A 56,771-nucleotide genomic window follows, 5' to 3' on the forward strand; every position below is an offset into this window, starting at 1 on the left:
AGTAAAAACCGAGTAAAGCTTTCGCGTCCTGCTTACGCCCTTACCTACATCCATGTAGGCAACAAAGAGGAAATTGCCCTTAGGCAGAACCCTTTGGGCAGCGCTTGTTTGGCATTTATACGTCGTTATCGCCTATTTATGGGGAACAACCACACTACATAGCCTCTGCCTTGCCTAAATACCAAACAGGCTGCTGCAAATTCAACCTCGAAAGGTCAACAGCCCCTAAGTAAATGAAATAGCCAGCACGTGGCGTTAATATAAAGGCGTCGCTAAATTTAGCGACGCTTTTTGTTTTACATAAATTTACGATATTTCAATAATAAAGCACATACAACGTTGTTACTTTGTCATTTTTTTTGCCATTATAGGCCGAGTTTTAAAAACGAAGGAACATTGCGGTGTATTTAAGCTACTTTGGCTTGAGCGAAAAGCCATTTTCGATCTCGCCCAACCCCCATTATCTATTTTTAAGCGAACGCCATAAAGAGGCACTTGCCCACTTAACCTATGGTCTAGGCGAAGATGGCGGGTTTGTTTTGCTCACCGGCGAAGTGGGAACAGGCAAAACCACCATTACCCGCAGTATGCTAGAGCAACTACCAGAGAATACCCAAGTTGCGATGATCCACAATCCGGCGTTGTCGGAGCTTGAGCTTTTGGCCAGTATTTGCGATGAGCTAAACATTACTTACGATGTTCAAAATGCCACCCTTAAAAGTTTAACCGACATTATTAAGCAGCACCTAGAGGCTAATAATAAAGCGGGCGGGCATACAATTTTAATTATTGATGAAGCGCAGCTTCTTGCTCCCGATGTACTTGAGCAGTTACGACTGCTAACTAACATAGAAACTGATCATAAAAAGCTGTTACAAATTGTTTTAGTGGGGCAACCAGAGCTTCAGGCATTATTAAAACGCACAGAGCTTAGGCAATTAGCACAGCGAATTACAGCACGGTATCATTTATTGCCGCTCACCCAAGGGCAAACGGTTGCCTATATAAAGCACCGTTTACATATTGCGGGGTGTGATAAAGGCGTGTTCTCGCTCGATGCTATGCAAGCTGTGCATCAGTTAACTGGCGGCATTCCACGTTTAATGAATTTAGTGTGTGAGCGGGCGTTAGTTGGGGCTTTTTCTAAGCAGCAGCTTATTGTTGATAGTGATATTGTTAAACAATCAGCGCAAGAATCACTGCCTATGGACTTTGTGGCTACGCAGAGTAATGAACTTAAATCCACAGGCCATGTTTATTATTACTTAGCATTTGCTGCTTTATTTGCAGTGGGTGTTGGTATGTCGTTTATTATATAGTTAGGTAATTTATGTCTTATTTATTAGATGCATTAAAGCAATCTCAACAAGCAGATATGAGCGCCGAGCAATATGATTTGCAGGCAGCGCAGTTAAAACAGCAACAAGCACTCACGCGTTATAAAAAGATGGTGTGGCTACTTGGCGGCGCAATTGCAGCATTTATTGCTATAGCGGGTGGATTTACGGCGGGTAAGTGGTTTCAAACCAGTGCACTACTAAAAGCAAGCCAGCCGGTTGATTTTGTTAGTACTGATAGTAAAAAACAAAAACAAGCAGTAACAGATGAGCCAATTACAGCGCAAAATGAAACCGCACAGCCTGTAAAGTCACCTTCTACAGAGGCTGAAAAAAATAGCAATAAAGCCACTATAGAAGGGCAGTGGGTGTATGTGCAAACACCAACAGGTGTACAAAAAATGTTGCTTACCCCACAAGGGCAGTATATCCCTATTAATGATAACCCGACAAAGCAACAAGCTTACAATGTGCAAACCCCTATAAATGCTAATGGCTATGCGTTTAATCAGCCGACTTATAATGCACAGTTACCTAACACGCAAAACTATAATCCACTTGCTTATAATGCACCCGGCCAAAACACACAATTTATGCAGCCGCAAGCACAAAATACCAGCTCAGCAGGTTTAGATATGAGCAAGTACAAAGTGCTCGGAAAACCATTGAATGGTGAAAATACCCCAAGTACGCAAGTGCCGCAAAGTAGTCCGGAGCTTGATGCTGTACCGAGCAAATTAAAAGACGCTTTTGCACAAGCAATCAAAGACTCGCAGCAGGAGCAGGACTACGAAGTAACGCAGGCTTCACGCAGCTCCTCGCGAGTAGAACCTATTGAGCTATTACCCGATGGTTTGCAAGCTATGTTGCCGAGCATTAAATATCAAGCACACATATATTCTTCACGTGCGGATAAGCGTTGGATAAAGCTTAACGGCCGTGAGTTACACGAAGGCGATAATATAGGTGCGCTAAAAGTGCGCGAAATTACCCCAGAGCAAAGCGTACTAGACTTTGATGGCTATGAATTTAGCTTAAAAGCTCTGCAAGACTGGCCACAGTAATATTGAACTATTAAAAAGCCGCCGTAACGCGGTTTTTTTAAGGTAAAATCGAATTTTTATAAAAGCGTTCTAAATCAATATTATAATCAGCTGGTTTAACTGTCGATTCGAGTACGTCAGCTGTTTTTTTATTGGCTAAGTCAATATCTTGTACTTCGGTATAGCGGCTATGCTTTGCGCTATAGAATGTTTTTACCACCGGTTTTAAAGGAGTCGTTGGGTTGCTTTCGGTTACTAGGCCTACTTTTTGGCTTGAAAGCTTAACTAAGGTACCTACCGGGTGAATGCCAATACATTGAATAAATTTAGTGAGTAGTTCACCATCAAAGCTATCGGGGCAGCCATCTTTTAAAATTTTAAACGCTTTAATAGGCTCCATGCCTGCTTTATAGACACGTTCTGCTGTCAGTGCATCATATACATCTACAATAGATGCCATGCGTACGTATTGGCTTATCTCATCGCCTTTTTTGGCAAACGGGTAGCCTTTTCCATCTAAACGCTCATGATGTAGGCTGGCAATATCTATAGCAATACCTGTTAATCCTGCTTCTTCCAAAATTTGTTTTGAATGCAAAGCATGGTTTTGCATAATTTTAAATTCGTCATCACTTAAGCGGCCCGGTTTATTGAGCACTTCGTCAGGGGTTTTAATTTTTCCTATGTCATGTAACAAAGCACCTGTAGTAAGCTCTGCAATAATATCGCGCTCTATGCCTAAGTGCTTTGCAAAAATACCCATCAATATAGATACATTAATAGAATGCTCAAGTAAGTATGCATCTTTTTGGCGCATTTGTGTTAAGCAGGCTAGGGCATCTTGGTTTCTAAAAATTGAATCCATAAAACCACTGGCAAGTTCCTTAAAAGGCGCTATGTCTATATCTCTGCCCGCTTTTATATCGCCAAAGGCCTTTTGTTGAAGTGTTTTAGCTTCGTCGTAGAGCTTTTTAGCTTTGCCCATTTCTTGTTCGCTACTATGAACTTTAAGCCAAGGGTCGCGTTTTTTAATATCAGCCTTAGGCGTTGGCGCTGGGGCTTGGGTGTCGGGCTCGGATGACGTTAATGTTTTATCTGGATCTATCTCTATTTCTAAAATGCCCGCTTTTTTGAGCTTATCAATACCCGCCTGAGTTTTAACCCAGCCTTGGTTTTTAATTTTAATGCGCCCAGTTTGCTTTGTAACACTTTGTACAAACATGCCAGGCTGTAATTGCGAAATAGAGATAACGTTCAATTTTCTTACTTCTATAAGGGTTCTTTGTTTAAATTAGCATCATTATACGTTGCAACGTAAAAAAAAAGGCACTTTTAAGTGCCTTTTTTTTCATTTTTAGTTAATTAGTATTAGATGGTTATTCGTCATCTTCTACTAGGGTCATCAGTGAGGTATTACCGCCAGAGGCAGTGGTATCAATACTGATCGTTTTTTCGGTAATTAAGCGTTTAATTAACGTATCGTAATACTCTGAAGTAATTACTGGCAAAATAGCGCCTTTACGCTGTGCAAGTTGTTGGCTGAAGTAACCTAAACGAGACGAACGTGCTGCAACCACCGCACCCGCTAAGTGAGGGTGAGCCAAAATAGCTTGAAGCTGGTTAGGTTTTGCAACCTGGAACACGCCCTCTGCAACGCCTGTGGCAATAAACTTGTCTTTAAAAGCTACCGCCTCATCATAAAACAGCTCTGATGCTACCGTAATTACTGTATTACCAGCAGCTAGTGCTGTAATAATTGACAGCGCCCAGAAGTTAAATGACGTGCTTTTATCTGCATAACATACTACACAACCACGTGCTTCAAGGTGCAAGGTGTTTGATTCACCTGTAGGCCCAGGCAAAGTAGTAAACTTACGCATGTGTTTTTCGAGGCGGTTTAATTGTGCACGCGCTTCTGAAAGCGTTAATGCCAAATCGTCCGCTAGGTCATCAATAATTTCGACCGTTGCTACTTTAGCAAGCAGCTGACGAACAGCCGATACACGGTCATTTAGCGGTGTTGCACGCCAAATTTTCTCATCGCGCATTGAGTTAGCCATTAGCTTTTTAACTTGTTCATTTGCACCGCTGTAATGGTGTAAATCAAGCTCATCTGGCGTTAGGTTAGTCATTTGCACGTTATCAGGCGATGCTTTTTCTTTTACTAAACGCTGCAGGTAGTTAGGTCCACCGGCTTTAGGGCCGGTACCTGATAAACCACGGCCACCAAATGGTTGCACACCTACAATAGCACCAATCATATTACGGTTTACGTATACGTTACCCGCACGCGACATTTTAGCTAGGTACTCACAACGCTCTTCTATACGAGAGTGAACACCCATTGTTAGGCCGTAACCTGTGTTATTTATTTGGTCAATTACGTTGTCAATATCATTCGCTTTAAAGCGAATAATGTGTACACATGGACCAAATACTTCACGCTTAAGTACTGATAAATCTTCTATTTCGTACAAACGAGGCGCAAAAAAGTAGGCTCCGTTTTGCGTGTTGTCAGGTATCTTACACTCGTAATGAAGTGTTGCATTACCTTTTAAGTATTCAACATGCTCATTTAGCGTTTTAAGGGCTTTTTCATCAATTACCGGGCCTACATCGGTAGAAAGCATTGATGGGTCCCCAACATGCAGCTCTGCCAGCGCACCTTTAAGCATTTCAATAATGCCATCAGCAACATCTTCTTGTATAAATAATACACGCAGTGCTGAACAGCGTTGACCAGCACTTTGGAAACCTGAGCTTATTACATCATCCACAACTTGCTCTGGCAGCGCTGTTGAATCAACAATCATACAGTTTTGGCCGCCGGTTTCTGCTATTAACGGTACTTGAATATCGTTACGCGCAGCGAGAGTTTGTGAAATAAGTGTGCCGGTTTCTGTAGAACCAGTAAACATAACAGCTTGTATACGCTCATCAGGTACAATTGTTTTACCCACTTCAGAACCGCGGGCGATTACTGGCTGCACTACATGCTCTGGTAAGCCAACCGAAAGCATTAATTCAATAGCACGAAGTGCAATTAAGCTTGTTTGCTCTGCAGGTTTTGCAATAACTGTATTACCCGTAACGATTGCTGCAGCTACTTGGCCTAAGAAAATAGCAAGCGGGAAGTTCCATGGGCTAATACATAAAATGACACCGCGGGCTTCAAAACGTTCATCGCTAGCTAGTTCTTCTGCGCGGGCAGCGTAGTAGCGACAAAAATCAACAGCTTCACGTACCTCATCGATACCATCTTGTGCAATTTTACCGGCTTCTTTAATACATATAGCCACAAGCTCATCGTGGTGGCGCTCTAAAATATCTGCTACACGACGTAGTAAATTAGCACGCTCTTTTACAGATGTTTGCGACCATGACTCAAATGCCGCTTCAGCATTGGCTAAAATATCTTTCATCTCATCGCTAGATTGCAGTTTAACGTGGCCGATGATTTCGTTATGATTTGCTGGGTTTGTAACCGCTAATGCGCCTTCAGGTACTTGGCCTTTATCAATTAAATGCTCGTTAAACCAGCTTTCAAGGTTCTCTTTGAATGGCGTAATCACATTAATATCGGTTAAGTCCATGCCTTTAGAGTTAGCACGTTCATCGCCGTATAAGTCGATTGGCATTTTAATTTGCGTATTGTACTTATTACGTAAACCTTGCAGTGTTTCTACTGGATCAGGTAATAGCGACTCAACTGGTTTAGTGGTATCTACAATGGCGTTTACAAACGATGAGTTAGCGCCATTTTCAAGTAAACGACGAACTAGGTAGGCAAGCAGGTCTTCGTGCTGGCCTACTGGAGCATACACACGACATTGAATTTTTTCCTCATTTACGATTTGGTCAAATAAAGATTCGCCCATACCGTGTAAACGTTGGAATTCAAAACCGGTGTTATCGCCTTTAGCAACTTCTAAAATAGTGGCTGCAGTGTAAGCGTTGTGCGTTGCAAATTGTGGGTAGAGCACATCACGCGCTTCGAGCATTCTAATCGCACAGGCTTTGTAAGATACATCGGTCGTTGCTTTACGTGTAAATACAGGGTAGTGCTCTAAACCATCTTGCTGAGTGGTTTTGATTTCGGTATCCCAGTAGGCACCTTTAACTAGGCGCACCATCATTTTACGGCCTACGCGAGTAGCAAGCTCAGTTACCCATTCAATAACAAAAATAGCGCGCTTTTGATACGCTTGTACGGCCAAGCCAAAACCTTGCCAGTTACCTAGATCTTCATCGCTAAATACCGCTTCAATAACATCTAACGAAATATCTAAGCGGTCAGCTTCTTCGGCATCAACCGTAAAGCCAATATCGTATTGTTTAGCTGCAAGCGCCAGCTCTTTAAGTTTAGGCACAATTTCGGCCATCACGCGCTCTTTATGCGTGAACTCATAACGTGGATGAATAGCAGAAAGTTTAACGGAAATACCTGGGCTTTTAACTGGGCCACGGCCATTTGCTGCTTTACCAATGGCATGGATTGCGTTCATGTAGCTGTCGAAGTAACGCTTGGCATCTTTCATTGTGCGCGCGCCTTCGCCTAGCATGTCATATGAGTAAACGTAGCCTTTTTGCTCTTTTTCGGCAGCGCGTTCAATGGCCTCATCAATGGTGCGACCCATAACGAACTGCTTACCCATAATTTTCATGGCAAAGTTTACAGATTTGCGAATAACAGGCTCGCCTAAACGACCTATGGTCTTTTTAAGCATGCCAAATTGCTGTTCTTTGGTTTTATCTGTGTAGTTAACCATTTTACCGGTTACTAATAACCCCCATGAAGAAGCATTAACGAATAAAGAATCGCTGCTTCCTAAATGAGAACTCCAATCACCTTTAGCAAGCTTGTCACGAATTAACGTATCTTGCGTGGCTTTGTCTGGTACGCGAAGTAGGGCTTCGGCCAAACACATTAACACTACACCTTCCTCACTAGAGAGTGAGAATTCATTTAAAAGTGCGTCTACACCGCTTTGACCGTCTTGGTCTTTTCGAATGTTTAAAACAATCTGGCGAGCTCTTTCCCACGCACGGCTACGTGCTTTAACACCTACTTCTGCAAGTGGTAAAATATGATCAATAACGGCATTTTCGTCAATGCGGTAAAAATCACGAATTTTCTGTCTTGTAGGACAGGTTGTTGTCAAATCGCCATTGAATAACATAAGCAACCCTCAGGAATGTTAATATGTAAACAGTAGAACAAAATTATGCGCTTGTGCCGCTAGGCTAAAGCAAACTTGCTACTAATAAATTACCAGTGATGTAATGCGTGCATTCTAATTAAATTTCAGCAGAATATGCTGGTTAAATTTCGCGATTTACGATAATTTACAGGGCATATTTTCAACTTATCCGTATAAAATTCTGTATGACAAGTCCAAATAGATTACGCCTGCTTGATCGTATCGATTTAGCAATATTAGACGTTCTTCAAAAGAACGGCAGAATTTCTAATGTTAACCTAGCAAAACAGGTTAATTTAAGTCCTAGTCCATGCCTTGACCGTGTTAAGCGGTTAGAGCAAGAAGGCTATATAGAAGGGTATTTTGCAAAGCTTAGCGAACAAAAGCTGAACCAGAGCTTAGTGGCGCATGTGCAAGTATCGCTGGTGGCATCTAACACGGCTGTATTTAAAGTGTTTAAAGAGCACATACTTAAAATTGAGCAAGTTGTTGAATGCGATATGGTAGCGGGCGGGTACGATTACCTGCTAAAAATTAGGGTCTCAGATATGGATGAGTACCGACAAGTGCTAGGAGATTTGGTCGACATTCCGGGGGTAGGGACTCACCATACTTATATGGTCATAGAAAAAATCAAGCAAGACCCTGGTTTACGTTTGGATATTTAAAATCCATATGCTTATTGCAATAGCTTACACACACATTAAAAAAGCACCTAAGGGTGCTTTTTTTAGTAGTTAGCTCAACAAAATAAGCTAATAAAAGTGTAGGTTAATTATGCCCACCCTTCGTAGCGCTTACGGCGTGAAAGTACAACGGTAAGAATAATACCTAAAAATAAACCTATAAAGGCAATAGCGCCGCCATAAGTTAATAGCTGACGTTTTTCTTTTGCTGTGGCTGCTTGTTTTTGCGCACGTTCTTGCTCAAGCGTTGTTTGCAGCTCAGTAATTTGTTGGTTAAGTAGTTTGTTTTGATTGGTTAAGCTTTGATTGTGCTTTTGTAACTGCGGGAGCTCAACTTGTGCTTGGCGCAATTTATTTTGAACACTGCTCATTTCACTACTGAGCGTTTGATACTGCTGGTGAAGACCCGGAGTTTGCGATATAAATTTAGATTCAACCCAACCTTCACGGTCTTTATCGTCTTTGATTTTTATAAAGCCGTTTTCTTCTTTTGATAGCACGGATAATTTAGTGCCCGCATCTACAGAGCCAAGTAAGCGGTAGTTTTTACCTGCACCAGAGCGCATAAAGGTATATAGATTGTCGATTATATAAGCTGTGTTTGCATCTGATGAGTTGGCTGTTTGAGCTTCTTGAGCTTGGCTTATAAACGAGGTGGCTGTTAAAAGTAGCCCTAGTAAACAGTGTTTTAGCATTTATCTACCTTGTTAGTCTATCCGTGTCCGTTGTGGTTGTGAGTAATATTTTCACATAAGTAGTGAGATAGTATGGATTAAACGCGTTAATAGCAAGGTTGATATTGTAACCCGATAATGGCATAGCTCAGTCAAAAAGGTTAAAAAATTTGCAAAATGAGGTGGCTTTGTTTATTTTGAGCACTTATTTATTTTAAAGGTAATCCTCAACCCTAATGGATACTGAGATAGAACTGAAGTTTTTGGTATCAGATGCCGTTGTTCCACTGATCCCCTCGCTAATCACACAATTTGCTAAAACGGTTATTAATAAACCTTCACGTAGTCTGCAAAATGCCTATTACGATACTCCAAGTAGAGAGCTAAGAGCCCTGGATATCGGTTTTAGAACGCGCTGTGCCGACGGTAAATGCGAACAAACCATTAAACTTGCTGGCGAAGTTGTGGGCGGACTTCACCAACGCCCTGAATATAACTTGCCGATTGAATCGAGTCGCCCTGATTTATTAGCCTTTAATAATGCTATTTGGCCTCATGGTATGCAAGTTAATGCTATTAGCGATAATTTATATCCTATTTTTAGTACTAACTTTATTCGTCGTACCTGGTTAATAGAAACCCCCAACGGTGCAAAAATCGAAGTCGTGCTCGATAAGGGGGAAATAGCTGCATCGGGTAAGGTTGATATTATTAGCGAGCTAGAAATAGAGCTTGTTGAGGGTAACAGAGACGAGCTATTTGCTTTGGCAGATAAACTTGTTAGCCAGAACTGTATTCGTTTAGGGCTTTATTCAAAAGCAGCTAGAGGCTATCGTTTAGCCGATGAAACACCGCTGAAGCCGAGTAAGTCGATAGGGTTTGTAAAATTAAAAAAACAAGCAACGCAAGAGCAAGCGCTGATTGAAGCCATGAACTTTGGTATTCGCTTTGTGCAAAAGCATGAGCAGTGTTACTTTGACAAGCCTAGTTTAAAAACCCTCAAACGCGTGACTGACGGCATTAGCTTAATTAGGCACAATTTTTGGTTGTTCGACGATATTGTAAGTAAAGAGAGCACTGAACAGTTAAGAACAGAGCTCAAGTGGTTGTTAAGTGAATTAGCCTGGGTTGAAAATGCTATTCAGTTAAAAACGTATACATCTAAGCGCCACGCATTTTATAAAAAGATAAATGCAGCGCCAGCATTAGCGCAAGTTATTAACGATTTAAAAGAGCTTCAACCGAGTATTGATGATATTAATGCTTTGTTTCAAAGTGCGCGTTATAACCGGTTACTGCTGTTGCTTACTACTTGGTTAGTAGACAAGCAATGGCGTAAATTTTGGGGCCAAACCGAGCTTAAAGCAGCAGAGCTGCCAGTGGCTAAAATTGCTAAACGCTTATTCAATAAAGATTGGCAAAATTTAGATAAATTACTCCCTAAAGAGCAAACGCTTACCGTAAAAGACTATTTAAGTTTACGCCCGCAATTAGAAAACAGCTTATTAAGCGGTAATTGCTTAGGCGCATTGTTTGACAAAGAAGCGCGTTTAGAATTTAGGCTACCGTGGTTAGATATTTCTCATGGTATGTATGAGCTCAGCACGCTGGAATATTTAAAACAGCTTTGCGGTGGGCAAGAAGATGAGCAATTGGCTAAAATTCAACAGTGGCTAGATCAGAAGTCGGATTACTTAGTCAGTGCTATGGAGCAAAGCCGTTTAGCGTCTTTTGATATAGAGCCGTATTGGCAATAATACCTTGTAGCAGGTGTTGCAGCATTAACACCTGCGTTAACCTTTTTTGTTACTTTTTTAAACTCCCTTAATTAAATAACCTCCTAATTTCTACGTAATAAAAAATGGTGTGTTAGGCACTCGTTAACTATGCTTAAAGTCATAAACCTACAACGGTAAGACTAATATGAAGTGTAGTGTTGTTTTGCTTTTTTTATTCAATAGTATTGGGGTCTATGCTCAAACCTTCACTTTTGGTGTAGTTCCGCAATATGAGCCTCAAAAATTGACTGCAATATGGCAGCCTTTTCTTAATAAAGTAACCGAAAAAACGGGCGTGCAGTTAAAGCTTGTGACAGTGGAATCAATTCCGGTTTTTGAGCAAGGTTTTGCACAAGGCGATTACGATTTTGCTTATATGAACCCATGGCACAGTGTTATTGCATTCGACAAGCAAGGTTATTTACCTATAGTGAAAGATGCTGCGCGGCATTTGCAAGGGGTATTAGTAGTCAATAAAAACAGTAATATTGAATCCGTTAAGCAGCTTGAAGGCGCTGAAATCGCTTTTCCTGCACCTAATGCATTGGGCGCTTCTTTATTGATGCGTGCTGAGCTTGCTTTGTTGTATGGCTTAACAATAAAACCTGTGTATGTACAAACCCACTCATCTGTTTATTTAAATGTGGCCCTTAATGCAACACCTGCAGGCGGTGGGGTGATGGGCACATTAATGCAGCAGCCTCAAAATCTACAAAAAAAACTAAAAGTTATTTACAAAACGCGCAAGGTTAATCGCCACCCCATAGTGGCTCACCCTAATGTAAGCCCTCAAGTACAAGCGCAAGTTCAACAAGCTATTATAGAAATAGGCAGTAACCCTAATCAAAAACACTTATTAGCGGGGATCCCAATAATTAACCCAAGTAAGGCAAGCATTGACGATTATAAACAATTAACGCAATGGGGCTTACGCTCGTTTTATGTTGAAAATTAACTGGTGGCGCAGCTTACGATGTCAAAGCTTTATAGCCGTTATGGCATTTGGCTTGTTATTGGTTTGCTTATTTATATTTTACGCTTTGCCAGAACAAGCTAAGTGGGTAAACGATGGCCTTTCTAGCGCAGCTCAGCGCTCTTTACAGCAATTATCGACTTCAATCAAAACGCCTTTATTGACCCGTCAATATGCTCAGCTGTATGAGCAAATAGACGCACAACTTAATACAAACCCTAATTGGAAAGCTATTAGGGTAGTAGAGCCGGCTACAGGCAATCAATTATACCCTTTAGATGAGTGGCAACCGCTAGATCAAAAAGGAAATGTTACCTTAAGTGAACGTATTATCTTTTTAGATAAGCCTTTGGCTGAAATTACACTCACCGTTAATTTTGAAAACGCAATAAGTGAAGCGGCAAAGCTACATTACACGTTAATTTATATTCAGTTTTTTATACTTGTGGTGTTTTTTATAGGCTTAGCTTGGTTAGTCGATTATAGAATTACTAGCCCTTTACGAGCACTGGAGGACGCTTTTTCTAAACTGGCGAAGGGAAATTTTGATTGTCACATTAATGTACAGCAGCAAAATGAAATTGGCAGCGTTATAAATGCTTTTAACAAAATGGCCAATGAGGTGGCGAATAATCACCAAAAAGTAAATGCATTAAGAATTCAAGCTGAGTCGGCTAGTAAGGCTAAGTCTGACTTTATGGCAAGTATGAGTCATGAACTTAGGACGCCTTTAAACGCTATTTTAGGGTTAGCGCAGCTATATCAATATGACAGCAAAGCAACCACCGTACACAAAGACAATGCGCAAAGTATTTACCAAGCTGGGGAGCATTTACTTTTACTAATAAACGACGTGTTGGACTTAACGTCTATTGAATCGGGGAATATGCAGTTTAATTTTGAATATGCTCCTGTTAAAGACATGCTACAGCATAGTATTGAAATGGTGAGCGAACTTGCCAGAGTTGAGCTTGTTACTATAAATACTCATAATATTGACTCCCTTGAAGGTATTTACTTATATGTAGATAAGCGCCGTTTTAAACAGGTGCTGCTAAACTTGCTCTCCAACGCAATAAAATACAATAAAGTGCGCGGTAAAATAGATATACGCTGTAAAACTGTTGATTCTAGCCGCTGTAAAATTGATATTGAGGATACAGGTTGTGGCTTTTCAGAGGATGATATTTTAAGGCTTTTTAAACCCTTTGATAGGTTAGGGGCAGAGAGCAGTAAAACACATGGTACGGGCATTGGTTTGGTGATTACTAAAGAGCTTGTAGAGCGTATGCAGGGGCAGCTACAAGTACATAGCAAAATTAATAAAGGCGCGTGTTTTACCATTAGTTTTAATAGCTTTAAAGAAAGCACGTTAACGACTACAAAAGCTGACGAACCACTCAATCATCCCAGCCGTTCTCCCGCCACTTCCGCTACAGGTAAACTCCCCGTATTAAATGTGCTGGTGGCAGAGGATCAGCTTACCAATCAGCAGGTTTTAAAGCAGCAATTGACTATGCTTGGCGTTGACTCAACGTTTGCAAATAATGGTGAGCAGGCGTGGCAAATGTTGCAAGATAAGTGCTTTGATATGCTACTTACCGATATTCAAATGCCGCTGTTAAACGGGCTTGAGCTGGCAAAAAAAATACGCAAAAACACACAGTTCAATGAGCTAATAATTATTGCTGTTACGGCCAATATTATGGAAAAAAATATACAGGATTGTTATAGCGTAGGAATGAATGGCTTTTTAACTAAACCGATAGAGCTTGAAAGCTTAAAAGAGCTGCTAATGAAGCACTCGCAAGGTATTGTTGCTGCACATACACAGCCGCTACCAACCACAGAGCAAGCAAGCTCTATGTATAACCAATTAGATATGCCTTTATTGTTTTCGATGTTAGGACAAGATGCACAGGTGCATTGTTTAGTTTTTCAGGCGTTTTTACAGACCGCTTATGAACAAGTTAAATTAATTGAAGCGTATACGCATAGCTTAAATTACGCCGATTTGTCTTTTCAAGCGCATGGTTTAAAGTCATCTGCTAAATCGGTCGCAGCGTTAAAGTTAAGTGATATTTGCCAACAGATAGAAAGTTTAGCGGCGCAAAATAAGGTCGATGAAGCGTTATTATTTGCCCTACAGACGGGGTTTAATGAAGTGGTTACACAGTTAAAAGTTTATTGTAATAAACATGAGGCACTTTCTTAATGCCTCATGTAATAAAGGTTATTAGCTTATAACTAATATTTAGCGGCTTGTCCTTTGGCGGGTAAAGAACTTAAAATGAAGTCGCGTAAATCGTTATTAGAAAGCTTAAGATCTTCATGGCGTAGGTACATCATATGGCCGCTGCGGTACCCTTTAAAGCTTAATCTGTCTTTCATTTTTCCACTTGGGTCAAGCTGCCATAATGTGTATTTAGCATCAAAGTAATTTGTTGCGCCATCGTAGTAGCCAGCTTGAATCATCACGTTTAAATACGGGTTTTGCGCCATCGCTAAACGTAAGTTTTCGCCGGTATTATTTTTACTGCGATCCCACGGGTGAACATTGCCGAATAAATTGTATTTAACATCCGTTTTGTAATTAAGCTCCTCACGTAGGTAGTAATTTATTGCAGGCGTAAACGAATGTAGCCAAGAGGTGAGCTCAGCCCAGTAATCAGGTGATTCGCCAGCATCGCGTTTATCAATACCTAAATAGCGCGAATCTAAACGTCCAACAGTTTGTCCGCGCTCACGTAAAAGTTCTTTCCAAAAAAATTGAGTGGGGATATCTAAGTTGTTTTGCGCTACAAACTGTTCTGAAAGGCCTGCATATTCAGCCATTTTTTTTATTATTTGGCGCTTTTTATCGGCATCGATAAAGCCGCCTTTAACGAGGGCTGGAATAAGCTCATTAATAGTAAACTGCTCAACTTCGGGTAAAAGTTCATAGAGCTCTTTTTTTTGTAAATCTTTTTTAAGTGCTTTGTGATACCACGCCGTTGCAGCAAAATAAGGTAAGCGGTTTGCCGCTTTTATAGGGCCGTCTCGTTTTATACCAATATCGGTTGGCGATACTAATACCACCCCATTAATGTACATCCACTGACTGTTTTGTAGCTCATGAGCAAGGCCTGATACGCGAGTCGTGCCATAGCTTTCGCCTATTAAAAACTTAGGTGAGCGCCATCGCTCATTTCTGTTTACAAAGGTATTTAGCCATTCAGCTAAGTATTTGATATCAGCATTTACACCAAAAAAGTGCTCTTTTTGTTTTTCTTTTGAAAGCATCTCACCTTTGGCATTTTCTACTACACGTGAATAACCTGTATTTACAGGGTTAACATAAACAATATCTGCTACATCTAATACTGAGTAGGGGTTATCTTTTACGCCATAAGGCTGAACAGGGTAGCCTTCGTCATCAATTTTTAATACGCGTGGGCCAGTGTACGCTAAGTGCATCCATACCGATGCGGAACCCGGCCCACCATTAAACGATATCAGTAAAGGGCGAGCAGCGATATTATCGACTTTATCTCGTGTGTAATAGGTGTATTGTAACGTGGCAATAGCATCCCCCCCGTCATTCCACACAGGTTGGGTCCCTGTTTTAACGGTGTAGCTAAAGCGTTCACCATTGATTTTTGCTTTATGTTTGGTGACTACATGGCTATCAATGTCTATTTTTCGTTGATTATCTGCTAATGCAGCACTACTTATCATTACAATGGTAAGCGCTAAGGCATAACGAGTTAATTGGGAAAGCTTCATTGTCGTTCCTTATAATTGTTTAGAGGCTATTTAAAATAAAAAACACATAAATAACAAAAGTATTGAGACTAATAGCCGATAATAGTAGTTAAGCTCATTAGCTGAGTACTTGTTTATTTAATGTTAATTGCCCCTCGCGTGTTTAGCTTAGCTTAAAAATAAAGTATATTTAGCCGGCTTTAGATTTGAATAAAAATACAGAGCGGGCCGCAACACAAATGGACCTAGCCTACTTATTGGCTATATAAACAGAACTTTATTGGATGTTTTTCATTATTTGCCATTTAGAGCAAGTTTAAGTAGTAAAATAACAAGATTAAAGAGAAGTTTATGCAAAGAGTATTAGTGGTCGAAGACAGCAAAGTAGTACAACAGGTACTACGCCACTTAACGGCTCAATATTTAGATGTCGCTGTTGATTTTGCTTGGTCATTAAATGAATGCAAAGACTATATTGAGAAACATAAATACTCCTTAGCATTAGTTGATTTAACCCTACCTGATGCCCCTAATGGCGAAGTTGCTAAATTTACACTTTCGCATGCTATTCCTACCGTGGTACTTACTTCAAAAATTGATGAATATAAGCGCCAACAAATGCTTGAGCTCGGGGTTATTGATTATGTAATAAAAGACAACCGTGACTCATACCATTACGCTATTAAGCTAGTGGCGCAGCTTTTGAGAAATCAAGGCTGTAAGGCGTTGGTTGCTGATGATTCGGTGTTAAGCCGCTCCTTAATGAAGCAAATGCTAGAAAAACAATTATTTGATGTAACCGATGCGCAAGATGGCCAGCAAGCACTCGAAATAATTAAAAGTAACCCTAATATAAAATTGCTTATGACCGATTATGCGATGCCATTGATGGATGGTTTTGAATTGGTTAAAGCGGTGCGCAATTTTAGAGGGCGCGATGATTTGGCCATCATTGGGCTTTCGGGGGCAGGTAAACATGGGTTATCGGCTCGCTTTATTAAATACGGTGCTAACGACTTTTTAACAAAGCCATTTATGAATGAAGAGTTTCATTGTCGTGTTATGCAAACAATGGAGCAGTTGTCACTGATTGCGGATATTAAAGAAAGTGCTTATAGAGACTATTTAACGGGAATGTATAACCGGCGCTATTTTTACCAATATGCAGAGCAACTACTAAAAAAACAGCAGCAAAATACGCTGGCATTACTTGATATAGATTTTTTTAAAAATATTAATGACACGCTAGGCCACGAAGCGGGTGATCAGGCACTAAAGCAGGTAGCCACATTAATTAAAACGACGTTTTCTAAGTTTACGGTCGCCAGAGTAGGCGGCGAAGAGTTTGCTATTATATTAGATGGTATAGACACCGCTCGTGGGCGAGAGTACTTAGAAGGCTTTAGAAAAAAGCTCGCCAAGCATGAATTTTTAATCGATGACAAACCGTTTTCTATCACCATTAGTATTGGTGTTGCTGATTTTCAAAACACTGATTTAACACAGGCTATGCGTGTCGCTGACGCTGCACTTTACCAAGCTAAAAATAATGGTAGGAATTGTGTTGTTTAACTTTAAAAATAACACTAATAACAAGCTTACACGTGTTAGTTATTTGTAATGCACCAATGTAGCTAAGTTGTTAAAAAAGCGCACCTATATGGTGCGTTTTTTTTGTTCTAAGCTTTTGATTTGCTCTTATCTAGTTGATATAAAATAGATTTTAATAGTGGCACAAAGGTTGGATTATATAAGCCAACAGGATAACAATAAAGCGTCCGAGGGGGCCACTATGAAAATGATTAGTGCAATCATAAAACCATTTAAATTAGATGATGTGCGCGAAGCGCTCGCTGATTTAGGTATTGAAGGGATGACCGTAGTTGATGTTAAAGGTTTTGGACGTCAACGAGGCCACACAGAGCTGTATCGTGGAGCAGAGTATCAGGTAGATTTTATTCCTAAAATCAAACTTGAAATTGCGACTCGTACTGAAAACTGCCAACGCGTAGTTGAAGCAATTACTAAAATTGCCTCAACAGGAAAAATTGGTGACGGTAAGATTTTCGTGTACGACTTAGATCAAATCGTACGTATTCGTACGGGCGAACTTGATGAAGAAGCAATTTAAGGGGGCTGATTAATGGAAAACACAATTGTAGAACTCAAATTTTCTCTCGATACCTTTTATTTTCTGGTGTCGGGTATATTAGTAATGTGGATGGCAGCAGGTTTTGCCATGTTAGAAGCGGGTTTAGTCCGCTCTAAAAACACCACTGAAATTTTAACTAAAAATGTGGCGCTGTACTCTATTGCATGTACCATGTTTTTATTAGTTGGCTACAACATTATGTATGTAGACAACGCTGAAGGCGGCATAATCCCTTCAATTGGTGCATTAATTGGCACGCAAGCGGCCGATGCTGACCACTCTTTAGAATCTGACTTTTTCTTCCAAGTAGTATTTGTTGCAACGGCTATGTCGATTGTATCGGGTGCCGTGGCTGAACGTATGAAGTTATTTGCTTTCTTAGCATTTACAGTGATTTTAACTGGCTTTATTTACCCAATGGAAGGTTACTGGACATGGGGCGGTGGCTTCTTATCAGAAATGGGCTTTGTTGACTTTGCAGGCTCTGCTATTGTTCACGGTGCGGGTGCCGCAGCTGCGTTAGCAGGTGTAATTTTACTTGGCGCTCGTAAAGGTAAATACGGTAAAAACGGTGAAATTTACCCAATTCCTGGCTCTAACTTACCCCTTGCTACATTAGGTACGTTTATTTTATGGATGGGTTGGTTTGGTTTTAACGGTGGTTCGCAATTACTTCTTTCAGACAAAGAAAATGCAACAGCGGTAGGTCAAATTTTACTTAACACCAATGCCGCTGCGGCAATGGGTGCAATTGCTGCCTTATTTGTATGTAAAGTGTTATGGGGTAAAGCTGATTTAACTATGGTACTAAACGGCGCATTAGCAGGCTTGGTTGTTATTACTGCAGACCCACTTTCACCATCACCACTCATGGCATGTTTACTAGGCATTTTAGGTGGTTCACTGGTTGTGTTTAGCATTGTAGCTCTTGATAAAGCGAAGATTGATGACCCGGTAGGTGCAATCTCAGTACACGGTGTATGTGGTGCCCTAGGTATTATGCTTGTACCTGTATCTAACGGCGATGCAAACTTTGTAACTCAGCTTATTGGCTTAGTAACGATTTTAGCTTTTGTTTTCGTAGCTTCATTCATTGTATGGACTATTTTAAAGCAAACTATGGGTATTCGCGTAACAGAAGAAGAAGAGTTAAGCGGTATGGACCAACACGATTGTGGTGTTGATGCTTACCCAGAATTTGTATCTGTTCGCAGTAACTAATATTAAATAGATTAATCATTGTGTTCACAAAGCCCTACCTAAATAGGGCTTTTTTTCGTTTCAGGGGAGGTTAACTTTTCAGGTGTTAGGCTATAGCCAATATGCTAAGCTCACACTCGTGAATAAACCTTGGAATAAATTACACTTAAATGGCTGACAACAAAAAAACACCCAGTAGTAAAACCACACCTAAGCGTGCTTCTAAAGCAGCTAGCTCGCCACGCAAAGCCACATCAAAAACCACAAAAAAAGGGTCAAACCCTGTTGTTAAACGCTCATTTATGCGAAAAACATGGTCTATTTTTTGGAAGTTGAGCTTGGCTGTTTTTATTGCGATGGCTATGTATCTTATTTATTTAGATTCAAAAACAACTCGTATATTCGAAGGCAATAAATGGCAACTGCCAGCACAAGTATATGCACGCTCAATGGAATTTTACCCAGGACAGTTTTTATCAAGCCAAGAGGTTGTATGGGAGCTTGAGCGTTTAAATTACTCATCGGTCAACCGTTTAAGCCGCACCGGCCAATACGTTAAAACGCCAAACAGCATTAAAATCTACCGACGCGACTTTGAGTTTTATGATGGCTTAGAGCAAGCTCATATTATAGAGCTACGTTTTGCAGGGAAAAAAGTAGCCACAATAAAAGATAAATTTGGCAGGCGTTTAAATAGTGCGCGTTTAGAGCCTGTACAAATAGCCCGTATTGGCAACGATTCAAAACAAGACAGAGAGTTTGTACCGCTTGATAAGTTTCCGCCGATGCTAAAAGACACGTTACTAGTGGTAGAAGATCGTGATTTTTATAATCACCATGGTGTATCAGTATTTTCTATTTTACGTGCGCTTTATTCAAATATTAAAGCAGGACGTACCGTGCAAGGTGGCAGTACCTTAACGCAGCAGCTTGCAAAAAATATATACCTAACACGTGAACGTTCTTTGGTGCGTAAAATAAATGAGGCATTTATTGCGCTTATTTTAGATTACCGTTATTCAAAAGATCAGATTTTAGAAGCTTATTTAAATGAAGTTTACTTAGGACAGTCTTATAACCAAGGCGTGCATGGCATGGGCTTGGCGTCTGAGTTTTATTTTTCAAAGCCTGTTGATGAGCTGGAATATGACCAAATAGCGCTACTGGTGGCGATGGTTAAAGGGCCTTCGTATTACAATCCTCGTCGTTATAAAGAGCGCACTATGGAACGTCGTGATTTAGTACTGCGCTTAATGGTTGAAAACAAGCTACTAACGACAAAAGAATACCGTGCATCACTTAAACGCCCAATTGATATAGCGCCAATGAAAGCAAGTTTACAAAAGTCATATCCTGGCTTTTTAGAACTGGTAAATCGTGAGCTTAAGCAGTTATTACCTGATCAAAAAACACTAGATGCGGGCGTGCGTGTATTTACTTACTTTGATTTACAAAAACAAACGGCAATGGAAGAGTCCATTCAAAAAAGTTTACCGTATTTAGAAAAACGCCCTAATACCGATAAACTCGAAGCAGCCATGATCTCAGTTAATATCGAAAAAGGTGGTGTGTCTGCTTTAGTATCAGGGCGCGATGTTCGTTACTCAGGTTTCAACCGAGTGCTCGATACTAAACGAAATATTGGCTCCTTAGTTAAACCTGCTGTGTATTTAACAGCCCTACAGCTACCGCATTATAACTTAGCTACTTTACTTGATGACTCCCCTGTACAGGTAACAAATGAGCAGGGTAAAGTGTGGCAACCTGAGAACTTTGATCACCAATACCGAGGCGCATTGCCACTTTATAAAGCCTTTAGTAACAGTATTAATATTCCTGCGGTAAATTTAGGCTTAGATGTTGGTGTTGATAAAGTTGCAAATACGCTCAAAGGATTAGGAGCAAAAGATAATATAGATGAGTATCCCTCGCTGCTACTTGGTGCCGTAGAAATGTCGAGCTTTGAGGTTGCTCAACTTTATACCACTATTGCAGCCGACGGCGAGTATAGAGAGCTTACAGCTATATCTGCGCTAACAGACTCCGTAGGTAAGGTATTGTATAAGCATAAAGTTAAGTCAGAATCGCGCTTTGCAAAAGACGCTGTCTATATGACTAAATATGCCATGAAGCGAGTAACAAAAGACGGCACCGCTAAGCGCCTAAATTTGCACTTTCCTTCAATCCAGCTTGCAGGTAAAACAGGCACTAGCAATGATTTACGTGATAGCTGGTTTGCAGGGTTTGATCAAAATACAGTAACCGTTGCCTGGCTTGGTAGAGACGATAATAGCAGCACCGGTTTAACAGGTAGTGTGGGCGCATTGGAGGCTTATATTCGCTACTTAAAACCACTTAACCCTGAAGCTATTGCCGATACCCGCCCATCATCAATTAGATGGGCTTTCGTTAATGAAAAAACGGGTTTACAAGCCCCACCTGGATGCGGCAAGGTCATTCAGCTACCACTAAGAGCCAGTGAGTTTGAGCCAAGACCACAATGCATACGCTAATAAAATAAAAACCTTTATAATAAAACCGCTAACTCAGCGGTTTTATTATATCTAGCTTATCTACCTAGTAATTAAAATTTGAAATTAAATAAATTTTAATTACTTTTATTTCCTTTTTATAAATTATTAAATAAAGAGGGAGTATAACCTGCCTAAAAAAGCATTTTACGAGGTTGAAACACAAATGCTGTAACTAACATGTTAATAGTTTAATTAGCTGAATTATTATTTATTAAAACTTTCAATCTGTTTCTTTAAATTAACATCTAAAGTTTTATAATTTACAAGTTAGCGCGTTAAAATAATATTAAGCTGCTGATTTTTATTGTTTTTAATTTTTGTTTTATCTTTGTTTAATTAACATGTTTACAATTTGTACCCTTTTGTTACCCTCTGTATGCATTTTGTATAAAGTGCAAAAATAATTATAAACTTAACAGGGATAAGAGTATGAAAAATATTTTCAAAAAAAATCTTACGGCAATAGCGGTTCTCGCTTCACTAGGTGTAACGCTTCCAGCAGTGGCATCAGATGTTGTAGGTTCTATCGATAATATTTCTACTACAGCAGGGTATACCGTAACAGTAAAAAATCCTGCAACAGGGTTAGAAAGAACATTAAATATTTCTGAAGACGGTTCATTTAGATTTGCTTCATTGCCTTCAGGTAGCTATCAAATACAAATTTTAAAAAACGGCGCTGTTGTAGCTGAAGATAGTGTACGCGTTTCATTAGGTGCTAATGCAAAAGCGAGCTTTGATTTAGCACAGGTTAGTGATTCAGGTCCTGAAGTAATCCAAGTATTAGGCGCTCGCATTTCTTCGATTGATTTAACTACTGCCGATTCTGGTCTCGTTATTACAGACGCTGAAATAGATCGTATGCCAATTAACAGAGACCTTACCTCGGTTGCTTTATTAGCACCAGGCGCTGTAAAAGGGGACAGTGCTTTTGGTAATACTGCATCGTTTGGTGGCTCGTCAGTAGCTGAAAATGCATGTTATATTAATGGCTTAGAGGTTACTAATACACGCCAAGGCCTTGGTTGTGGTGAAGTGCCATTTGAGTTTTATGACCAATTCCAAGTTAAAACGGGTGGTTATTCTGCCAAATTTGGCCGCGCAACCGGTGGTACCATAAACACAACTACTAAAAGTGGTACAAATGAGTGGGAATTTGCGGCAGTTGTGCAATTTCAACCAGACTCTTTGCAAGAAGAAGGCAGTATCTCTCGTGGCAACAATGGCGCAGGTCAAATATTTAGAGACGAAAGCTTAGACACTGATAGCAAAACAGATGTAACTATTTCTGCTGGTGGTCCTCTAATCGAAGACACGTTGTTTTTCTATGGATTAATTAACCCAAGAGATACTGAGTCTACATACACCTGGGGTGGAGATGAATTTTCGCCAAACGATCAATACCGAAATGAATCGGCTTCTGGTGGCGATAATTTATTTTGGGGCGGTAAGCTTGATTGGGACATTAATGAAAACCATAGGTTGAGCTATTTTGCTTACTCTAATCGTCGTGATATTGAGCGCTCTGTATACGAATACAATAACGGTACTGTGGGCGATCGTATCGATGGCGCCATTTTAAAGCGTGGTGGTGAAGCACAAAGCTTAAGTTATACAGGCGTTTTAACCGAAGACCTAGTTGTTACTGCAATGGCTGGTAATATTAAAACAGAATATGAAACGCAATCAGAAAACTTGGTTTGTCCATCTATTACCGACTCTCGAGGTACTGCTAATCCAATCACTGGCTGTGGTGCAGGCGGTAGCTTTGGTGCTAATAATGATGAAAATACCCAATACCGCTTAGATGTTGAATATGTATGGAATGACCATGAAATTACATTTGGTATTGATTACCAAGAGCGTAAGTCTGAGAACATAAGTAGTCCTATCGGTGGACACAGCTATGATTACAGAACACTTGCAGATAATGGTAGCTGGCAAGCTGATAATGGCGCGCTAACAAATAATACAGGTGCCGCGCTTGACTATGTTGAAGACCGTATCTTTGATGGTGGCGGTAGCTTTGAGTCGGAGTTAACGGCTTATTACATAGAAGATCAGTGGCAAGTAACAGAGGATTTCTCTGTTAAAGTTGGCTTACGTATTGATGAGTTTGATAGCTGGGGGACGACTGGTAAGTTACTCACTAGCTTTGAAACAGATATTGCTCCTCGACTTGGTTTCACATGGGATCCTACGGGTACAGGCGATACTAAAGTATATGGTACATATGGGCGTTATTACTTACCCGTAGCCAATAATACAATTTTTAGAGCCGCATCAGGAGTTAGTGATATAACTACCGCTTATACCTACACAGGTGTAGATTCGCAAACTGGCGCACCTACGGGGCTCACGCCTTTAGCTGACACGCTTGGAAATGGTGGTATTCAAAACTCACAGCAAGTGAGTGGTGTGCCGGTTATACCTGAAAAAGATATTTTTCAGGCGCAAGAGGCTGATCCATTCTCTAAAGATGAATATATTATTGGTATACAGCAAGCGTTAAATGATGAATATACAGTAGGTGTTAAAGGTATATACCGCGAAGTTGCAACTGCATTAGATGATTACTGTGGGCGATATGCCTACCCATACTGCGTAATGATAAATCCGGGTGATTCGTCTAGCTGGTACAGCGATGGTTACTACTGGAATGGAACCGATTGGGGGGATTCATCATTCAATAACGACGGTGTTCCAGATAGTGGTTCTTTAACTACCTATTCAGCAGAAACAATAGGCCTACCTAAAGCAAATAATGAATACACCGCTGTAGAGTTTAGTCTTGATTATAAAGCTGACACTATTCGTTATCAGTTTGGTTATACATGGGCTAGAAGTGTAGGTAACTTTGAAGGTGCTGTTAAATCAGATATTGGTCAAGCTGATGCGGGTATTACCCAAGACTTTGACTTCCCAGCAGTTATGGATGGATCACAAGGTTATCAACCTAATGACAGACGCCATACATTCAAATTCTTTGGTAGTTGGGAACCGATGGAAGACTTAACAGTAGGTTGGAATGCTACTTTACAAAGCGGACGTCCTAAGAGCTTATTTGGTCAAGGATATCCATCTACCGATCCAAACTTAAATGGCGGTTGGGGTGATACTTTCTACATTTACACTAATGAGTGTCCGGATACAAATGGCAACGGCGACTGTGATCAAGATGAGAAAATCTATGAAAAACATAGCCGAGGCACTAATGGCCGTACACCTTGGGTATTTAACTTAGATTTATCTGCTGCATATGATTTCACAGTATCTGATATCGACATGCGTGCATCGGTTAATGTATTTAACATTTTCAACTCGCAAACAGAGTCATCACTGAATGAACACTATGAGCAAAATGAAGGTGAAGTAAATGCGTACCATGATGCTGCATATTCTTGGCAAACGCCACGTTACGTTCGTATAGGTTTAGAAGCTCGCTTTTAATACTTATTAATAACTAACCTTAAAAACCCTTCTTAATCGAAGGGTTTTTTGTAATTTAAAAGTACTTTTATTATTTTCGAGATTTAAAAAACTGCATTGATTTAGTTAAGTCATCAGAGAGCTGACTAAGTTGCTGTGCGTCTTGCAGTGTAGATTGTGCAGAGAGAAGAGTTTGATCAGCTAAATTACTTACTTCTTGTGCATCAGTTAATGCTTGAGTGGTTGCGTTAGATTGCTCTTTAACCCGTAGTGCTATCTCTTCGCCTTGGTGTTTTATATCACCCATGCTGTGCTCTGCACTTTGTAAAATATCGTTTGTTTCGGTGGCGGCTTTTACCGATTGTTCCATCTTCTGGACACTTGAACGCATTTTTTGTTGTGTATCGTCAGAAGCTTGTTGGAGTGAGCTAATTATTTGGTGAATTTCTTGCGTTTGAGTTTGTGTACGCTGCGCAAGGGTTCTTACTTCATCAGCCACAACAGCAAAACCACGGCCATGCTCACCGGCTCGTGCTGCCTCAATGGCGGCATTAAGTGCAAGTAAGTTAGTTTGATCGGCTATTTCGCTAATGCCTTTACTTACTTTACTAATTTCTTGGCTATCTTGAGCTAGTCTATCTAAGGCTTGTTGGCTTTCGGTAAATTCAACTTGAAGGTCTTGCATATACTTGGCAAGTTCCATGGTGTTGTTAGAGCCTTGCTTTACATGCTGCGCGGCATCTTGTGCTGTTAACATCGCTTGATTAGCAGACTCTTCTACACTCACTGCACTTTGCTCCATATTACTTAGTGCATCATGAATCGCGTTTACCCGTATTTGCTGTTTTTCAACATCGTTACTCGTTTGGCTGCTTGCCAGTGAAAGCGATTTAGTGGCGCCGCATAGCTCCACAGTACTTGCTTTTACATTCTCTAAAAGTTTTGAAAAGGCATTAAGAAGTGCGTTATATCGCGCTGCAATAATATCCATTTCATCATTAGTACTTGAGTTGATAACCGCATTTAAGTCGCCACTTGCTGCTCTTTGCGCTGCTTCGGCAAAGCGATTAATGGTATCGACCACAGCAAAGTAAAAACCTATCATCAAGTAAAACGCAAAGAGTAAACTTATTACAGATGCTGCTAATACTGTGTTTCTGATCCACTGCTGTGTTTGAAGTTTATTTTCAATAAGGGTTTCAAGGGTAGGAATACTTTTATCAACAAGTTTGCTAATACTGTTGTGCACTTGGTTTGTTAATTGAGTGAACTCGGTTTGCGTTAGCAGTATGTCGTCAGGCTCAAGTAGTTTTTTATCAATAGCTGTTTTAAATGCTTCAACTGCGGTGTGTAAATTAGTGAGAGAGGGCGTGAGTGCTTTATTGACCGATTTATCTGCATTCGTTGCAACACTCAATATTTTATTAAGCTGTAGCTCGTATAAAGGTAAAGATTTACTTAAATTAGAAAGCGCGATAAACGTATCTGGTGTAAAGCGATTACTTGCCAATACCGTATTTGCACTTTGTGCTGTCGCATTTATTTGCATTATAAGTGCAGGAATTGGTGTTACTAAGGAGCGATTTACATAGGCACTTGCAAGTTGGTTATCAAGCGCTAAGTTAGATTGAATAGATACAAGCGCAAGTACTTCATCAGCTTGGTCGTTATTTATGTTAAAGCCTAGGGCGCGCGCTACTTTAATATTTTTACTTGTATCGCCTTGCATCTGGTTTGAAAGTATTGCTCTGTAGCCTTTTAAGCCTTGTTGCTGCATTTTTGAAACGGCAATGCTTTCACTTAATAACGACACTAAAAAAAATAGGCTTAAGGCAAGAGGGAGTAATAGTATTCCAAACATCAGGCTTATTTTTGTTTTATATTTTAAATTTGCCATAAGCTGAGTTGCAGGGGAGGCAAATTGGCGTAATCCTGACATAAGGCTCTCTTATTTTTTGTAAAGGGGGATGAAGATATATAGACCTTGTTACGTTTAATTATCATTCATTTATATTACTTTACAAATAAAAAAAGCCCTTTCGGGCTTTTTTCAATCTTTAGTCTTAATATTAAAGGTAATACAAACGTTTAATATTTATATTATCCTAAAGTTTAGCAAATGACCGCTCTGCAGCTTCAATAGTCGCTTGTACTTCTTGCTCAGTGTGCGCAGCGCACACAAAGCCTGCTTCAAAAGCCGAAGGGGCTAGGTATACACCTTCTTCTAGCATTAGATGGAAAAAGCGCTTGAAGCGTTCTAAATCACATTCTGTTGCTTGCTTATAGGTGGTTACTTTTTCTGCTTCAGTAAAGAAAAAGCCATACATACCGCCAGCGTAGTTAGTGGTTAAAGGAATGCCTGCTTTTTTAGCGCCAGCCTCAAAACCTTCACAAATAGCTTTAGAAATTGCTTCTAACTTATCGTGTAAACCTGGCTCGCTTAATAGCTCAAGTGATTTTAAACCTGCAGCCATTGCAATAGGGTTACCAGAAAGCGTACCCGCTTGGTAAACCGGACCTACTGGCGCAATGTAATCCATAATTTCGGTTTTCCCGCCAAAGGCACCAACAGGCATGCCGCCGCCAATGACTTTACCTAAACAGGTTAAGTCAGGTTTGATGTTGTAATACGCTTGTGCGCCACCTAATGCAACACGAAAGCCGGTCATTACTTCGTCAAAAATAAGCACCGATTTGTACTCATCACATACTGCACGCACGCCTTCTAAAAAGCCTTCAACAGGAGGAATACAGTTCATGTTACCTGCTACTGGCTCAACAATAACACAAGCAATGTCGTCAGCGTATTTTTCAAAAACAGCTTTTACTTCATCAAGGTTATTAAACGATACGGTAAGCGTGTGCTTTGCAAAATCCTCAGGAATACCTGGTGAATTTGGCACACCCATGGTAAGTGCCCCAGAGCCTGCTTTTACCAATAACGAGTCCGCATGGCCGTGGTAACAACCTTCAAATTTTAGGATTTTATCACGTCCTGTATAGCCACGTGCTAAACGAATAGCGCTCATAGTGGCTTCTGTTCCTGAGCTTACCATGCGTACTTTTTCGATTGATGGAACAAGCGCTTTTACTTTTTCGGCCATTAAAATTTCGGCTTCAGTAGGGGCGCCATAACTTAAGCCATTTTCTACTGCTTCATGCACTGCTTGCTTTATAGCTGGGTGATTATGGCCCATGATCATTGGGCCCCACGAGCCTACGTAATCAATATAACGGTTGCCATCAGCATCAAAAGTAAATGCGCCTTCTGCTTTGGTAATAAATAGTGGCGTACCACCTACACCGTTAAATGCACGTACAGGTGAATTTACACCACCAGGAATTGAAGTTTGTGCGCGATTAAATAAATCTTGGCTAATTGTCATGAAAAATCCTATAAATTGTCGCTTGGTAAAAGTGTTTAGCTGTCGCGTTTGCGGCTAAACCAAGGAACGTCTACTTCATATTGCTCGACTTTGTTTTCTACGCCGAGGGTTAAAGCAAACAGTGCCATACGAATCAATACGCCATTTTGCACTTGGCGAAATATTGCTAAGTTGTCGTTACTGTTTAAGTCGTTATCAAGCTCGTTAGCTTCTAAACGGCTATCACGTGGAAGCGGATGCATAAGCACTGAATTTGGCTTACAGTGCGCGTTATAAATTGATTGGCTGATTCTAAAGCCGCCACGGTATTTGTTGGCTTCTTCTTGTGAAGGGAAGCGCTCTTCTTGAATGCGTGTTTGGTACACAATATCAGCTGCTAAGTTACCTTCCATTTTGTTAACTAGCTGTATTTTATGGCCTGCATTTTCGACAGCATCTAAAATACTGGTTGGCATTTGCAGCCCATCGGGCGCCACCATCGAAAACTTCACATTTTTGTAATGGCACAATAATTTAGAGAGTGAATGGACTGTACGGCCATATTTTAAATCGCCAACTAGGGCGATATGCATGCCATCTATACTTTGCTCAAATCGGTTTAGTTCACGCTCAATGGTTAGTAAGTCAAGCAATGCTTGAGTAGGGTGTTCGTTAGGGCCGTCCCCCCCATTTATAACAGGTACGGTACAACCTTCTGAAAATTCGCTTACCGAGCCTGCATCAGGGTGACGCATAGCAACGGCATCAGCATATGCCGAGATAACGCGCGCTGTATCGTAAAGCGATTCACCTTTAGCAAGAGCGGAGCTTTGCATACCGGTTGTTTCGCGCACGCCACCGCCTAGTAAATTAAAAGCAGTACCAAAGCTTACACGCGTTCGTGTGCTTGGTTCAAAAAACAAATTGGCTAAAATAGCGCCTTCTAGCACAGTTGTTTGCTTTTGTTTTTTAGCATAAGGCTCCATTTTTTTTGCTACTGCAAAAATACGCTCAATGCAGTCTCTGTCGAGTTGATTTACCGACAGTATATGTTCACCTTGGAAACTTAACATGGGGTTATTCCTAATCAATCAAAGGGGCGCGATAATCCATAAAAATGGGGCACGCAATCGCGCGTGTTATAGCAAGTATTGTAAATTGCAGCGCAGTTTAACATGCGCTGTGATGCTTATAAATTAGGTTTTATCACCGCAAGCGCAACAATAATTAGCAGCGCAATCACTGGGAGCTCATTAAAAATACGATAAAAGCGGTCTGTTTTGGTATTTCTGTCGTTTTTAAAGTCGCTTAGTAATTTAAAACAGTAACCATGGTATAGATATAAAATGATGACCAGTACCAGTTTGTAGTGCAGCCACATGCTGTATCTAAACCACTCACGACCATATTCTACAATGGTGAGCACACCAAAAACGGCCGTTAAAATGGCAAACGGGGTAACAAAAAAGAGTAGCCGACGTTCCATTACTTTAAGCATTGAGTTACAGGCTTTTTCTTCGCTCATCGCGTGGTATACAAATAACCGAGGTAAATAAAAAATACCGGCAAACCAAGCAATCATAAAAAAAATGTGCAGTGTTTTATAAATTAATAAAGCGCTCATAAGAATCCTAAAGTAGGCTGTTACGAATAGTTAAAATATTATTTATTTGATCCCAGCGTAATAGCCCCATTATTTGTTGGTCATCTAGCAAGTTGTAAACATACAGGGCACCGCTGCGTTTATCTTTTAAAATATCAAAGGCATCGGCTAAGGTCGATTGGCTGCTAATACCCTGTAAACTAATGTAGTTTATATTTATGGTTTCGCCCGACATCAGAGTAAGGTCATACTCTGCTAAACGATAGCCGTTTTCTTCGTCGAAGACGATTAAAGGGGTTTGGCTGTCCATGGCATCTAGGGTGTTTTTTATTTGCTCTTTATCATCAGAATAAAGCAGCTTAAAGTTTTCATCCATATCATCCATTATGCCCACTTTTTGTAGCGCCTCCGTTGCGGGCGATACATGATAGGGGAGCCCTTGAAAATCGAGCTGTTGCAAAAATATAGACCGATTACCAAATACTTGCAGCGCCGTTACATAAGCGGTTGTTATCACTAACATGGCCGGTACAATAATCTCTGGCGAGGAGGTAAGCTCCATCACCGTTGTTAATGCAGCTAACGGCGCATGTAATGTAGCTGCGAGTAACCCTGCCATGCCTAATACGCCGTATGTGCCCGCAATGTCAGCACCTGGGCTTATAAACTGGGCAAAAAAGGCCATTAAAGTACCGGTTAAAACCCCAAGCCCAATTACAGGGCCTATTAACCCTCCGGGTATACCTAAGCCAATTGCAAACAGGGTGGCCAGCAGTTTAGCTATTAAAATAGTGGTAAGTAGCTGCGCGTTTTCTGGCGATTCAACCGCAATCGTAATTGCGCTCATACCTGAGCCCATCGCTTGGGGCACTGCATAGGCAATAATACTCGCAATACAACCTGCAATGAGTAAACGAGGAAACATGCTTAAAGGTTTAAATGTTTTTATGATCAGCATTAAATTTTGATTAAAGCTATAGGCAATTGCCCCTAAGGCCATACCACATAAAATTAAATATGGGTAATGCCAACCACTCAATGGCGTAATGCTAATAAGTGCCAGCTCCGAGCCTTCACCAAACACAAACTGTGTTGCTAAAGCGCCCGTTAACGCAGCAAGCATAATTGGTACAAAAATATGCACTTTATACTCACGTAGCACCACTTCCATAACAAAAATAACCGCAGCCAGTGGGGTATTAAACGAGGCTGCAATACCAGCGGCGACACCACAGCCACTTAATGTGCGCATGGCGTTGTGTGGTAAATGCAGTTTGTCGGCTAATATACTTGCGCCAGTAGCGCCCATATGAACAGATGGCCCTTCGCGACCAACCGAAAAACCACTTATTAATGCCAGTGCACCACCAACAAATTGGTTTACAGTATTGTACAAAGGCATTTGCCCATAATGGCGTTTAATACGATGAATAACAAAAGGAATGCCTAAACGATAGTGCTTAAAACCAGTAAACGCGGCAAAGGTTGCTATTAATAGCGCTGCAATTAATGGCATTAAAACCCGTTCAAGAGTAGGGATAGTGGTAAAGTTATCAGGAGTGTCTAAAAATAAGCTTTGAAAAAACAGAATCGTTAAGCGAAATAAAATGATAAAAAATGCAGCAATTAAACCAGCACTTACGCCTAATAAGCATAATTGCACAGAGGTTTTTGGTTTTGCTAATCGACGCCTGAGTTGCTCAAGCCACATGCTGTATTCTCCGCCACATTTTTTCAGCGAGCAGTTTAGCAAAAGAGCGCAGGTAAGTCCTTGTGATTTTGCAAATTTAGTTACTAATATTAACAAATATTACAGCGTCTCTCTCAATACTATTTGTTTTGGTACCAGCCAAAGTAAAGGTTAATAAGTAAGATACCCTAACAGATGTTTGACTATACTTGATTAAAATACTCGGGTATTAGATAATCACGCCATTGCGATATTGAGGGTTTTAAAATGTCTGAAGAATTACCAATAAAGTTCAGCGATGCAGCTGCTGTTCGTGTTAAACAGTTAATCGACGAAGAAGAAAATCCAGATTTAAAACTGCGTGTTTATGTAACAGGCGGCGGTTGTTCTGGTTTTCAATATGGTTTTACTTTTGATGAAAAAGCAAATCCTGGTGATTTAGAAATAGTTAAAAATGGTGTAACGCTGGTTATTGATCCAATGAGTATTCAGTACTTAGTTGATGGCGAAGTGGATTACACTGAAGGGTTAGAAGGCGCACGCTTTTTTGTATCTAACCCTAATGCAACGACCACCTGCGGGTGTGGTGCAAGTTTTAGCGTTTAAGCAATTTACGCTTAGTTATTAAAGCCGCATTAGCGGCTTTTTTAATGTCTAAAATTCAATCGGGCTGTAGTGGGTAAGTTGCATTATTAATACAAAAAAGCCTAATACAAACGCAGAAAAAGCAAGAATGTATAAAAAGCCTTTCTTACCTTGTTTAATAGGTACGCCGTAATGACGTAAAAACATAAACCATAAAAAGCATAGTAAAACTGGTAACAAAAATAAGACTCTAAACATACTTCCTCTTTAGTCCCTCAATAAGGGAAAAACGTTATTTATGGGGAATTTTTTTACTGATACTGTTGTTTAAACATCAATACAGCAAGGTTATTCGCACGTTAATTTGTAACAAAGCGCTTTTATCTTACAATTAATTTTTTAGTAAAAAACTTAATATTATTGGTACGTTAACTTAAATATTCAGCATAAGTAAAGGTTAGTGGTTGGGTAAATTTATGCAAACTATGTAATTAATTATTTAACCGAACTGTTAATAGTATATAATGTATCCAAGAGTGAGACGGGCAAAATTTCACTCTTAATAAAAACAAACCTATATCCTATTTTTGCGGGTTAGCACTGAATAGATTGGTAGGTTGAATAAGTAGCAATACCTTTGCTTATTTTAAGCAATAGCTTGCTATTGAAAAATGTAGTGGGTATCTGCTTATATGCCACCAATCATTGTGTGACTACTGCTTTGACGGGTATGTCATATCATCTAGTAGGAGATGTAAAATGATGGGCAAAACTGTTTCTTCTGAAGAAAACGAAAAGCTAACTAAATGGCTTAAAACAAAACGCCATGAAAAGGGTCATACAATGCGTAGCCTAGCACAAGTGCTAGGAACACCTCACTCATTTATCGGTAAGATTGAAAATCAAGAACGCCGCTTAGATGTTATTGAGTTTGTACGTTACTGTAATGCACTTGAAGTTGATCCGCATGAAGCGCTAGGCTTAATTAAAGCGGATTAATATTGTTTTGCTCAGGGAGTTATAAGGGGCACTTGAATGGCCTAAGCAAATCACGTTAATGCAGGGATGCATTACCTATTTTGATGGTAATTTTGCTCTAACTGATAAAGCTTATGCCTAATCAAATATAAAAATACCAGCGAAGGGATTACCATTAGCGCCGTTAGCACAAAAAATAATGCCCAATTCCCCATTAGCCAATCATCAATAACCACACCACTGTAACTTGAAAGCAATGTGCGCCCTAAATTCCCTAATGAGGCAAGTAAAGCATAATGTGTTGCACTAAATGCCCGGTCACATAACATCGATATAAACGCCACCATAGCCACTAACGACCAGGCTTGCGTAAAGCCATCAATAACAATAGCAAAAGCGTATAATCCTAAATTAGGGCCAACCAGTGCAATAGCCGAAAATGCTAAATTAGACCCCGCCATTGCCACACCACTTATAAATAGCCCTTTTACAATGCCGTACTTTTGATTGAATAAGCTGCCCACAAAGGTAAAAGCAATGGTGAGTACGGCTGTGCCTACTTTTGAAAAGGTAGCTATGTCACTGTTACTAAAGCCTATTTCTTTATAAAAAACAATCGACATTCGCCCTAAAAAAGCTTCGCCAATTTTAAATAAGAAAATAAATGCTAATAAGGCAAGGGCTGTTTTTACGCCATTTTTCGCAAAAAAGGTTTTAAAGGGATCAACCACTGTAACGCCAAGCCAAGCAATCACTTTAGTAAAGGGTGTTTGCTTAATGCTGGCTAGTTTTTCAAGGTATACACGCTCAAGCTCTGCGTGAACAGCTTCTCGGTTTGATTTAGGCTCTTTAGCAAACAACACGCCGCTCATTAGCAGTAACATAACAGCGGCTAAAAAGTAATACACTTGTGGCCAATCTAAAGAGGGGATATCGGCCATGTAAAAAGGAATAGCACCAAGTAATGCGTAACCTGTCCACCAACCCGATGTGGCCATAGCAGCAGCGGCAGTGGCTTTGTGAGATTCGTTTTCGCTTAACGTATCTATTCTAAATGCATCAATTGCGATGTCTTGTGTGGCAGAGGCGACTGCGATGAGTAAACACAAGCCGGCGGCAATTGCTAAGTTTGCTTTTAAATCAAGGCCTGCTAAAAGCAGGGTGCCAATAAACATAAAGCTTTGACAAAAAAGTATCCAGCTGCGACGTTGCCCAAACCATTCGTACAATAAGGGCAGCTTGGTTCTATCAATAAGTGGCGACCACATAAAGTTAATGCTGTATGCGCCAAATACAATACCAAATAAGCCAATCATACTGCGGCTTAGGCCTTCATCTTTTAGCCAAGCCGACATAACTGAGCCAATCAGCACCCATGGAAAACCACTGCTCATACCAAATATAAAAATATTGATTAAACGTTTATCTTTAAAATACGAGAAATATTCGCTTATTGAGAGGGTTTTGCTCATAGGGCCTTCATTGGCGTTGGGTGCAACTTAATTACACCTCAGTGATTTATAATGGGGTTTGCTCAAGTACTTTAATATTTAAAATAACAACGGGCGTTTTTGGTACAAAGTCGTAGCCAATTTTTTCATTAAAGCCGGTTTCTACAGCCATAATTTTATCTAGCGTGTCGTAACCATCCATTACATTGCCAAACACGGCAAAGCCCCAATCTCTTCCTGGGTTTAAATGATCGTTATCATCCATATTAAAAAAGAACTGGCGAGTTCCTGAATGCGGTTCTCGGTCTTGATACGCCATAGCAATGCTGTACATATCATTTTTTAAACCGTTACCACTTTCGTTAAATATAGGGTCGTTTTCGTGCAGGCCGTCAAGGTCTTTATCGTAGCCACCGCCTTGTATTACAAAGTCACGGTCGTTTTCAACATCACGTTCTACACGATGGAATATACTGCCTTGGTAACTTTTATCCATTACGTAGGTTAAAAAGTTATTTACCGTAATAGGGGCTTTTGAGCGGTCTAGCTCAACCACAATGCTACCCAATGACGTGACTATTTCTACACGCGGGAAAATATTGTCTTTTTGTACAAAACGGCCTTCTTGCGCGGCAAAGGTGCTTACACTAAATAGTAGGCTCAAGCAGATTAAAAATTGTTTCATTGTTAACCTTCTAAAAATTCAATTAATTCTGGGTCCGATACAATGCGGGTTATAATTTGTTCCGTCAACTTATTGAGTTGACCTTCAATTTTGGCGCGATCGTGGCTCAGCGGCCCTTCTAAATTTGCGCTGCCGCGGTACACCTTAGTGAAATTACTGGTAGAGCGAAGTACGCGCACACCCAATTCAATGTTCGCTTCGCTAGTATGGCTCATGAGCTTTTCAGTCACTAGTGCTTGTAAGGCATGAATGTCTAGTTCAAAGCGGGTTGTTGCTAGGTTAGAAATACTTGCTCCGTTACGGTTTAGCGCGCTATCTAATACGCTTTTAACAGAGGTAACAATATCTTGGCTTGCAAAGGTTTTAGTTTTATCTGACTCAACAAGCTTAAGGGTTGCGCTATCGCCCCGTAAATCAATGACGCTGGTACTTAAACTGGCTGATATAACACTAATTTGACCGTTTTTATAAACTGGGTTTAATATCACTTGGTTTGGCTGGTTACTGCATGCGCTAAACACCAGCATGGAGCAACAGGCTAAAATAAATTTAGTTAATTTCATTTTATAGCATCCCACTATTTTTAGTTGCGCTGAGCACTACAAACTTTTTGTTTGAACCTAATAGCTTACAGTTACCAAACATACGATTTAATTTATCGTGATAATCTAAATGACGATTACCAATAATACGCAGCTCGCCACCTTCTTTTAATGTATCTTTAGCTTGTTTAAACATTTGCCACGCAATGTGGTCGGTAACGGCTTGGGCTTGGTGAAATGGCGGGTTACACAACACCATATCAACACTGTTTCTTTCAAAGCCAGTTAAGCAATCATTTTCTATAAATTGGCAGTCATCAAATCTATTTGTTTGGTTAAGTTCTACATTTAAACGTGCAGATTCGACCGCCATGTACGACTCATCAACAAAGGTTACCGACGCATTTGGACAGCGTGATAGCGTCATTAAGCCCACTACGCCATTACCACAGCCTAAGTCGATAATGCTTTTTGCCTTGGAGGTTTGTGGCAAGTAATTAAAAAAGAACCGTGCACCTATATCTAACGAATCGCGCGAAAACACATTGGCATGGTTCGTTATATTAAAATCAGTGCCTTCAAGTTGCCAACTGACCGGAAAGTTAGCCGCTTTATAACCGCCTTTTGCTGTACTTAATATCAAACGCGACTTTTTAACGGCCAAGCTTGTTTTGGTCTCGCCAATAAATTGCTCAAACGCTTTTATAGTTGAATTATGTATTTCCTTTGTTTTACCCGCGGCAATAACCGGTGTGCCAGGGGCAAGTACTTCACTTAACTCACTTAATTGAAACTGTAAGAACCCTACGTTACGTGGCACTTTTATTAGTACTAAATCAACCTCTTCAGGCAGCGCAGATAAGCTATCTAACTGTGTAAATTGTGCTGTTGATAGTTTATTTTCTTTTAAATTATAGGCTGCAGCTTGGTGGCTAATATAAGAATCGTTAACTGAACAAACCGTTAATTCACTAAAATAACAGGCCAGGGCACCAAACGCGTCGTTTAAAATGAGTAATGAGCGACAATCAGGGTGATGTTCGTTAACATAATTGATAAGGTACTCATCGGCCGAATCCCATGCTTGTAAACTGCGGTTTTTTTGATCCAAAGGGAAACGTTCAAGAGTAAATGTTTTATCGCCTAGCTGGGCTTGCGTCGTCATAATGGTTTGTTGATCAGAAATCTAATGTAGGTAAATTCTAACATGCAACGGCAAAACGCCAACCCCCAACAGTTACCAAACGGCTTTTCTTATCAAAGTAAGGCGCTTAGTGCGCAAAAAAGCCTCGATTTATTCTATTATTTACAAAAAAACCTTAACTGGCAGCAGCCTAATGTTACAGTGTATGGCAGAACTGGACCCATACCACGTTTGCAATGCTTTATGAGTGATTTAAATATTGAATATGGCTACTCACACAGCAAACAAGTAGTAGAGCCGTGGGACGATGTACTTTTAACGATGCGCAAACGTTTAGAGCGACATTTAAACAAGCCGCTTAATTCGCTATTAGTCAATTACTATCGTGATGGTAACGATACTATGGGCTGGCACAGTGATGATGAAATAGAGCTCGGCCCAGAGCCTACCATAGTATGTATATCGCTCGGTGCTGAGCGCGTACTCAAGTTAAAACAAAAGGCCACGAATAAAGTCACCGACTTAAAATTACAAAGTGGCAGTTGCTTAGTGATGAGCGGGCATAGTCAGCGCGACTACCAGCACGCAATACCTAAACAAACAACCCTTGCGCACCCACGCATTAGCTTAACGTACCGATTTATTGAGCACATTAAACAAAAGCAATTTAGTTAGTTAAATTAACTTGTTATAGTAGCTGCACAAATTAGTGACTAAATATGGTGTTTTAATGTCAATGCAACAACAAATCCAAGACAAGCTTAGTAGTGCGATTGCCTGTAAGCATTTAAACGTAATTAACGAAAGCCATATGCACAGCGCCGGCACTGAGTCGCATTTTAAAGTGATTGTAGTGAGCGAAGAGTTTGCGGGTAAACGTTTACTGCAGCGTCACCGCCAAATTAACGAAGTACTAAAAGATGAATTAGCAAATCATATACACGCATTAGCTATTCATACTTACACGCCTGATGAATTTGCAGAGCAAGGCGGCGAAGCGCCAGACTCACCTGATTGCTTAGGTGGCTCAAAGCTGAATTAATATAAATAGGGTATTTGATCGGTGTTTAACTGATCAGATCAGTGTTTTTAGTATTAGCCTTTAAACTAGCGCTAATTTTTATTGCAAAAGATATAGGATGATCAATGGTCATTAAGCCTAAAATTCGTGGATTTATTTGTACTAACGCACACCCTGTAGGCTGTGCAGAGCATGTTCAAGAACAAATTAACTATGTAAAACAACAAGGCAAATTAAAAGATGCGCCTAAAAATGTACTCGTAATAGGTGCATCTACTGGCTACGGTTTAGCGTCTCGTATTACGGCTGCTTTTGGTGGTGGTGCTAAAACATTGGGTATTTTCTTTGAGAAAGAAGGTACAGAGCGTAAAACGGGTTCTGCTGGTTGGTACAATACAGCAGCATTTCAAGACGCTGCAGATGAAGCTGGGCTTTGGTCAAAAAATATTAATGGCGATGCGTTTTCTAACGAAATTAAGCAAAAGGCAATTGAGACAATCAAAGCAGATTTAGGCAAAGTAGACTGTATTATTTACAGCTTAGCATCACCTCGTCGTACTGATCCAAATACAGGTGAAGTGTATTCATCAACACTTAAGCCAATTGGCAATGCCGTTACTACTAAAAACTTAAATACGTCAAAGCGCGTAATTGACGAAGTAACAGTTGAAGCCGCAAGCCAAGATGACATCGACAACACCATTAAAGTGATGGGCGGTGAAGATTGGGAAATGTGGATTGATGCATTAAAAGAAGCCGATGTATTAGCCGATAACTTTAAAACTACTGCGTATACATATATAGGTAAAGAGTTAACGTGGCCAATCTACGGACACGCAACAATAGGTAAAGCAAAAGAAGATTTAGACCGTGCAACGGCTGCAATTAAAGAATCAACAAAGGATTTAAATGGTCAAGCCTATGTATCGTCTTTAAATGCGGTTGTCACTCAGGCAAGCTCTGCAATTCCTATTATGCCGCTATATATCTCTGCTTTATTTAAAGTAATGAAAGCCGATGGCACTTATGAGGGCACTATTGAGCAGATTCATGCTTTATTTAGCGAAAACTTATACGGTGAAAACCCACGTTTTGACGAAGGCGGCCACTTATTCCAAAACTACAAAGAGCTAGAAGACGATGTACAAGCGCGTGTGCAAGCTGTTTGGGATAAAGTAGATACGAGCTCAATTGATGAGCTAACTGATTACGTGGGCTATCATAACGAATTTTTACGTTTATTCGGTTTTGGCATTGACGCTGTTGACTATGAGCAAGATGTAGATGCAGTGAAGCCAATTGCAAACATGATTGACTAAATCATACTGTGTAATTATAAAAAGTCGCTTATTGCGGCTTTTTTGCTTTTAGTGTTTTAAATATTTTGTGGTCGTTAGGTGCTTAGGTTACCACTTTGGTCTACCTTGATTTTTATTTAAAACACTTAACAAAACTAAATAAGCGTTTCTGTCGTATAATTTTCATAAATACACTCGCATAGTCGTCCATAATGATGTTAAAATCGGAGCAATATGTGAGGAGTTTTACTGCGTTGCTTGTTTGATATTCCTAGCAAGTTGTTCTTTTGTACCTTGATATATCTTGGATAACTCAAATGGCGACGTGGTTGATACGATTTTTCAGTTTCTTTCCGTTAATTAATGCAAGTGCGTATGATCAACATAAAAAAAGGTCTGGATTTACCCATAGAGGGCGCGCCTCAGCAAGTTATTCATGATGGTTCTGCCATCAAACGTGTAGCTGTGCTAGGTGAAGAGTTTATCGGTATGCGTCCAACCATGCATGTTCGTGTGGATGACCAAGTCAAAAAAGGCCAGGTACTTTTTGAAGACAAAAAGAACCCAGGCGTCCTATTTACTGCACCAGCTTCTGGTACAGTAAAAGAAATTAATCGTGGTGCTAAACGTGTGCTGCAATCTGTTGTTATTGAAGTAAACGGCAGTGAGCAAATCACCTTTGACTCTTTCAATGCAGATGAGCTTGCAAGCTTATCGCGTGAAAAAGCCAAAGAAGTACTTGTTCAGTCAGGTCAATGGACAGCACTTCGTGCTCGCCCATTTAGCAAAGTAGCTGCGTTGGATGCAAATCCTAGCTCTATCTTTGTAACCGCTATCGACACAAACCCACTTGCTGCAGACCCTGCAGTAATTATTGCCGAAAATGCAGCTGCATTTGAAGCGGGTCTTGCTGTTGTTTCGCGTTTGACCGATGGCAAAGTATTTGTATGTAAGCAAGCTGGCAGTCAAGTTCCTAGCTCGTCTATCGCTCAAGTAGAAGTACATGAGTTCGGTGGCGTGCATCCAGCAGGCTTAGTTGGTACTCATATTCATCACCTTGACGCAGTATCTGTGAATAAACAAGTTTGGCATATTGGTTACCAAGACGTTATCGCCTATGGTCACTTATTCCTTACTGGTGAAATCAACACTGACCGTGTAATTTCACTTGCAGGCCCTCGCGTTAAAAATCCTCGTTTAGTGAAAACACAACTAGGTGCTTCATTAGATGATTTAGTGGCAGGCGAATTAGAAGACGGTGATAACCGTGTAATTTCTGGTTCTGTTTTATCTGGCGCTATTTCTTCAGGTCCTCATGCATTCTTGGGTCGCTACCACGTTCAGGTGTCAGTTTTACTTGAAGGTCGCGAAAAAGAGCTGTTTGGTTGGATTGCACCAGGTAGTAATAAATTCTCTGTAACGCGTACATTCCTTTCTCACCTTGCACCGAGTCGTTTATTTAAAATGACAACGTCTACAGGTGGTTCAAAACGTGCCATGGTTCCAATTGGTAGCTACGAGCGCGTAATGCCGTTAGATATTTTGCCAACACTATTATTACGTGACTTAATCGCACGTGATTTAGACAGTGCAATTTCATTAGGCGCGCTTGAACTTGATGAAGAAGATTTAGCGTTATGTACCTTCGTTTGTCCGGGCAAATACGAGTATGGTTCTATCCTACGCGATTGCTTAACAACGATCGAGAAGGAAGGCTAAGAGATGGGTTTAAAGAAATTTTTAGAAGACATTGAGCCGCATTTTGAACCAGGTGGTAAACATGAAAAATGGTACGCCCTGTATGAAGCAGCCGCGACTATTTTTTATACGCCAGGTTATGTAAATAAAGGCGCAACTCACGTTCGCGATAATATCGACCTAAAACGTATGATGATTTTAGTGTGGATGGCGACGTTCCCAGCTATGTTTTTTGGTATGTTCAACATCGGTCATCAGGCCGCAGGTGCTTTAGCACAAGGTTTTGAACTAGCAAATTCTTGGCAGGTTGGTGTGTTCCAGTTATTTGGTGGTGAATTAACTGCTGAGTCGGGCTGGGGCGCTAAAATGTTCTACGGAGCATGTTTCTTCTTACCAATATACGCCGTTACGTTTGCAGTCGGTGGTTTTTGGGAAGTACTATTCGCCTCTGTGCGTAAGCATGAAGTTAACGAAGGTTTCTTCGTAACCTCTGTGTTATTTGCACTTATTTTGCCTGCGACTATTCCATTATGGCAAGTGGCGTTAGGTATTACGTTTGGTGTGGTTATTGCTAAAGAAATCTTTGGTGGTACAGGGCGTAACTTCTTAAACCCTGCATTAGCGGGCCGTGCGTTTTTATTCTTCGCATACCCTGCACAAATTTCAGGTGACACAGTATGGACTGCAGTAGACTCGTTCTCTGGTGCAACTATGCTAGGTCAAGCGTTTGTAGGCACTCTTGATTACAGCAACATGGAGCTATGGTGGAATGCGTTTTACGGTTTCATTCAAGGTTCTGTAGGTGAAACATCTACCCTTGCTGTGCTTATTGGTGGCTTATTCTTAATTTACGTTCGCATCGCTTCTTGGCGCATTGTACTAGGTGTATTCCTAGGTATGGTGGCAACTGCATTCTTATTAAATGCAATTGGCTCTGAGAGCAACCCTGTATTTGCAATGCCTTGGCATTGGCATTTAGTACTAGGTGGTTTTGCATTTGGTATGTTCTTTATGGCTACTGACCCTGTATCAGCTGCATTTACCGATAAAGGTAAGTTCGCATACGGCGCGCTTATTGGCTTTATGGTAGTTATGATCCGTGTAGTAAACCCTGCTTTCCCAGAAGGCATGATGCTAGCAATTTTATTTGCTAACTTATTTGCTCCACTGTTCGATCACTTTGTAGTGCAAGCTAATATCAAGCGGAGGTTGGCACGTAATGTCTAGTAATAACGAATCAATCGGCAAAACGTTAACGGTTGTTGTTGCACTATGTTTAGTGTGTGCAATTATTGTATCGTTTGCTTCTGTACAGCTTCGTCCTTTACAGCAAGCTAATAAAACTCAAGATATTCAACGTAATATCTTAGCAGCAGCTGATATTGAAATTGCAAGTTCTGTATCTGACACATTTGATGGCAAAATCGAAGCACGTGTTGTGGATATGGACACTGGCGAGTTTGTTGAAGGTGCTGATCCTAACTCATTTGATTTCGAAAAAACGAAATTCGATCAACAAAGAAGTTTTGCACTTAAAGCAGAAGGGATTAAGGACATCGCTGGTATTCAGCGTATGACTAAAAACTCACCTGTTTACATCTCTAAAAAAGAAGATGGCTCTACAGATGCAATCATTTTACCTATCCAAGGTTACGGCCTTTGGGGTGTTATGTACGGTTTCTTAGCGCTTGAAAGCGATGGCGAAACAGTTAAAAACATCAACTTCTACAAGCATAGCGAAACACCAGGCCTGGGTGGCGAAATTCAAAACCCACAATGGACAGCTAAATGGCAAGGTAAAGAGTTACCTATTAACATTATGAAAAGCGGTGCTAGCAACGAACATCAAATTGATGGTTTATCAGGTGCTACACTAACTTCTAATGGTGTTGATCACACAGTTGACTTTTGGACTGGTGAAAACGGCTTTGGTCCTTTCCTTGCGAAGGTACGTGAAGGAGCGTTGAAATAATGGCTGATACTAAAGAAATGAAATCGGTCCTATTTGGTCCGGTTTTAGCTAACAACCCAATCGCATTACAAGTACTTGGTATTTGTTCTGCTCTGGCGGTAACGTCTAGCTTAAAAAATGCCTTAATCATGTCAATTGCATTGACATTAGTAACGGCGTTTTCTAGCTTGTTCATTTCAAGCATTCGTAACCACATACCTTCATCAGTACGTATTATCGTACAGATGACGATCATTGCTTCACTAGTAATTGTTGTAGACCAAGTATTACAAGCATTCTCTTACGCTACGGCAAAAGAGCTCTCTGTATTCGTTGGCCTAATTATTACTAACTGTATTGTTATGGGTCGTGCTGAAGCATACGCAATGAAGTCGCCACCACTTATGTCATTTTTAGATGGCATTGGTAATGGTCTAGGCTACTCAGTGGTATTACTTACTGTTGGTTTCATTCGTGAGCTATTTGGTAAGGGAACACTATTCGGTGTTGATATTATCCCATTAGTACAAGATGGTGGTTGGTATCAACCTATGGGTCTATTGATTTTACCACCGAGTGCATTCTTCATCATTGGTTTATTCATATGGGTACTTCGTACTTATAAGAAAGACCAAGTAGAAGCTAAAGCGTAAGGGGCAAGCAGTGGAACATTATATTAGTTTATTTGTAAAAGCGGTTTTTATTGAAAACTTAGCTTTAGCTTTCTTCCTAGGTATGTGTACTTTCTTAGCTGTATCTAAAAAAGTAACTACATCAATTGGCCTAGGTGTAGCCGTTATTGTTGTACTAGGTATTTCTGTACCAGTAAATAACTTGGTTTACCATGCCGTACTTGCACCAGGTGCATTAGAGTGGCTTGGTTACCCTGAAGCAGACCTTAGCTTTTTACGTTTCTTAACATTCATTGGTGTTATTGCAGCACTAGTGCAAATTTTGGAAATGGCATTAGATAAGTTTTTCCCTGCACTTTACAACGCATTAGGTATCTTCTTACCACTAATCACAGTTAACTGTGCAATTTTTGGTGCGGTATCATTCATGGTTGAGCGTAACTATAACTTCGGTGAGTCTGTTGTTTATGGTGTTGGCGCTGGTGTTGGTTGGGCGCTTGCAATTACATTGCTTGCAGGTATCCGTGAGAAAATGAAATATTCAGACGTGCCAGATGGCCTACGTGGTTTAGGTATTACCTTCATCACTGTTGGTTTAATGGGTCTTGGCTTTATGTCATTCTCTGGTATTTCACTGTAAAGGTAGCGAGGATAAATCATGAGTTATGAGATTTTCTTAGGCGTTGGTGTTTTCATCGCTATCGTTGTACTACTAGTTTTAGTTATCATTGGTGCTAAATCTAAGTTAGTTGCAAGCGGTGACATCATCATCGGTATTAATGGCGATCCAGATAAAGCCATTAAAACATCAGCAGGTAGCAAGCTTTTAGGCGCGCTATCTGAATCAGGTATTTTCGTATCATCTGCATGTGGTGGCGGTGGCTCTTGTGGTCAGTGTCGTGTACACATCAAAGAAGGTGGTGGCGATATCTTACCAACAGAACTTGATCACATATCTAAAGGTGAAGCCCGTGAAGGCTGTCGTTTAGCGTGTCAGGTAAATGTTAAAAACGACATGGAAATTGAACTTGAAGAGTCAATTTTCGGTGTTAAAAAATGGGATTGTGAAGTTATCTCTAACGATAACAAAGCAACGTTCATTAAAGAGCTTAAGCTACAAATTCCAGATGGCGAATCAGTGCCTTTCCGTGCGGGTGGTTACATCCAAATCGAAGCGCCTGCTCACCATGTTAAATATGCAGATTTCGATATTCCTGAAGAGTATCGTGGCGACTGGAATCACTTTGGTTTCTTTGACCTGGAGTCAAAAGTAGACGACGAAACAATTCGTGCATACTCAATGGCTAACTACCCAGAAGAAGAAGGCATTATCATGCTTAACGTGCGTATTGCTACGCCGCCGCCAAGAAACCTAAGCCTACCATGTGGTAAAATGTCATCGTACATTTGGTCACTTAAAAAAGGCGACAAGGTTACTATCTCAGGTCCATTTGGTGAGTTCTTCGCTAAAGACACTGACGCTGAAATGGTATTCGTAGGTGGTGGTGCAGGTATGGCACCAATGCGTTCACATATCTTTGACCAACTTAAGCGTTTAAACTCTAAGCGTAAGATTAGTTTCTGGTATGGTGCGCGTTCTGAGCGTGAAATGTTCTATGTTGAAGATTTCGACGGCTTAGCAGCTGAAAACGATAACTTTGTATGGCATACCGCATTGTCTGATCCACAACCAGAAGATAACTGGGAAGGTTACACAGGCTTTATCCATAACGTACTTTATGAAAACTACTTGAAAGATCATGAAGCGCCAGAAGATTGTGAGTTCTACATGTGTGGTCCTCCAATGATGAACGCGGCTGTTATCGGCATGCTTAAAGACCTAGGTGTAGAAGACGAAAACATCTTACTAGATGACTTCGGTGGCTAACACCCATATCAAAACAACTTAGTTTTGGTTAAAATACAGGCCTCGTCGCACTTTGTGCTACGAGGCTTTTTTATTTTATTTTATATGGGCTAATTTAATGAACAGAGTAAGCAGTTCTCAAGGCGTTATCAGTATTTTTTTATTAACTATAATGCTATTTATCTCTGGCTGTGGGGCTGATAAAACACCTCAAGAGGTATTTTTAGAAGGCAAAACGATGGGCACTACCTATCATATTAAATACTTTGCCGACGATGAAAACATTGATGCCACTAAGTTACAGCAGCAAATAGATGATGAGCTAAAAGCAGTAAATCAGTCTATGTCTACGTATATCCCAGGCTCTGAAATTAACACATTTAATAAACTACCCGCCAGTCAGGTTATGCCAATTAGTGAAGACTTTAGGGCTGTGGTGAGTGAGTCGATTCGTTTAGGTAAGTCGACCAAAACGCTTGATGTAACGATGGGCCCGTTAATAGATTTATGGGGCTTTGGACCTGATAAAAAACCAACTAAGCGCCCAAGTGATGAAGCACTTGCTGCAATGATTGAAAAAATTGGTGTAGATAAACTCAACCTTACTGAGCAGGGTCTTGCTAAAACAGTTGATGGTTTAGAGCTGTCGTTTTCGGCCACAGCGAAAGGGTATGGCATTGATAAAGTAGCGCAATTACTTGAAAGTCAAAATATTAGTAACTACATGGTAGAAATAGGTGGGGAACTGCGCATTGGCGGTGAAAAGCCAAATAACCAAGATTGGAAAATCGCGATAGAGCAGCCAGATGCCCCACCAGGCGAGCGAAAAGTTCACCGCGTATTAGCGCCCGGTACGAATGGCATTGCAACATCAGGTGACTACCGTATTTTTTATAAAATGGATGGCGAAACCTACACCCATTTAATAGACCCTGTAACAGGCATGCCAATCAAACATGACTTAGTGTCGGTTACTGTATTACACCCTAGTGCAATGACCGCAGATGGCTTAGCAACGGCATTAACGGTTATGGGAATGGATGATGCTAAAGCATATGCTGAAGAGCACGATTTACCAGTGTACTTAATGGCTAAATCAGACAAAGGCATTGTGACTTACGCGAGCACTGCATTTAAACCTTATTTGTAATATAATGGCCTTTAGCTAACACTTTATTAGTGCTAAACGCATATTACAGTCGATTTTTTGAGATAGACTTCTCTCGCATCTATGTGGGTTTTGGGTGTATAATTTAGCGGTCGCTCAACAATGTTTGAGCATAATTTATTGCTGATCAATAGGGGCTAAGCAATGTCACTTTTTCTTCTTACATTTGGTTTATTAATTTTAATCGTGATAGCTATGGCTGTTGGTATGATCGTGCAAAGAAAATCTATGGCAAGTAGTTGTGGTGGATTAGGCTCGGTAGGTATTGATAAAGCCTGTGATTGTGACGATCCTTGTGATAAGCGTAAAAAGCGTATGGCTAAAGAGCAAGCCTGGAAAGAAAACCAAATTATTTAAGCAGTAGCTTAATGACAAAAAGCGCCTTATGGCGCTTTTTTTGTATCTGTATATTTAGTGCCCAGATTCTGTTTTAAATAAACACAAGCTAAATGTATTAGACCAAGGTCTATAGTTTAGTTTTTTTCACCTATTAGGTTTATTTTTCTCGTTTGTCAAATTGGAGCTAACACTCTAAAGTTTAACCATAGACACGGAGTAAGGCTCTCGTCATAAGCTAGAGGCATGAAGTTAGCCTCGCTTAAAAGAATCTTTATATTGTGTGTGAAGATGTTGTCAGTGTGAAAAGCGGCTCAAGTTCGGTGGTGACTGAATTTGGGCTGTTTTTGTTTATGCGGCTTTATTTTTAACTTCATTAATTCTCCTTATCTTTCCTCCTTAAGCTTACTAAATATAAACTAAGTCTTTATTTTTATTATGTTATTTTTTATTAACAAAATAGCTGCGAAAGCTTAACGCAAAACTTTATATTTTTTGTTGAACCGAAAACTGTCTTTGTTATACTCAGCATCGAACTTTCAGTAAGTTTTGAAAGTTTGATTGATGCGGATCAATTCTCACTAGGTAAATGTATGCTAGCCGGGTTTGATTGTATTTAGCACCTTGTTTTAGGGCTTACAGCAGCAATGTTTTTTAATTTTTCCATTGCGCGCTTTATTACTCTAATTTTGTTATTAGTCATTTAGTAGGTTATGTCTTTGAACACACTTTCTTTGCATCATACAAATACGGCTTTTGCTTCTAGCAATCCGCAAACGTGTGAGCGCTTGAATAAAGCAGGCAAGGGTGTGTGTGTCGCTATAACATTATTAGTGTTTAATACGGTAATGCTGCTAAGTGGTGCATTAGAGGATGCCTTTCAGCTTGAAGCGCTGTTTAGCAATGGCTCTATTGTTGAGCCTGTTTTGCTGCACATCACGCAATTTTTAGCTCATCCGATCATATCTAGTCAGTTACTCATTGGCCTTTGCTGGTTATTGTTCCACATTTTTCCGGCGCGTCGTGCTGGAATAATCCTTCGTAAAGCCGCTTTCGCTTTTCGCGAGGCAAAAGTACATCAACCTGTGTCCGCTGCACATGGTTGTCGTGCTCCACCTAGCTTTACAGGTTGTCTGTAAGGCTTCACTTGTTGCTGGTTTTAATTATTTTTTCTTGCTGTAAATAATTAAAGTTTGCATTAGCAATGTAGCCGCGTGTTTTAAACACGTCAGCCAACCAACACTCACCCAAGTTAACTTTTATTACGTTATATAAATGCGTTTAGAAGCTGGGTTTGTTGCTAGGTTTTTTTGCATCCACTTGCAGCGGGTTCAGTCCCCTTTATTTTTATAATTTAGTGCTAGTTAACTTGGGTTTTTATTGAAAAATCGTTGCTTTATTTTTATTCAAAGCAGCAAATTAAAACTCTAGGTTTGTAGGATACTCCCTTGTTAATTCGTAACCTTTGTAATATTGCTTTAGCTAGTACGGTGCTGGCGTTGTCAGGCTGTAAAGGCGGGATACTCGATCCAAAAGGCCAAATAGGTATTGATGAGAAAAACTTAATCATCATTGCTACTGTCCTTATGCTGCTCGTAGTAATCCCCGTTATTGTGATGACTTTGTATTTCGCATGGAAATACCGAGACACACAAGATCATGAAATTTATGCACCAAAATGGGCTCATTCAAATAAGGTTGAAGCCGTTGTTTGGGCTGTTCCTATTGTTATCGTTATTATTTTAGGTGTTATTACTTGGCAGTCTACCCAAGACTTAGACCCCTATAAACCTATTGAAGGTAAAGGCGAGCACCTCACTGTAGAGGTGGTTTCATTAAACTGGAAGTGGCTATTTATTTACCCAGAGCAAGGTATTGCAACGGTAAATGAATTGGTATTTCCGGCTAATGTACCTGTTGAATACAAAATCACTTCACAAAGCACAATGAACTCGTTTTTTATTCCTCAGCTAGGTAGTCAAATTTATTCTATGGCTGGCATGGAAACCAAGCTTCACTTAATTGCTAATGAGCCGGGCACATTTAAAGGCTTTTCAGCTAATTACAGTGGCGCAGGTTTTACCGGTATGAAATTCAATGCCATTGCCACTCCAACACAAGCCGATTTTGACAAGTGGGTAACAAGCGTTAAAGCCAATGCTAGTAACCTCACCCATGCCAATTATGTTGAGCTTGCAAAAGCCAGTGAAAATAATCCTGTTGCCTATTATGGCAAGGTCGACGACGGCCTATTTCATACCATTGTTATGAAGTATATGCAGGCACATGGCGATATGAATAAAAAACATCAAGCGATGAGCGAGCATGGGCAAATGAGCAAAAAGCACCATGAAATGAATGAACACGCAATGCCTTCATCTCACAGCCAGGGCGAGGAATAATAATGTCGTTTTTAGGTAAACTTTCACTCGACGCAATTCCGTTTCATGAGCCAATTATAATGGTTACCATGACGGTGATAGCGATTGCCGGGCTTATTATTGCCGGGCTTATTACTAAATATAAAAAGTGGGGCGTGCTTTGGCACGACTGGATCACCTCTGTTGATCATAAACGCTTAGGCGTAATGTACATTTTTTTAGCACTAATAATGCTGTTTCGTGGTTTTTCTGATGCAATAATGATGCGTGCGCAGTTGGCACTTGCTACCAGTGGTGCGCCAGGTTATTTACCTCCTGAGCATTACGACCAAATATTTACAGCGCACGGCGTTATCATGATCATATTTATGGCTATGCCATTTATGATTGGCCTAATGAACATTGTATTGCCACTGCAAATTGGTGCTCGCGATGTTGCTTTTCCATTTTTAAACAATTTAAGTTTTTGGTTTACTGCCAGTGGTGCCATTTTAATTAACTTGTCGCTTGTATTTGGTGAGTTTGCAAAAACAGGTTGGGTGGCGTATCCGCCGCTTTCGGAGCTGACCTTTAGCCCTGGGGTAGGGGTCGATTATTATATATGGGCCTTGCAAATATCCGGGCTCGGTACGCTTTTAACGGCAGTAAACTTTTTAGTTACAGTGTTTAAAATGCGTGCCCCAGGTATGACCCTAATGAAAATGCCAATTTTCACATGGGCATGTACATGGGCAAACATCTTAATTGCAGCATCATTCCCAATTTTAACTGCTGTACTTGCAATGCTAACGCTTGACCGTTATCTCGACTTCCACTTTTTTACCAATGAATTGGGCGGTAACGCCATGATGTACATCAACCTGTTTTGGGCCTGGGGTCACCCTGAGGTTTATATTTTAGTACTGCCTGCGTTTGGTATTTTTTCTGAAATTATCTCAACCTTTGCCGGTAAACGTTTATTTGGTTACAAATCGATGGTGTATGCCAGCGGTGCAATCTCTATTTTAGGTTTTATTGTTTGGCTACACCACTTTTTCACCATGGGGTCGAGTGCAAACGTTAATGCGTTCTTTGGGGTAATGACCATGGTTATTGCCGTCCCTACTGGCGTTAAGCTATTCAACTGGTTGTTTACCATTTACCGCGGCCGTTTACGCATCAGCGTTCCGGTGCTTTGGACATTAGGCTTTATGGTTACCTTTACAGTAGGCGGTATGACCGGCGTACTATTGGCTATTCCGGGTGCCGATTACGTGTTGCATAACAGTTTATTCTTAATTGCGCATTTCCATAACACAATTATTGGTGGCGCTGTATTTGGCTACCTTGCAGGTTTTGTATTCTGGTTCCCTAAAGCAATGGGCTTTAAGCTTAGCGAAAAATGGGGTAAAGCGTCTTTTTGGTGTTGGATAGTTGGTTTCTTCGTGGCGTTCATGCCGTTGTATGTACTTGGTTTCTTAGGTATGACTCGTCGCTTAAACCACACTAATAACCCAGATTGGAACATATGGTTATACATTGCAGCAGGCGGTGCTGTCATTATTATGTTTGGTATTATTTTCCAAGCCGTGCAGTTATTTGTTAGCTTTAGAGACCGCGAAGCACTTGACGATACAACAGGCGATCCATGGAACGCACATACCCTTGAGTGGGCAACCAGCTCACCACCGCAAGTATACAACTTTGCCACTATTCCACACGTTGATGATATTGATGCCTGGACCGACATGAAAGAAAAAGGCCAAGCTTATCAAACAAAAGCAAGCTACAGCCCAATTCATATGCCTAAAAATACCTCAGCGGGTGTATTTATGGCAGCCAGCCTAACAGTATTTTGTTTTGCAATGATTTGGCACATCTGGTGGTTAGCCGCTGTAGGTTTTGTTGGCGCAATTGCCTTATTTATCAAGCGTTGTTACACCAGCGATGTTGATTACTATATACAACCTGATGAAATTGCACGTATTGAAGCTGCGTATAATTCTAGTGGAAATAAGGAGCTAAGCGCGTGAGTACACTATCTGCGAATGTAGAAACTGCCCATTTAGACTCAGTCTCGCACGATGATCATACACATGATCATCACGACACCTCTGGCGATACAATTTTTGGCTTTTGGTTATACCTAATGACCGATTGCCTATTGTTTGCCTCGTTTTTTGCCACTTACGCCGTACTGTTTATGAACACAGCCGGTGGTGTATCAGGTAAAGACATTTTTGAACTCGACTTTGTCGCTGTAGAAACAGCGGCGCTACTCATTAGTAGTATTACCTTTGGCTTTGCCATGATCGCTGCTCAAGGGCAAAAAAAAGCACTCACACTCACCTGGTTGTTTATCACCTTTTGTTTAGGTGCTGTGTTTATAGGCATGGAAATTTACGAATTTCATCACTTAATTGTGCACGGTAATGGCCCACAACAAAGTGCTTTTTTAACCTCATTCTTCTCGTTAGTAGGCTTACATGGTTTACACGTAACTGCGGGTCTAATTTGGATGAGTATTATGATGATAGAAGTGGCTAAATGTGGTTTAGGTAAACAAACAGTGACACGCTTAAGCTGCCTAAGCCTGTTTTGGCACTTCTTAGACATTGTTTGGATTTGTGTATTTACCGTTGTTTATTTAATGGGAGCAATGTAATGAGCCACAGCGAAGCGCACGCGTTAAAGCAAATGCAAAGTGAGCACCATGATGAATCTCATGGCAGTGTTAAAACGTACTTAATAGGCTTTGTGCTATCAATAATTTTAACCGCCATACCGTTTTACATGGTTATGGAAGGCGACTTTTCAAAAGTAACGACGCTATGGAGCATTGTTACTTTAGCTATTGTACAAATTTGGGTGCACTTAAAATACTTTTTACACCTTAATTTTACGACAGAAGATGGCCGTGCAAGTACCTTCTCATTTTTATTCAGCGCCCTAATTATCGTCATGGTTGTTGGGTTATCGGTTTGGATAATTTACGAATCTAACGCAATGATGATGTACTAGGAGTTGAAGATGTTTCGTCGTTATTTATCAGTGACTAAGCCGGGCATTATTATGGGCAACCTTATCAGCGTTGCGGGCGGTTTTTTACTTGCCTCTCGCGGAGATATAGACCCATGGCTAATGGTTGTTACGCTTATTGGCTTGTCACTTGTGGTTGCATCGGGCTGTGCTATCAACAATGTTATTGATAGAGATATAGATGTAGCCATGGCACGTACGCGTACGCGGGTTACAGTAACAGGCGAAATGTCGGCCTTTGCTGCACTGAGTCACGGGGTTTTGTTGGGGGTTGTAGGTTTTGGGTTACTCATTGCTTACACCACTCAAGCCGCGGTATTTTTTGCAGTGTTTGGTTATGTCATTTATGTTGGGGTTTATAGCCTTTACATGAAACGCAACTCTGTTTATGGCACGTTTGTAGGCAGCCTTTCTGGCGCTGTACCGCCCGTAGTGGGTTACTGCACCGTAACAGGGCAGTTTGATATGGGCGCATTAATACTGCTGGTTATGTTTAGCTTGTGGCAAATGCCGCACTCATATGCCATTGCTATTTTTCGCTTTAAAGATTACCAGGCAGCAGGTATTCCTGTATTACCTGTAGCGCAAGGTATTGATAAAGCGAAACGTCATATCGTACTTTATATTGCTGTATATGCTTTAGTCGTCATGCTGTTACCAATAAGTGGCTACACAGGCGCCGCCTTTATGGCCGTGGCGTGTATTACCAGCTTTTGGTGGTTACTTATGGCACTGCGTGGCTATCGCCGTAACATTAATTTAACGAGCTGGGCACGCCAAGTGTTTGCTTTTTCTATTATAAATATTACAGCACTCAGTATAGCCATGGCCGTTGACTACCACAGTGCAGCGCCACAACTGCTTACGCTAATATAATTTTAAAACTTTACATTTCCAAAGTTAATCCAAAGGCTCGAAAGGGCCTTTTTTTATGCCTAAAATAGCTGGGCAATAGAGTGCTTGTTGGCAAGTTCTAGGCTTTGTTTTATAAGGGCTCTTATATCAGGTGATTTATTTTGGCTTAGCTTAAAGTTTCCACTCCAATGTGTGGGAGTAAACTCTATAAAACTTAATTGTTGGTACATTACTTGGCGACTGCGTATAGGCATATCATTAATATTCCACATGGGCTTGAAGGGTTGCTCAAAGTGGGTTGTTAGTTGATTCATTATTTTTTCTTTCTCAATGTCACTTTTAATAATCACTACCTTTGCAGTTATTTGCACTGATGCGTAAAGCCAGCTCGGCAGTGTTTTATTATTGCTATAAGAGGGAGATAGGTAACAATTGTCACCATTAAAAAGTAATTTTACAGAGTGTTTATCACAATGCGTCAGTGGGTTATTTTTTGCTACGTGAGCCATAAATATATTCCGTGAGGGCTCATATAGTACAGGTACTTGGCATATAGTATTTAAGTCACTTTGCGAGTTGGGCATTAAAATACTCGCTAGCGGAAATTGCCTAACCAATGCCTTTAAGCGTTTTATATCATTTTCTTGAAAATGCATCGGTGGGTACATTAAAGCCTCTCTTCTAGTTGTGATTTTACATCCGGCCACTGCTCATCAACTATGCTAAATTTTGCTGTGTTTCTATAGCTACCATCACTAAGCTTTCTATCTTTATAAGCGAGCCCTTCAAAGTGGGCACCTAAACGAATAATTGCGTTACGTGATTTTTGATTTTTTTCATGGGTATTAAATGTAATTCTCACTAAATTAAGCTCATCAAACGCGTATTTAAGCAGTAAATATTTAGCGTGTGTATTTATGTAAGTTCGCTGCCAGTCATTGCTTATAAAAGTGTGGCCAATTTCAGCACTCAAATTGAATTTATCCAATTTAAATAATCGTGTTGTACCCACTACCTGCTGAGTACCTTTGTCGATAATGGCAAACACAATTTGTTCGTTTTTATTAAATTGCGCTTGCGTTAAAAACCACTCTTTTAAAATATCATGACTTTTAGTGTAGTTAATAAGTACCCATTGCCACACAATAGGGTGCTGGCCCGCTTTATATAACCCATTTAAGTGTTTATGGCTTAATGGCTCAAGAATAACCTTGTTTGTTTTATGCGTTTGCAGAGTAAACATTGCTGGCTCCATTTTTTGCTATTAAAGAGCAATAAATGTACGCTTATTTGGCATAGTAAAAACAACCAGAATATAACTTTTACCTATACCAGATTGAAGGGAACACATGCAGCCGCTAAATATTGAATTTAATGAGCAACGCAAAGCAAAATATTTGCAGTTAGCGCAAGCTCTTCGCAGCGCAATTATTAAAGGCGACATGGCGGTGGGCACAAAGCTCAGCTCAGCCAGAGAAATGGCAAAAATTTATCAGTTAAACCGCCATACAATAATGAATGCTTTGCAGCTATTGGTAGCTGAAGGGTGGTTGGAATCTAATGAGCGCAGCGGGTATAACGTTACACAAACCTTACCAATTCAAAGCAGTGTTAACACTAAGCAAGTACCTGTTGTTGACCCTAAACCTTACAAATTTACCAAAAAGTTAGCAGTGCCCGCGCCTGCTATGAATTTAAATGAATTTAAATATAACTTTGCAGGTGGACTCCCTGATCTTAATTGTTTCCCATATAAAGAATTTAAACGTTCTTTAAGTTATGTATTTAATCATGTAGATACCAGTAAGTTTCATTATGGCGATATAAGCGGGGCGAGCGAGTTAAAGCAGCAAGTAAGTAGTTATTTATACAAAGCACGTAATCTTAAAGTTAATGACTTACTGATATGTAACGGCTCTCAAGAGGCATTATTTTTAATCTCAAAAGCTTTTATAAGTAAAGGTGACTTTGTTGCGGTTGAGACGTTAGGGTATCCACCAGCGCGTAAAGCTTTTGCGGCATGTGGCGCACAAATAGTAGATATAAAACAAGATGAATTTGGCTTATGTATTGATGATTTGAAAGCACAATTTAGTCGCTTCTCAATTAAAATGTTGTACTTAACACCGCTGCATCAGTACCCGACAACTGTTACTTTATCGCCTACACGGCGTATGCAAATTTATCAGTTATGTTACCAACATGGCGTAATGATTATAGAGGATGACTATGACCATGAGTTTCACTATCAATGCCACCCGTTACAACCTATGGCAGCGGATGACCCTGCGGGTATAGTGATTTATCTTTCTACGTTTTCTAAAATTATGTTTTCGGCAGCTCGTATAGGCTACATATGTGCTGCACCTGCAGTACTTGAGCAATTAAGTGCATGGAAGCAACTCATGAATCATAAAAACGATGTGGTAATGCAATTAGCGGTAGCACATTTTATGAAAGAAGGTGCATTTGAGCGTCATTTAAAACGTATGACAAAGCTTTATAAACAGCGATATGAAGCAATGGATAAGTCGTTAAAAGCACTGCAGGCGAAAGGTTTATCACTTGAGTATAAAAAGCCCGATGGTGGGATGGCAATGTGGGTTAACTTAAACATAGATACGGCTAATATTAAAAAGCACCTACACAAGCACAGTATTTATTTGCAAACAGAAGCAGAGTTTTATTTTTGCGATTCTTATAGAAGCTTAAAACCTAAACACTTTAGTTACTTGCGTCTAGGATTTGCAGGGCAGTCGGAGGAAGCCATGCAAAAGGGATTAAATATCATTGCTGAGTATGCTTATTAAGCTATTTTTTTAAACTTTCTGCTTCGTAAAACAAAGGTTTTAGGGTGCCGCAGTTTATAAATTTATACGTTAACTCATTCTGGCTAGGAAGGAGAGTTGAGGTTCTAAATTTTTGCATACAGGCATTTACCAAATCCACAAAAATTAGGTGGTTAAAACTTGGCGCTTGGCTAATTTTATGAATATAAATACGCTCAGTGCCGCCTAGGTCTATCATATCGTATTCTTGCCAGGGGCTGGCTTTAGCTAAATCTTTTAACTGGTGAGAATACAGCTGTTTACTCATTTCTATTGTTCGATTTGTGTAAATTAGGTTACCTGCATTTTTGTAATTGCCTTGGTACACATCGGCGATAATGGTTATTGCTTCGCCGCGCATTAAGCGTTGAATATTAAACGGTTTAGGCTTTAGGGTTATTAGCTCAGCGTTGCGAACAACATCTAAAAAAGCAACATCAGGGTTTTTAATTCTATACACTACTTGTATATCGTACGGTAATTTATAACCGGGTAAATTAAACGCATAAATTCCTGAGCCTTTATTTACCAGTGCTATTGCATGCTCAGCATTGTATTTGGGGTTGAGTGGTGGCAACTCTGTAGCCCCTTCCTCAGCAAAAGCGTATCCGCTTATAGCAACGATCAACAAAGTAAGAATTAGGCGCATAATTATCTCAATTAATGTATGAGCTAAAAGTGTAGTATATAGTGCGCTAAGCTGGTGATTTATTGTTAGGGCAAGTAAGCCTATTTATTAGGGCGTGTTGATCTTTGCGGATTGAAATTTGTTCAATCTAGGGGCGATTAAATCGCGGCGCGAGGTTTGTAACCTAGTGGGCTAAGTAAAAACCGAGTAACAAAGAGTTTATCGCCCCTAGGCAGAACCCGAAGGGCAGCGCATGTTTGGCATTTATGCTGCGTTATCGCCTATTTATGGGGAAT

Annotated in this window: 48 protein-coding genes; 31 read left to right on the forward strand and 17 right to left on the reverse strand. The window is 40.4% G+C overall.

Annotated elements, in window-relative coordinates:
• Positions 1-401: 401 nt before the first annotated feature.
• Both CWC17_RS05990 and CWC17_RS05995 read left to right on the forward strand, forming a co-directional pair.
• Positions 402-1,319, forward strand: coding sequence for an ExeA family protein (locus CWC17_RS05990; protein WP_055014943.1), 918 nt, complete (start codon positions 402-404; stop codon positions 1,317-1,319).
• Positions 1,320-1,330: 11 nt separating this feature from the next.
• Positions 1,331-2,401 carry a general secretion pathway protein GspB gene (locus CWC17_RS05995; RefSeq protein ID WP_138612346.1) on the forward strand — a complete coding sequence of 357 codons (1,071 nt, stop codon included), beginning with the start codon at positions 1,331-1,333 and terminating at the stop codon, positions 2,399-2,401.
• 37 nt (positions 2,402-2,438) lie between these two features.
• Here CWC17_RS05995 and CWC17_RS06000 read toward each other — a convergent pair whose 3' ends face one another.
• Both CWC17_RS06000 and putA read right to left on the reverse strand, forming a co-directional pair.
• Entirely contained in the window at positions 2,439-3,638 is a 1,200-nt protein-coding gene (locus CWC17_RS06000) for a cyclic di-GMP phosphodiesterase (protein WP_138612347.1), read from the reverse strand.
• Positions 3,639-3,756: 118 nt separating this feature from the next.
• Positions 3,757-7,560, reverse strand: coding sequence for a bifunctional proline dehydrogenase/L-glutamate gamma-semialdehyde dehydrogenase PutA (gene putA, locus CWC17_RS06005; RefSeq protein WP_138612348.1), 3,804 nt, complete (start codon positions 7,558-7,560; stop codon positions 3,757-3,759).
• 206 nt (positions 7,561-7,766) lie between these two features.
• On the opposite strand from putA, the gene CWC17_RS06010 reads away from it, so the two are divergent.
• A complete protein-coding gene (locus CWC17_RS06010; RefSeq protein WP_055014946.1) occupies positions 7,767-8,249 on the forward strand; it encodes a winged helix-turn-helix transcriptional regulator in 483 nt (160 codons plus the stop codon).
• Between the two features lie 107 nt (positions 8,250-8,356).
• On the opposite strand, the gene CWC17_RS06015 is transcribed toward CWC17_RS06010, so the two are convergent.
• Entirely contained in the window at positions 8,357-8,962 is a 606-nt protein-coding gene (locus CWC17_RS06015; RefSeq protein WP_138540602.1) for a TIGR04211 family SH3 domain-containing protein, read from the reverse strand.
• 215 nt (positions 8,963-9,177) lie between these two features.
• On the opposite strand from CWC17_RS06015, the gene CWC17_RS06020 reads away from it, so the two are divergent.
• The 3 genes from CWC17_RS06020 (at position 9,178) to CWC17_RS06030 (ending at position 13,907) form a co-directional block, all read left to right on the forward strand.
• Positions 9,178-10,698 carry a CYTH domain-containing protein gene (locus CWC17_RS06020; protein ID WP_055014948.1) on the forward strand — a complete coding sequence of 507 codons (1,521 nt, stop codon included), beginning with the start codon at positions 9,178-9,180 and terminating at the stop codon, positions 10,696-10,698.
• A gap of 166 nt (positions 10,699-10,864) precedes the next feature.
• On the forward strand, positions 10,865-11,674 hold the full coding sequence (locus CWC17_RS06025) for a phosphate/phosphite/phosphonate ABC transporter substrate-binding protein (RefSeq protein ID WP_138540603.1): 810 nt from the start codon (positions 10,865-10,867) through the stop codon (positions 11,672-11,674).
• Positions 11,661-13,907, forward strand: a complete 2,247-nt coding sequence (locus tag CWC17_RS06030; protein ID WP_138540604.1) for an ATP-binding protein — start codon at positions 11,661-11,663, stop codon at positions 13,905-13,907. Before CWC17_RS06025 ends, CWC17_RS06030 begins: the two co-directional genes overlap by 14 nt.
• 32 nt (positions 13,908-13,939) lie before the next feature.
• On the opposite strand, the gene CWC17_RS06035 is transcribed toward CWC17_RS06030, so the two are convergent.
• Positions 13,940-15,409 (reverse strand): S10 family peptidase, encoded by a 1,470-nt coding sequence (locus CWC17_RS06035; RefSeq protein ID WP_502704907.1) that lies wholly within the window; start codon positions 15,407-15,409, stop codon positions 13,940-13,942.
• Between the two features lie 378 nt (positions 15,410-15,787).
• Between CWC17_RS06035 and CWC17_RS06040 the strand changes: the two genes are divergently transcribed.
• The 5 genes from CWC17_RS06040 (at position 15,788) to CWC17_RS06060 (ending at position 24,772) form a co-directional block, all read left to right on the forward strand.
• A complete protein-coding gene (locus CWC17_RS06040) occupies positions 15,788-17,008 on the forward strand; it encodes a GGDEF domain-containing response regulator (protein WP_138540606.1) in 1,221 nt (406 codons plus the stop codon).
• A 220-nt stretch (positions 17,009-17,228) separates the two neighbouring features.
• The gene (locus CWC17_RS06045; RefSeq protein ID WP_004587162.1) at positions 17,229-17,567 is read left to right on the forward strand and encodes a P-II family nitrogen regulator; all 339 of its coding nucleotides are present in this window, start codon (positions 17,229-17,231) and stop codon (positions 17,565-17,567) included.
• Between the two features lie 12 nt (positions 17,568-17,579).
• The gene (locus CWC17_RS06050) at positions 17,580-18,809 is read left to right on the forward strand and encodes an ammonium transporter AmtB (protein ID WP_055014953.1); all 1,230 of its coding nucleotides are present in this window, start codon (positions 17,580-17,582) and stop codon (positions 18,807-18,809) included.
• Between the two features lie 149 nt (positions 18,810-18,958).
• Positions 18,959-21,301 (forward strand): penicillin-binding protein 1B, encoded by a 2,343-nt coding sequence (gene mrcB / locus CWC17_RS06055; RefSeq protein WP_138540607.1) that lies wholly within the window; start codon positions 18,959-18,961, stop codon positions 21,299-21,301.
• A gap of 450 nt (positions 21,302-21,751) precedes the next feature.
• The gene (locus tag CWC17_RS06060; protein WP_055014955.1) at positions 21,752-24,772 is read left to right on the forward strand and encodes a TonB-dependent receptor; all 3,021 of its coding nucleotides are present in this window, start codon (positions 21,752-21,754) and stop codon (positions 24,770-24,772) included.
• Between the two features lie 70 nt (positions 24,773-24,842).
• Here the strand turns inward: CWC17_RS06060 and CWC17_RS06065 are convergent, their stop codons facing one another.
• From CWC17_RS06065 to CWC17_RS06085, 5 genes are all read right to left on the reverse strand, one after another.
• Positions 24,843-26,690: a methyl-accepting chemotaxis protein gene (locus CWC17_RS06065; RefSeq protein WP_138540608.1), complete on the reverse strand. Its 1,848-nt coding sequence runs from the start codon at positions 26,688-26,690 to the stop codon at positions 24,843-24,845.
• A gap of 166 nt (positions 26,691-26,856) precedes the next feature.
• Positions 26,857-28,137 (reverse strand): glutamate-1-semialdehyde 2,1-aminomutase, encoded by a 1,281-nt coding sequence (hemL, locus tag CWC17_RS06070; RefSeq protein ID WP_138612349.1) that lies wholly within the window; start codon positions 28,135-28,137, stop codon positions 26,857-26,859.
• Between the two features lie 35 nt (positions 28,138-28,172).
• Positions 28,173-29,189 carry an aspartate carbamoyltransferase gene (locus CWC17_RS06075; protein ID WP_055014958.1) on the reverse strand — a complete coding sequence of 339 codons (1,017 nt, stop codon included), beginning with the start codon at positions 29,187-29,189 and terminating at the stop codon, positions 28,173-28,175.
• Between the two features lie 116 nt (positions 29,190-29,305).
• Positions 29,306-29,740 (reverse strand): CopD family protein, encoded by a 435-nt coding sequence (locus CWC17_RS06080; RefSeq protein WP_138540610.1) that lies wholly within the window; start codon positions 29,738-29,740, stop codon positions 29,306-29,308.
• Positions 29,741-29,747: 7 nt separating this feature from the next.
• The gene (locus CWC17_RS06085; protein ID WP_138540611.1) at positions 29,748-31,430 is read right to left on the reverse strand and encodes a chloride channel protein; all 1,683 of its coding nucleotides are present in this window, start codon (positions 31,428-31,430) and stop codon (positions 29,748-29,750) included.
• Between the two features lie 246 nt (positions 31,431-31,676).
• Between CWC17_RS06085 and erpA the strand changes: the two genes are divergently transcribed.
• The gene (erpA, locus tag CWC17_RS06090) at positions 31,677-32,015 is read left to right on the forward strand and encodes an iron-sulfur cluster insertion protein ErpA (protein WP_002958911.1); all 339 of its coding nucleotides are present in this window, start codon (positions 31,677-31,679) and stop codon (positions 32,013-32,015) included.
• Between the two features lie 48 nt (positions 32,016-32,063).
• Here the strand turns inward: erpA and CWC17_RS06095 are convergent, their stop codons facing one another.
• A complete protein-coding gene (locus tag CWC17_RS06095) occupies positions 32,064-32,252 on the reverse strand; it encodes a hypothetical protein (RefSeq protein WP_138540612.1) in 189 nt (62 codons plus the stop codon).
• A gap of 501 nt (positions 32,253-32,753) precedes the next feature.
• Between CWC17_RS06095 and CWC17_RS06100 the strand changes: the two genes are divergently transcribed.
• Positions 32,754-32,993, forward strand: coding sequence for a helix-turn-helix domain-containing protein (locus tag CWC17_RS06100; protein WP_004587151.1), 240 nt, complete (start codon positions 32,754-32,756; stop codon positions 32,991-32,993).
• Positions 32,994-33,064: 71 nt separating this feature from the next.
• On the opposite strand, the gene CWC17_RS06105 is transcribed toward CWC17_RS06100, so the two are convergent.
• Genes CWC17_RS06105 through CWC17_RS06120 form a run of 4 tightly spaced genes read right to left on the reverse strand, consistent with a single transcriptional unit; the run spans position 33,065 to position 36,815 of the window.
• On the reverse strand, positions 33,065-34,444 hold the full coding sequence (locus CWC17_RS06105; protein WP_138612350.1) for an AmpG family muropeptide MFS transporter: 1,380 nt from the start codon (positions 34,442-34,444) through the stop codon (positions 33,065-33,067).
• Positions 34,445-34,490: 46 nt separating this feature from the next.
• Positions 34,491-35,108 (reverse strand): peptidylprolyl isomerase, encoded by a 618-nt coding sequence (locus tag CWC17_RS06110; RefSeq protein ID WP_055014962.1) that lies wholly within the window; start codon positions 35,106-35,108, stop codon positions 34,491-34,493.
• Positions 35,109-35,110: 2 nt separating this feature from the next.
• A complete protein-coding gene (locus tag CWC17_RS06115) occupies positions 35,111-35,671 on the reverse strand; it encodes a YajG family lipoprotein (protein WP_138540614.1) in 561 nt (186 codons plus the stop codon).
• A 1-nt stretch (position 35,672) separates the two neighbouring features.
• Entirely contained in the window at positions 35,673-36,815 is a 1,143-nt protein-coding gene (locus CWC17_RS06120; protein ID WP_138540615.1) for a methyltransferase, read from the reverse strand.
• Positions 36,816-36,857: 42 nt separating this feature from the next.
• On the opposite strand from CWC17_RS06120, the gene CWC17_RS06125 reads away from it, so the two are divergent.
• From CWC17_RS06125 to cyoE, 17 genes are all read left to right on the forward strand, one after another.
• Positions 36,858-37,469 carry an alpha-ketoglutarate-dependent dioxygenase AlkB family protein gene (locus tag CWC17_RS06125; RefSeq protein WP_138612351.1) on the forward strand — a complete coding sequence of 204 codons (612 nt, stop codon included), beginning with the start codon at positions 36,858-36,860 and terminating at the stop codon, positions 37,467-37,469.
• Between the two features lie 55 nt (positions 37,470-37,524).
• Positions 37,525-37,836, forward strand: coding sequence for a BolA family protein (locus tag CWC17_RS06130; RefSeq protein ID WP_138612352.1), 312 nt, complete (start codon positions 37,525-37,527; stop codon positions 37,834-37,836).
• Positions 37,837-37,940: 104 nt separating this feature from the next.
• Positions 37,941-39,134 carry an enoyl-ACP reductase FabV gene (gene fabV / locus CWC17_RS06135; RefSeq protein ID WP_055014967.1) on the forward strand — a complete coding sequence of 398 codons (1,194 nt, stop codon included), beginning with the start codon at positions 37,941-37,943 and terminating at the stop codon, positions 39,132-39,134.
• A gap of 354 nt (positions 39,135-39,488) precedes the next feature.
• Positions 39,489-40,832, forward strand: coding sequence for a Na(+)-translocating NADH-quinone reductase subunit A (locus CWC17_RS06140; RefSeq protein ID WP_138612353.1), 1,344 nt, complete (start codon positions 39,489-39,491; stop codon positions 40,830-40,832).
• A 3-nt stretch (positions 40,833-40,835) separates the two neighbouring features.
• The gene (locus tag CWC17_RS06145; protein WP_055014969.1) at positions 40,836-42,038 is read left to right on the forward strand and encodes an NADH:ubiquinone reductase (Na(+)-transporting) subunit B; all 1,203 of its coding nucleotides are present in this window, start codon (positions 40,836-40,838) and stop codon (positions 42,036-42,038) included.
• The gene (locus CWC17_RS06150; protein ID WP_055014970.1) at positions 42,031-42,783 is read left to right on the forward strand and encodes a Na(+)-translocating NADH-quinone reductase subunit C; all 753 of its coding nucleotides are present in this window, start codon (positions 42,031-42,033) and stop codon (positions 42,781-42,783) included. Before CWC17_RS06145 ends, CWC17_RS06150 begins: the two co-directional genes overlap by 8 nt.
• Entirely contained in the window at positions 42,783-43,415 is a 633-nt protein-coding gene (locus CWC17_RS06155) for an NADH:ubiquinone reductase (Na(+)-transporting) subunit D (protein WP_004587140.1), read from the forward strand. The genes CWC17_RS06150 and CWC17_RS06155 overlap by 1 nt, the downstream gene beginning before the upstream one ends.
• A gap of 10 nt (positions 43,416-43,425) precedes the next feature.
• Positions 43,426-44,034: an NADH:ubiquinone reductase (Na(+)-transporting) subunit E gene (gene nqrE / locus CWC17_RS06160; protein ID WP_004587139.1), complete on the forward strand. Its 609-nt coding sequence runs from the start codon at positions 43,426-43,428 to the stop codon at positions 44,032-44,034.
• Positions 44,035-44,052: 18 nt separating this feature from the next.
• Positions 44,053-45,282 (forward strand): NADH:ubiquinone reductase (Na(+)-transporting) subunit F, encoded by a 1,230-nt coding sequence (gene nqrF, locus CWC17_RS06165; RefSeq protein WP_055014971.1) that lies wholly within the window; start codon positions 44,053-44,055, stop codon positions 45,280-45,282.
• Positions 45,283-45,379: 97 nt separating this feature from the next.
• Positions 45,380-46,411, forward strand: a complete 1,032-nt coding sequence (locus CWC17_RS06170) for an FAD:protein FMN transferase (RefSeq protein WP_138612354.1) — start codon at positions 45,380-45,382, stop codon at positions 46,409-46,411.
• A gap of 162 nt (positions 46,412-46,573) precedes the next feature.
• Positions 46,574-46,786: a (Na+)-NQR maturation NqrM gene (gene nqrM / locus CWC17_RS06175; protein ID WP_004587136.1), complete on the forward strand. Its 213-nt coding sequence runs from the start codon at positions 46,574-46,576 to the stop codon at positions 46,784-46,786.
• Between the two features lie 698 nt (positions 46,787-47,484).
• Entirely contained in the window at positions 47,485-47,904 is a 420-nt protein-coding gene (locus CWC17_RS06180) for a hypothetical protein (RefSeq protein WP_138540621.1), read from the forward strand.
• Positions 47,905-48,213: 309 nt separating this feature from the next.
• Entirely contained in the window at positions 48,214-49,167 is a 954-nt protein-coding gene (gene cyoA, locus CWC17_RS06185; protein WP_138612355.1) for a ubiquinol oxidase subunit II, read from the forward strand.
• Between the two features lie 2 nt (positions 49,168-49,169).
• Positions 49,170-51,158 (forward strand): cytochrome o ubiquinol oxidase subunit I, encoded by a 1,989-nt coding sequence (gene cyoB, locus CWC17_RS06190; RefSeq protein ID WP_138612356.1) that lies wholly within the window; start codon positions 49,170-49,172, stop codon positions 51,156-51,158.
• Complete coding sequence (gene cyoC, locus CWC17_RS06195; protein WP_138612357.1) at positions 51,155-51,790, forward strand: cytochrome o ubiquinol oxidase subunit III; 636 nt, start codon at positions 51,155-51,157, stop codon at positions 51,788-51,790. Before cyoB ends, cyoC begins: the two co-directional genes overlap by 4 nt.
• Entirely contained in the window at positions 51,790-52,146 is a 357-nt protein-coding gene (gene cyoD / locus CWC17_RS06200) for a cytochrome o ubiquinol oxidase subunit IV (protein ID WP_138612358.1), read from the forward strand. Before cyoC ends, cyoD begins: the two co-directional genes overlap by 1 nt.
• Before the next feature lie 9 nt (positions 52,147-52,155).
• Positions 52,156-53,040, forward strand: coding sequence for a heme o synthase (gene cyoE, locus CWC17_RS06205; RefSeq protein ID WP_138612359.1), 885 nt, complete (start codon positions 52,156-52,158; stop codon positions 53,038-53,040).
• 59 nt (positions 53,041-53,099) lie between these two features.
• Here the strand turns inward: cyoE and CWC17_RS06210 are convergent, their stop codons facing one another.
• Positions 53,100-53,687 carry an FMN-binding negative transcriptional regulator gene (locus CWC17_RS06210; RefSeq protein ID WP_138612360.1) on the reverse strand — a complete coding sequence of 196 codons (588 nt, stop codon included), beginning with the start codon at positions 53,685-53,687 and terminating at the stop codon, positions 53,100-53,102.
• Positions 53,687-54,262, reverse strand: a complete 576-nt coding sequence (locus CWC17_RS06215) for a GNAT family N-acetyltransferase (protein WP_138540628.1) — start codon at positions 54,260-54,262, stop codon at positions 53,687-53,689. Before CWC17_RS06215 ends, CWC17_RS06210 begins: the two co-directional genes overlap by 1 nt.
• A gap of 106 nt (positions 54,263-54,368) precedes the next feature.
• Here CWC17_RS06215 and pdxR point away from each other — a divergent pair, with 106 nt between their 5' ends.
• Entirely contained in the window at positions 54,369-55,829 is a 1,461-nt protein-coding gene (pdxR, locus tag CWC17_RS06220) for a MocR-like pyridoxine biosynthesis transcription factor PdxR (RefSeq protein ID WP_138612361.1), read from the forward strand.
• Between the two features lies 1 nt (position 55,830).
• On the opposite strand, the gene CWC17_RS06225 is transcribed toward pdxR, so the two are convergent.
• Positions 55,831-56,496, reverse strand: a complete 666-nt coding sequence (locus CWC17_RS06225) for a hypothetical protein (RefSeq protein WP_138612362.1) — start codon at positions 56,494-56,496, stop codon at positions 55,831-55,833.
• Positions 56,497-56,771 lie beyond the last annotated feature (275 nt).

The organism is Pseudoalteromonas sp. S3785, assembly GCF_005887365.1.
Lineage (GTDB): Bacteria > Pseudomonadota > Gammaproteobacteria > Enterobacterales > Alteromonadaceae > Pseudoalteromonas.

Excerpts from the sequence above, each read along its gene's own strand:
- CWC17_RS05995 (WP_138612346.1), top strand. The coding sequence starts at position 1,331 with ATGTCTTATTTATTAGATGCATTAAAGCAATCTCAACAAGCAGATATG.
- putA (WP_138612348.1), bottom strand. The coding sequence starts at position 7,560 with ATGTTATTCAATGGCGATTTGACAACAACCTGTCCTACAAGACAGAAA.
- CWC17_RS06010 (WP_055014946.1), top strand. The coding sequence starts at position 7,767 with ATGACAAGTCCAAATAGATTACGCCTGCTTGATCGTATCGATTTAGCA.
- CWC17_RS06015 (WP_138540602.1), bottom strand. The coding sequence starts at position 8,962 with ATGCTAAAACACTGTTTACTAGGGCTACTTTTAACAGCCACCTCGTTT.
- CWC17_RS06020 (WP_055014948.1), top strand. The coding sequence starts at position 9,178 with ATGGATACTGAGATAGAACTGAAGTTTTTGGTATCAGATGCCGTTGTT.
- CWC17_RS06025 (WP_138540603.1), top strand. The coding sequence starts at position 10,865 with ATGAAGTGTAGTGTTGTTTTGCTTTTTTTATTCAATAGTATTGGGGTC.
- CWC17_RS06030 (WP_138540604.1), top strand. The coding sequence starts at position 11,661 with ATGTTGAAAATTAACTGGTGGCGCAGCTTACGATGTCAAAGCTTTATA.
- CWC17_RS06035 (WP_502704907.1), bottom strand. The coding sequence starts at position 15,409 with ATGATAAGTAGTGCTGCATTAGCAGATAATCAACGAAAAATAGACATT.
- CWC17_RS06040 (WP_138540606.1), top strand. The coding sequence starts at position 15,788 with ATGCAAAGAGTATTAGTGGTCGAAGACAGCAAAGTAGTACAACAGGTA.
- CWC17_RS06045 (WP_004587162.1), top strand. The coding sequence starts at position 17,229 with ATGAAAATGATTAGTGCAATCATAAAACCATTTAAATTAGATGATGTG.
- CWC17_RS06050 (WP_055014953.1), top strand. The coding sequence starts at position 17,580 with ATGGAAAACACAATTGTAGAACTCAAATTTTCTCTCGATACCTTTTAT.
- mrcB (WP_138540607.1), top strand. The coding sequence starts at position 18,959 with ATGGCTGACAACAAAAAAACACCCAGTAGTAAAACCACACCTAAGCGT.
- CWC17_RS06060 (WP_055014955.1), top strand. The coding sequence starts at position 21,752 with ATGAAAAATATTTTCAAAAAAAATCTTACGGCAATAGCGGTTCTCGCT.
- CWC17_RS06065 (WP_138540608.1), bottom strand. The coding sequence starts at position 26,690 with ATGTCAGGATTACGCCAATTTGCCTCCCCTGCAACTCAGCTTATGGCA.
- hemL (WP_138612349.1), bottom strand. The coding sequence starts at position 28,137 with ATGACAATTAGCCAAGATTTATTTAATCGCGCACAAACTTCAATTCCT.
- CWC17_RS06075 (WP_055014958.1), bottom strand. The coding sequence starts at position 29,189 with ATGTTAAGTTTCCAAGGTGAACATATACTGTCGGTAAATCAACTCGAC.
- CWC17_RS06080 (WP_138540610.1), bottom strand. The coding sequence starts at position 29,740 with ATGAGCGCTTTATTAATTTATAAAACACTGCACATTTTTTTTATGATT.
- CWC17_RS06085 (WP_138540611.1), bottom strand. The coding sequence starts at position 31,430 with ATGTGGCTTGAGCAACTCAGGCGTCGATTAGCAAAACCAAAAACCTCT.
- erpA (WP_002958911.1), top strand. The coding sequence starts at position 31,677 with ATGTCTGAAGAATTACCAATAAAGTTCAGCGATGCAGCTGCTGTTCGT.
- CWC17_RS06095 (WP_138540612.1), bottom strand. The coding sequence starts at position 32,252 with ATGTTTAGAGTCTTATTTTTGTTACCAGTTTTACTATGCTTTTTATGG.
- CWC17_RS06100 (WP_004587151.1), top strand. The coding sequence starts at position 32,754 with ATGATGGGCAAAACTGTTTCTTCTGAAGAAAACGAAAAGCTAACTAAA.
- CWC17_RS06105 (WP_138612350.1), bottom strand. The coding sequence starts at position 34,444 with ATGAGCAAAACCCTCTCAATAAGCGAATATTTCTCGTATTTTAAAGAT.
- CWC17_RS06110 (WP_055014962.1), bottom strand. The coding sequence starts at position 35,108 with ATGAAACAATTTTTAATCTGCTTGAGCCTACTATTTAGTGTAAGCACC.
- CWC17_RS06115 (WP_138540614.1), bottom strand. The coding sequence starts at position 35,671 with ATGAAATTAACTAAATTTATTTTAGCCTGTTGCTCCATGCTGGTGTTT.
- CWC17_RS06120 (WP_138540615.1), bottom strand. The coding sequence starts at position 36,815 with ATGACGACGCAAGCCCAGCTAGGCGATAAAACATTTACTCTTGAACGT.
- CWC17_RS06125 (WP_138612351.1), top strand. The coding sequence starts at position 36,858 with ATGCAACGGCAAAACGCCAACCCCCAACAGTTACCAAACGGCTTTTCT.
- CWC17_RS06130 (WP_138612352.1), top strand. The coding sequence starts at position 37,525 with ATGTCAATGCAACAACAAATCCAAGACAAGCTTAGTAGTGCGATTGCC.
- fabV (WP_055014967.1), top strand. The coding sequence starts at position 37,941 with ATGGTCATTAAGCCTAAAATTCGTGGATTTATTTGTACTAACGCACAC.
- CWC17_RS06140 (WP_138612353.1), top strand. The coding sequence starts at position 39,489 with ATGATCAACATAAAAAAAGGTCTGGATTTACCCATAGAGGGCGCGCCT.
- CWC17_RS06145 (WP_055014969.1), top strand. The coding sequence starts at position 40,836 with ATGGGTTTAAAGAAATTTTTAGAAGACATTGAGCCGCATTTTGAACCA.
- CWC17_RS06150 (WP_055014970.1), top strand. The coding sequence starts at position 42,031 with ATGTCTAGTAATAACGAATCAATCGGCAAAACGTTAACGGTTGTTGTT.
- CWC17_RS06155 (WP_004587140.1), top strand. The coding sequence starts at position 42,783 with ATGGCTGATACTAAAGAAATGAAATCGGTCCTATTTGGTCCGGTTTTA.
- nqrF (WP_055014971.1), top strand. The coding sequence starts at position 44,053 with ATGAGTTATGAGATTTTCTTAGGCGTTGGTGTTTTCATCGCTATCGTT.
- CWC17_RS06170 (WP_138612354.1), top strand. The coding sequence starts at position 45,380 with ATGAACAGAGTAAGCAGTTCTCAAGGCGTTATCAGTATTTTTTTATTA.
- nqrM (WP_004587136.1), top strand. The coding sequence starts at position 46,574 with ATGTCACTTTTTCTTCTTACATTTGGTTTATTAATTTTAATCGTGATA.
- cyoB (WP_138612356.1), top strand. The coding sequence starts at position 49,170 with ATGTCGTTTTTAGGTAAACTTTCACTCGACGCAATTCCGTTTCATGAG.
- cyoD (WP_138612358.1), top strand. The coding sequence starts at position 51,790 with ATGAGCCACAGCGAAGCGCACGCGTTAAAGCAAATGCAAAGTGAGCAC.
- cyoE (WP_138612359.1), top strand. The coding sequence starts at position 52,156 with ATGTTTCGTCGTTATTTATCAGTGACTAAGCCGGGCATTATTATGGGC.
- CWC17_RS06210 (WP_138612360.1), bottom strand. The coding sequence starts at position 53,687 with ATGTACCCACCGATGCATTTTCAAGAAAATGATATAAAACGCTTAAAG.
- CWC17_RS06215 (WP_138540628.1), bottom strand. The coding sequence starts at position 54,262 with ATGTTTACTCTGCAAACGCATAAAACAAACAAGGTTATTCTTGAGCCA.
- pdxR (WP_138612361.1), top strand. The coding sequence starts at position 54,369 with ATGCAGCCGCTAAATATTGAATTTAATGAGCAACGCAAAGCAAAATAT.
- CWC17_RS06225 (WP_138612362.1), bottom strand. The coding sequence starts at position 56,496 with ATGCGCCTAATTCTTACTTTGTTGATCGTTGCTATAAGCGGATACGCT.